We start from the raw sequence: 57,342 nt of genomic DNA on the forward strand, positions 1-57,342 counted from the left end.
CGCATCCGGCGCAGCTTCCGCAGGGAGGTCATCTCCCGCGGCTACAACGGGCTGCTGAGGGTGGGCTTCAGGGCCGGGTTCACCGACTCGGCCTGCGGTTTCAAGGCGGCCAGAGCCGAGGTGATCCGACCGATCCTGGCCAAGGTCGCCGACGACGCGTGGTTCTTCGACACCGAGATGCTGCTGATCGCCGAACACAACGGCGCCAGGGTGCGCGAGGTGGCCGTCGACTGGACCGAGGACGCCGACTCCAAGGTCCGCCTGTGGCGCACCGCCTGGGCCGACCTGCGCGGCATGGTGCGGGTGGCGCGCGCCCTGTCCTCGGGCGCGGCCACCGTCGAACTGCCCCGGCCGCCCGACCCGGCGCCCGCGCCCTCCCCACCGGCCCGGATCGCGCTGGTCCGCAGGCTGGTGTCCTTCGGGCTCGTCGGGCTGGCCTCCACCGTCGTCCACGCGTCCCTCTACCTGCTGCTGCGGACGGCCCTGCCGGTCGAGGCGGCCAACCTGCTCGCGCTGGCGGCCACCGCGGTCGTCAACACCGAGGCGCACCGGCGGTGGACCTTCAACCGGCGCGCGGGCCGGCGGGTCGTCGCCCACGCCCGCGCGGGACTGCTGTTCCTGCTGAACTACGCGGTCACCACGACCGCCATCGTCGTGACCGGGGCGGGCCCGCGCTGGGCGGAGGGCCTGGCGCTGGTGTGCGCGTCGCTGGCGATGACCGCGATCCGCTTCACACTCCTGGACCGCTGGGTCTTCCCCCGCCGCTAGCCATCGACCATGCCCGCGTCCATGCCCGCCCGCGCGACATCCGGATGCCCGAGCGGCGACGGCGGCGTCCGGATGCCCGAACGGCGGCCGCACGTCCGCTGCGGGCCCGGCCGGTGACGCCCTCCTGACGATCCTGGGCGGCGCTCTCCCAAGGAGCGCTCTCCCAAGGACGGCAGGACCCCGAAGCCGGGGCCGGGGCCGGGGCCGGACGGAAGCGGCACGGCGTCGCTCCGGCCCGCCGTCCCCGGTCGTTCAGCGTGGACGGCAGACGCGGCTCGACGAGGACCAGAGCGGACCCCGGCAGGAGAGCGCGCAGGCAGACCGGGCAGAAGGCCGCAAGCGGGCCGGAGAAGATCGAAGGCCGGCCGGACAGAAGACCCGAAGCGAGCCGGAGAAGATCGAAAGCGGGCCGGACAGAAGACCCGAAGCGAGCCGGAGAAGATCGAAAGCGGGCCGGACAGAAGACCAGTAGCGGGCCGGAGAGAGGATCGCGAGCGGGCCGGTCACGGGAGCGTCTGACGGCCCTGCGCCCGTGCCGGTGGCCGAAGGGAGGTCCGCACGATGTCCGGCCGCGGCGGGAAACGCGACAGCGGCGGTGTCCGGATGGACACCGCCGCTGGTCGGTGGAGCTAAGGAGACTCGAACTCCTGACCCCCTCCATGCCATGGAGGTGCGCTACCAACTGCGCTATAGCCCCTTGCGATGTTGGACAGTGTAGCCGAATCCGCCACCGACCACGAATCGGCGCCGTGCCAGGCTCTGTCCATGTCGATCGAAGTTTTCGAAGATCATCGCAAACTCCTGACGGGGGTGGCCTACCGGATCCTGGGCAGCGTCGCCGACGCCGAGGACGTGGTGCAGGAGGCGTGGCTGCGGTGGGCGGGGGTGGAGCACGAGACGGTCGAAGACGCCAGGGCCTACCTGATCCGCGTCACCTCGCGCCTGGCCGTCGACCGGCTCAGGTGGGCGCGGTCCCGGCGCGAGTCCTACGTGGGGCCGTGGCTGCCCGAACCGATCGGCACCACGTCGGACGCGGCCGAACGCGCCGAGCTCGCCGACACGGTGGAGCTGGCCCTGTTGGTGGTGCTGGAGACGTTGTCGCCGCTCGAACGGGCGGTGTTCGTGTTGCGGGAGGCGTTCGACCTGCCGTTCCCCGAGATCGCCGAGGTGATCGGCCGGAGCGAGGCGGCCACCAGGCAACTGGCCAAGCGGGCCCGGGACCACGTGCACGACAGGAGTCGCAGGTTCGACGCCGACCGGGGGCGGCGGCGGGACATCACCGCGCGGTTCCTCGAGGCGGCGGCCGGCGGCGACCTCGACGGGCTGATCGCGCTGCTGGCGCAGGAGGTGACGCTGGTCGGCGACGGCGGCGGCAAGGCTCGCGCGCCGCTGAGGGTGCTGGTCGGCCAGGACAAGGTGGCCCGCTTCCTCGCCTCGGTCGGCAGGCCTGGCGAGATGGACAAGTTCATGGCGTCGGTCGGCGCGCAACCGGAGGCTGAGCTCGCGATGGCGGTGACCGAACTGAACGGGGCGCCCGCAGCGGTGTTGAGCGCGGCGGGCCGCGTGGTCACGGTGGTGTCGCTGGCGATCTCGGACGGGAAGATCGACACGATCTACCTCATCGCGAACCCCGACAAGCTGGGCCACCTCCGCCCCGCCTGACCGGAGCCCGGGTCCCGGGCGGTGGTCGCTGCCTGCGACACCGCGGACGGGCGGCGATCTCCAGCCGTCAAGCAGGAGTGTCGGCCCGTCGTACATGCAGGTGGCCGTCCCTCGGGAAAGGCGGCCGAGCCGGAAGGACCTGGTGAAACTGGTATCTCGCCTTCTCCGCGACCCGGCACGAGGCGAGATTGTCCACCTGGTGGAGCAGGTCGAGACGTTCCAGACCTTCGACCGCGAAGACGTCGAAGGCCCACGTGGTGAGCGCTTCGAGAGCGCGGGGGGCCACGCCCAGGCCACGGGCATGCGCTGCCGTCCAGTAGCCGACCTCCGCGGATTCCTTACCGGGACCGGACCGCTTCATGACCACGTTGCCGACCAACCGCATTCCGTCGGTGCCAGGATGATCGTCATGCACGGCGAAACTCAGCCGTTCTCCGGTCTCCCAGCCACGTCTCTGGAGCTCCAGCCACTCCACCGCATCCTTGACGCTCTCGACCGGGAGCCTCGTCCAACGACGCAGCGTGGGATCGCGATAGGCCTTGATCAGCGGTTCGACGTCGCCATCATTCCAGGGGCGCAGGATGAGCGCGGAGGCGGACGGCGTCGCGTCCGCCCACAAGGTGACATTCATCAAGGCCCTCCCTGAAAGATTCAACTGATCATCTCTCATCCGCGACCCCGCGACCGCGCCCCCGCGTGAAAGCACCACCTCGACGAGAGGGGCCGATCTCCGTGACCCGCTCCAGGTCGTACGGCCAGTCAGAGCTCCCCACGCCCGCGGGGTGAGGAGCTGGTTCTCGGCCTGCTCGGTGACGCTGCGGTCGATTTCCGCGTCTTATGTGGCGACGCCAGGCAGCCGTGCGCTCTCGGTATGCGTGATGGCCGAGGCCGCGGCCGAGGCGAGGATCGCTCTGAGGTGCAGGGGTGGGGCAGGCGGCGGACTGGCGGCCACCGAGGGGGCGGTTCAGGCGGTACGGCGGGGCCGGTGGACGGGGATGCCCGCGGCCCGCACCAGCGCGGGCACGTCGGCTCCGCAGCGCCGCAGGAGGGCGGCGGTGCCGTCGGCGCCGTCGGCCAGCAGCCCCCACAGCAGCCGCTCGCCCGTCACCGGACCGGGCTTCCACATCGCCACCTCGATGACCTTCCGCGCGTGCGGCTCGAGCGCCAGCATGCCGAGCGGGCCCGACAGCGTGACGCGCAGCGGGTTGACGCGGGAGCGGCCGAGCCGCCAGCGGGCGGGGTCGTCGGCGCCGTGGCGGGTGCGCCGCCGTACCTCGTCGACGTCGATGCCGATGGCGGCGAGCAGTTCGCGGGTGCGGCCGGTGTCGAGGTGCGGGCGCAGCGCCTCGGCGGCGGGCAGGTGGGGCAGCGGGTGCTCCTCGGCCAGGCCGAGGAGCATCAGGTCGGGGGCGAGGGCGGTACGGCCCGCGTCCATGGACAGGATCCCGGCGCGCATCACGGCACGGCGGGCCGGTTCGGTGAATCTCTCGAACATCGAGAACACGGCTACCTCCCGATCCTGCGGGCGTGCTTGCGGTGCGCGGACTGCCGCCTGACGCCCAGCGCGTCGGCGATCTGCTCCCACGACCAGCCCTGTGCCCGCGCGTTGGTGACGTGGACGGCCTCCAGCTCCTCCAGCAAGCCGCGCAGGGCCGCCACCGCGGCGAGCCCCACGCCGGGGTCCCTGTCGGCGGCCGCCTCGGCGAGCTCGATGACGTTCATGAGTGTCAGCATGTGCTGACAAGCACCCGCTTGTCAACCCAAGCTGACAGAGCGGCCTCGTGTCAGACGAGAGCGCCGTCGCGGGCGACGACCCGGCCCGCCTTCAGCACCAGCGACCTGGCGGGCCGGACGCAGACCGCCTCGGCGGCGTTGCGGGCCTCGATCACGACCAGGTCGGCCACGTCGCCCACGCCGAGGCCGTAGCCGTCCAGCCCGGTGACGCGCGCACCGCCGTAGGTGGCCGCGTCGAGGGCCAGCTCGACGTCCTCGTCGAGCGGACCGGTCTGCTGGGCCTGCAGCAGCGCACGGTCGAGCATGCACCCGGTGCCGAACGGGCTCCACAGGTCGCGCACGCCGTCGTTGCCCAGGGTCATCGGCACGCCCGCCGCCGCCAGCTCCTTCAGCGGCATCGCCCGGCCCGGCGGGGCGATGGAGGCGATGGCGACGCCCGCCTCGGCCAGCCCGTCGAGCAGTTCGGCCCGTACGGCGGGCGAAGCGTCGGAGAGCGCGAACCCGTGACTGACGGTGACCTTGCCGCGCAGGCCGAGGACCTTCGCGCGCTCGATGATGAGGCGGTACTGCCATTCGCCGAGCGAGCCGCGGTCGTGCAGATGGATGTCGACGCCGACGCCGTGCTTGTCGGCCAGGCCGAACACGATGTCGAAGTGCTTGACCGCGTCGCTGTCGAGACCGGCAGGGTCGAGGCCGCCGATGAGGTCGACGCCCTGCTCGAGCGCCTGCTCCAGCAGGCGGTCGGTGCCCGGCGCGATGAGCAGGCCGGCCTGCGGGAAGGCGACGAGCTGGGCGGTGATGCGGCCCTCGTGGCGCGCGAGCGCCTCGCGGACGGCGTGGACGGCGTCCAGGCCCATGAGGGTGTCGACGTCCACGTGCGTGCGGACGTGGGTGGTGCCCAGCGTGATCATGTTGGCCAGGAGGGCGGAGATGTAGTCGGCGCTGGGGATGCCGAGTTCGGGGCGGCGCTCCTGGCCGCCGCGGATCTTGCCCATGAGGCCGGGCGCGGAGTTGTGGGGCGTCCACGGGCCGCCCCACAGCGTCTTGTCGATGTGGGCGTGGCCGTCGATGAGGCCGGGGATGACCAGCTTGCCGCCGAGGTCCTCGACGGCGGCCGCGCCGCCCTGGAGCCCGGACCCGATCTCGGCGATGCGGCCGTCCCTGATCACCAGGTCGGCGGGGCCCGCGCCCCAGAGGTTGGCGTTGCGCAGCAGCAGCTCGGTCGTCATGGGAGTTAATGGTATACCGCTATGCCCCGCACAGGACGCGGGCAGCGGCCTCGGACCTCAGCCCGCGGGCGCGACCCTCGTGCGCATCGTGAGCGCGCTGCCGTCCGGCGACAGCGTGAGCGCCACGCTCACCGCGCCCAGCAGCGAGGTGCGCTTCACGTGCGTGCCGCCGCACGGGATGGAGACCTCCCCCTCGGGCAGCGCGCAGTGCCAGGTACGGCGGGCGGTGAGCCCCTGGTCCGGCACGTCGATCCAGACCGGCGCGTCGGCGCCGATCCACTCCTTGAGCGTGTCGTCGGCCCGCCGGGCGACCTCGTCGAGGTCGAGCCCCTCGGCGGAGAAGCCCTTCTTGCGCAGCGACTTGCCCAGCCGGTACTCGTCCACGCTGCCGTTGGGGATGATCCGCGACGAGGTGATCGCGCTCTGGTCGAAGTCGGGGTGGCCGAGGGCGTCGAGCCTGGCCTCCTTGCGCCAGTGGCCCGCCAGCGCGGCGTTGAGGGCCAGCGCGGCCAGGTGGCAGCCGGTGTGCCCGGCCGACAGCGCCCGGCGGTGGGCGGCGTCGACCTCGAGGTGGACCTCGGTCCCGACCTCGATCGGCGCCTCGGTGACGTGGACGACGAGCCACTGCCAGCCGTCGGTGCCCCGCCGTACGGGGATGTCCTCGCCGAGGAAGACCTCGCCCTCGGCCGACACCGCGCCGGTCACGCAGTCGACGACGGGCAGCCCGCCGATCGTGCCGCGATCGGCGGGCTGGTCCGGCCAGGTGTGGTCGAGCGGGTGGAAGGGAGTGGAAGCGGTGACGAGGCCGTGCCGTACCCCCGCCGGCACGGACCCCACGATCTCGGAACGGCCGCTGACCTGGCCTTGCGGGAAAGTGACAACAGTGGATCTCACACCGCTATCGTCTCAGCCTTCTCCTTCTCGGCCGGCACGGGGCGGCGGGTGCCCTCGTCCTCGAGGAAGCGGTTGCCCCCGGCGTACCAGCCGGTGAGAAGCTGGACGCCGACGACGGCGAGCATCATCAGGTACGGCACCTGCCACCCGCCGGTCACCTCGTACAGCACGCCGACCAGGAGCGGGCCCGCCCCGGCGATGAGGTAGCCGACGCTCTGCCCGAAGGCAGACAGCGCGGCGGTGGCCTCGGCGGTGCGGGTGCGCAGCGCGAGCATGGTCAGCGCCAGCGGGAACGAGCCCATCCCGATGCCCACGAACAGCACCCACACCCACGCGGTCGACGACGGGGCGAACCACAGGCCGAGGAAGCCGACCACGTAGAAGCCCACGAGCCCCGCCACGACCGGCCGCTGGTCGCGGAAGCGGGTGGCCAGCGACGGCAGCACCAGGGAGACGGGAATGCTCAGCGCGGTGAAGACGCCGAGGATCATCCCGGCCTGGCCGGTGGTGTAGCCGCTGTCGGTGAGGATCTTGGCCAGCCAGCCGAACATGATGTAGGCGATCATCGACTGGGTGCCGAAGTAGACGGCCACCGCCCACGCCAGCTTGCTGCGCACCAGACGACCGCGGCTCGCCTGCGACCTGGTGGTGTCCCGCTCCGGCTCACTGCGCAACAGCGCAAGCCACGGAATGGCGGCGACGACCGCCAGTGCCGCCCACACGCCGAGCGCGACGTGCCAGTTGCCGTCGGCGGCACGCTCGATCGGGACGGTGGCGGAGGCGGCGAGCATGGTGCCCACCGCCAGGGCGGTGGTGTAGACGGTGGTCATGGCCCCCGCGCGGGCGGGGAAGTGGCGCTTGATCAGGGTGGGGATGAGCACGTTGCCGATCGCGCCGCCGGACAGCGCGACCGCGCTGCTCAGCAGGAAGACCGGGGCCGAGTCGACCGACGCCCTGACCACCAGCCCGACGCCGAGCGTGACCAGCGCCAGCAGGAGCAGGCGGTGCTCGCCGATCCTGCGGGCGAGGGACGGCGTGATCGCGCCGACCGTGGCGAAGGCGAGCACGGGCAGGGTGGTGAGGAGTCCCGTTCCGACGCTCGACATGCCGAGGCCTGCGGCCAGCCGGTCGAGCAGGGGGCCGACGCTGGTGACGGCGGTGCGCAGGTTCAGCGCCGCGAGGACGATTCCCAGTACGAGCAGCCAGGCCAACGAGCCGGTTCTGCCGCCTCTGGACTCTTGGGTGAGCACGCTCATGCTGGACCGATTCCTCCAGTCGTTGAATCATGGGATGACTTGATGAGTCACCAGCCTAACAGGACTGAAACAAACGTTTATTCCTGACCCATGAGACGGCGCGGCACGGCGGAGGCCGCGCGCGCACGAAAAAGCCCCCATCCCGGAGGGCGGGATGGGGGCGGGGGATGCGCTTCTCGCCAGGTCACGTACCGGCGGGCTCACGCGGCGACGTCCCGGGGGCCCTTGTGCGACGACGCCCCACGCGCCCGCGTGGTCACGCGACCCCGTACGACAAGCGACTAGAGGATCGGGCCGGGAGCCGGCGGCGGCTCCTCGCCGGGACGGCGACCGGCGGGCGGGACCGGTCCAGGGCCGGGCGGGGGCAGCTGGGGCTCACGGGGGTAGTCGTCACCGCCGACGACGTTCGGCGGTGACGGCTCGCCGTAGCCCGTGCCCGCGCTGGAGCCGCGCTGATGCCTGCCCGGCACGTCACCGCGCCACGCGCCGGTCTCGCCGCCGCGCGACTCGATGAAGTCCTTGAACCGCTCGAGGTCGCCGCGCACGCGGGCGCGCACGATCTGCAGCCAGTCGCCGACGGTCTCGACGAAGCCCTCGGGGTCGTACTCCATCTGGAGCGTGACCCTGGTGGTCGTGTCGTCGAGCCGGTGGAAGGTCACCACACCGGCCTGGTGCGGCTTGTCGACCGAGCGCCATGCGATCCGCTCGTCCGGGTGCTGTTCGGTGATCTCGGCGTCGAACTCCCTGGTGACCCCGGCGATGTCGACCAGCCAGTGCGTACGCGTGTCGGTCACCTGTTTGACCGACTCCACGCCCTCCATGAATTCGGGGAAGCTCTCGAACTGCGTCCACTGGTTGTAGGCGACGGAGACCGGAACCTTGACGTCAACTGAATGTTCGATGGTGCTCATGGCATCCCGAACTGCCCAGAAGGGCGGCCGGCTAACGCCTGCGCAGCAACCAGTAGAGGCCGACGAGCGGCAGCACGAGCGGAATGAACAGGTAGCCCCTGCCGTAGGCGGACCAGACCGTGTCGTGCGGGAAGGCCGACGGCGCCAGCAGGCTGGCCGTCCCGATGACCAGGACGCCCGCCAGCTCGATGCCGAGCGCCCACAGGGCCAGGCGGCGCGCGCCGCGGGCGAGGGCGACGGTCAGCAGGACGTAGACGGCGGCGGCGAAGGCCGACAGCGAGTACGCCAGGGGCGCCTCGCCGAACTTGGTCAGGATCTGCACGGCCGCCCGCGACCCGGCGGCCAGCGCGAACAGTCCGTAGAGGGCCAGCAGCGCCCGCCCCGGGCCGGTGCCGATGCCGGTGGGCCCGCTCACGCGCCGCCCCGCCCCGCCGTGCCCGCCCGGCGGCCCCGGCGGGAGCGCGGTCCGCTCGCCGTCATGCCACGCCCTGCCAGATCTGCAGCAGCCGTCCGGTCATCACCGCGATCGCGAACCCGGTGACGACCAGGATCGCCGACCCCCACCTGCTCCGCTCGGCCAACGCCAGGAACACGCCCGCGGGCGGGATGAGCACGGTGCCGGCCAGGTAGCCGAACAGCGTGGCCTTGTCCTGCGGGCCCTGCCCGGCGGCGACGCCGGCGATCGCCACGCCCGCCTGGGCCAGCACGGCCACTTCCAGGACGGCGAAACCGATCAGCAGGACCATGCCCATCGCGCGGTTGCGGATCGCGACGATGAGGCTCGTCAGGGCCAGCAGCAGGGAGCCGACGATGACGCAGGTCGCCAGGGTGGTGTTCATCGCGGGACAGGCTACCGCGCGCCCCTGCCGGTCTCGATACCGTCCGGCACCCGGCGCACGCGTGCGCGGAGTGCCGGCCGCGACGCCCGCCGCCCGAGCCGGTCAGCGCTGCGCGGGCTGGTGTCCTTCCTGCCGATCGTCGCGGCGGAGGCGTCGGGCGGCACCAAGGGCGCGCTCGCGCTCATGCACCTGGCCGTGGCCGCCGTCCTCATCCCCGGGCTGCGGAGCGCGGGGGTCGCGAGGGCCGCCGGGCGATCCCCTGAGCGCGGCGCCTACGATTGATGGAGTGGAACGAATCCTGGTCAGCGCCTGCCTGATGGGCCGCCGTGTGCGCTACGACGGAGGCGCCAAGACCAGCACCGACGCCCTGCTCGCCGAGTGGCGCGAGCAGGGCAGGCTGGTGCCCTTCTGCCCCGAGGTCGAGGGCGGGCTGCCGACGCCCCGGCCGGCCGCCGAGATCGAGGGCGGCGCGGGGGGCGCGGCCGTGCTGGCGGGCGCCGCCCGCGTGCTCGACACCGAGGGCAGCGACGTCACCGGCGCCTTCCTGGCCGGCGCCCAGGGCGCTCTCGCAGCCGCGAGCTCCTTCGGCATCAAGATGGCCGTCCTGAAGGAGGGCAGCCCGTCCTGCGGCGCGCTGACCATCTACGACGGCACCTTCCGCGGCCGCAGGACCCCTGGCCAGGGGGTCACCGCCAGCCTGCTGGAGCTGCACGGCATCAAGGTGTTCACCGAGGACCACATCGCCGAGGCGGGCGACTACCTGCGCGCCCTCGAGGCGTAGAGGGATCCCGCCAGACCCAGCACGAGCAGGGTGGCGATGATCCGGTGGTACCAGTCGTTGAGCGGCGTCGACTGGCCCGCGCCGAGGGTGCGGGCCACGACGCCGAGCAGGACGCCGCCCAGCGCGACGGCGTGGCCGAGCCGCAGGCCCGTCCAGGCCCATGGACTGGCCGCGAGCGCGCCGTACGCGCCGGTGACCAGCGCGGTGCCGCAGAGGGCCTCGACGATGACGGCGGGCACGATGACCGGCTCGGCGACCGGGCCGATGGCCACGCCGGCGTGCAGCAGCGCGCCGAGGTAGAAGCTGAGGGCGTAGCCGGCGGCGAGCGCGCCGAGGATCTTCCTGAGGCTGTTCACGCTTCCACGCTCGCAAGCACGGCCGCCGCCGCAATCCGCCCGCCGTGGGCATCGCCGCTACGCCCGCGGGCGTACCAGCACTCCCAGGCGCCGGTGCGGTCCGGCGCCGACCCCACCCTTCCCTTCTCCGCGCGGGCTTGACCCTGACACCGTGTCAGCCCATAGGTCCTGGCACCATGAAGCCGATGAAACACATCAGCCCCGGCGAGGCGGGGTTCGCACCGAACCTGGAGGAGCGGCTCGCGGCCAGGTTCGGCGAGTTGCACGGGCTCGTGGTGCTCAAGGACGGCGCGCTGCTGTTCGAGCGGTACGGCGCGGGCGAGGACCACTCGTGGAACGTCTCCCTCGGCGTGGTGACCTTCGGCCCCGACACGCTGCACGACATCAGATCGGTCACCAAGAGCGTCGTCGGCCTCCTGTACGGCATCGCGCTGGCCGACGGCCTGGTGCCCGATCCTGAGCAGCCGCTGCTCGCGCACTTCCCCGAGTACTCCGACCTGGCCGCCGACCCGCGAAGGGCGGCGCTGAAGGTCGAGCACGCGCTGACCATGACGCTGGGCCTGGAATGGCGGGAGGACCTGCCGTACACGACGCCGGAGAACAGCGAGATCGCGATGGAGCTCGCGCCCGACCGGCACCGCTTCGTCCTGGAGCGGCCGATCGTCGAGGAGCCGGGACGGCGCTGGCACTACTGCGGCGGCGCGTCGGCGCTCCTGGCCCGGCTCATCGTCAAGGGCTCCGGCCTGCCGCTGCCCGAGTTCGCGCGCAGGCGGCTGTTCGAGCCGCTCGGCATCGGCGCGTTCGAGTGGCTGGCGGGCGACGACGGGGTGCACTCGGCCGCCTCGGGCCTGCGGCTGGCGCCACGCGACCTGGCGCGGATCGGTCAGGCCGTGCTGGACGACGGCGCGGGCGTCGTGCCCGCCTCGTGGCTCGGCAGGGCGCTGCGCCCGAAGGTGGAGGTCGACGAGGGCACCGCCTACGGCTACCAGTGGTGGCTGGGCACGGGCAGCCCGCCGTTCGTGGCGGGCAACGGCAACGGCGGCCAGCGCCTGGTCGTCCACCGCGATCTCGGCCTGGTCGTGGTCACCACCGCGGGCGGTTACGACTCTCCCGAGGTGTGGGAGACGACCCAGGCCGTCCTGGACGGGCTGCTGGCGGCGCGCGTCACGAGTTGACCCCGCTTCACCAGGGCGTCCGGTGTCAAACCCGGACGGCGGGGAAGCTCCATGGCATGTTCATCGATCGGGCGGACGCTGGGCGGCGGCTCGCCGCCCAGCTGCGGCATCTGGCGAAGGAGGATCCCGTCGTCCTGGGGCTGCCGCGCGGCGGGGTGGCCGTCGCCTTCGAGATCGCCAGGGCGCTCGACGCGCCGCTGGACGTGGCGCTGGTGCGCAAGCTGGGTGTGCCGGGCCGGCCGGAACTGGGGTTCGGCGCCCTCGGCGAGGACGGCGTGCGCGTCGAGAACGAGTCGCTGATGCGGGCGGCGGGCGTGACGCCCGAGGACGCCGCGCGGGTGGCCGAGCGGGAGCGCGCCGTCATCGAGCAGCGGGCCGAGCGGCTGCGGGCGGGACGGGCGAGGGTCCCGCTGGCCGGCCGTACCGTCATCGTCGTCGACGACGGCATCGCGACGGGTGCGACGGCGCGGGCGGCGTGCGCGGTGGCCAGGGCGCACAGGGCGGCGAAGGTGGTCGTGGCCGTGCCGGTGCGGGCGCCCGGCACGGTGCTGCCCGAGGCCGACGAGGTGGTGTGCCTGAGCGAGCCGCAGGGGCTGCGGGCGATCTCGCAGTGGTACGAGAACTTCGACCAGGTCAGCGAGGACGAGGTGATCGAGCTGCTCGACCGGGCGTCCTCGGGCGTGCCGCACGAGACGCTGTCGGACGCCGACGTCTTCGTGGGCGAGGTCGAGCTGACCGTGCCGCAGGGGGCGGGCGGGATCGTGGTGTTCGCGCACGGCAGCGGCAGCGGCCGGCACAGCCCCCGCAACCAGCAGGTCGCCGCCACGCTCAACCACGCGCGGCTGGGCACCCTGCTGTTCGACCTGACCCGCCAGGACGAGGACGTCTTCGACATCCCGCTGCTGGCCGAGCGGCTGCTCAGGGCCACGGCCTGGGTGCGCCGGCGGATGCCCGCGGCGCGGATCGGCTTCTTCGGCGCCAGCACGGGCGCGGCGGCGGCGCTGTGGGCGGCCGCCGAGCTGCGCGACGAGATCGCCGCCGTCGTCTCCCGCGGCGGCCGCCCCGACCTGGCGGGCGCCCGGCTGCGCGAGGTGACCGCGCCGACGCTGCTCGTCGTGGGCGAGCGTGACCACACGGTGCTGTCGCTGAACCGCGCGGCGCAGCAGCAGCTCCACTGCCCCAACAAGCTGGAGATCGTGCCCGGCGCGACGCACCTGTTCGAGGAGCCGGGAACGCTCCAGGTGGTGGCCGAGCTGGCGAGCGCGTGGTTCGCGCGGCATCTCAACCGTTGAGCACCTCGGCAGGATGATCCAAACCTTTTGCCGATTTCCCGAGTCAAACAGTGACACCGGACATGGGGGCCCGGCGACACATCGCTACGGGGAAGGAAATCGGCACATGCCTGTCGACCTCACCAACGCACGACCTCTGGCCTGGGATTCGGCCACGCTCGACGCGGACACCAAGGAGATGCTCGACAATCTCCAGCCGAACATCCTGCGCGCTCATGTTCGCGAGCACCTTTCTCTCCTTTTCATCAGATTCAACGACATTTCAGATGGCAAGCGCTTTTTGCGGACAATTGCCACCAGACATCTCAAGTCCGCCCGCAAGCACCTTGAAGAGGTGCGGGCCTTCGGCAAGGACGGGCGGCCCGGCACGCCGTACGTCGGGATCGGCATCAGCAAGGCCGGCTACCGCGACCTCGGCCACAGCGTCGAGGACCTGCGCAGGTTCGGCGACCGCGCCTTCCGCGACGGCATGAAGCGCAGGATCACCGAGGTCAACGACCCTGCCGTGACCGAGTGGGAGGCGGCCTACCAGCGCGAGATCCACATCGTCGTGCTCATCGGCGACGCCCGGCCCGAGCCCGTCGCCAAGGTCAGGAAGGAGATCCTCGGCCAGCTGCCCGGCACCGCCCGGGTGCTCGGCGAGGAGACCGGCGCCGGCATGCGCAACCCGGCGGGCGACGGCATCGAGCACTTCGGCTACGTCGACGGCCGCAGCCAGCCGCTGTTCGTCGCCGACGAGGTCGCCAAGGAGCCGCGCAAGCACTGGAACCCGGCCTTCCCGCTGGGCAACGTGCTGGTCGCCGACCCGTTCGCGCCCGACGCGAACCGGCACTTCGGCAGCTACTTCGTCTTCCGCAAGCTGGAGCAGGACGTCAGGGCCTTCAAGGAGATCGAGCGGGACCTGGCCGACGCCCTCGGCCTGACCGGCGCCGACCGCGACCGGGCCGGCGCGATGCTGGTCGGCCGCTTCAAGGACGGCACCCCGATCACGGAGAAGGCCAGAGCGGGCGGCGGCCCGGTCGGCAACGACTTCACCTTCGACGCCGACACCGGCGACAAGTGCCCGTTCAGCGGCCACATCCGCAAGACCAACCCCCGGTTCGACAGCATCAGGAACGTGCTGATGGCCCGGCGCGGCCAGACCTACGGCGAGCGCGCCGACCGGCCGTGGGACGACGCCCCGCCGGAGACCAGGCCGAGCGGCGGCGTGGGGCTGCTGTTCATGGCGTTCAACTCGAGCCTGGAGAACCAGTTCGAGTTCACCCAGCGCGACTGGGCCGACAACGCCGACTTCCTCAACCCGGGCACCGGGCACGACCCGGTGATCGGGCAGGGCGTCCGCGACATCAAGGTCGCCTTCCCCAAGGTCTGGGGCAGGCCGGAGCAGTCGGCGCCGCAGGCACAGGTCGCTCAGACGGTCACGATGCGGGGCGGGGAGTACTTCTTCATGCCCTCCCTGGCCTACCTGCGCGCCCTCTGACCCTCCCGGGCCCGGGGTACGGCCGGCCGTACCCCGGGCTATCCCCCGCCCGTCCGTCCCCAGGGTCGTCCCTCGCCCGTCCGTCCCCAGGGTCGTCCCTCGCCCGTCCGTCCCCCGGTTCGTCCCCCGCCCGGTCGTCCCCGGGTCGTCCCTCGCCCGGCCGCCCCGGGCGGTACGGGATCCACGGCCTGCGGAGGCCTGTGCGGATCAGGCCTGATGCCGTAGCATCCACGGCTTATGAGCATCGGCAACGCCTTCATGGGGCTCCTGTTCATCATCCCGTCGCTGATCCTCTCCGTCGTCGGCATCGTGCTGACCGCCCGCGCCAGGGGCGAGCACGGCAGGGCGGCCACGTTCGGCCTGACCGGCTGCGTCTTGCTGCTGCTGGGCGCCATCCTGCAAGGGGTATGGCAGGTCCTGCTCCCCGCAGTCGTCGAGTCGGCCGGCTACGAGATGTTCGCGCTGGTGAACGCCGTGGCCGGGTTCGTGTTCATGTTGGTCGGCGTGATCGGCACCGGTCTGCTGATCGCCGGCGTGGTCGCCCGCCGCACCCCGCCGCCGCGCGAGCCGTACCAGCAGCAGGCGCCGGGCTGGCAGCAGCCGCCTCCGCCCGGTCAGTGGCCCACCCGATAGTCCCCGCCCCCGCATGGCCGGGTCGCCGTGCCCGCCCTCCGCTCCTGTCACCAGAATTCGTGGCATGCGAGCAATGCCGGATCGGTATCGCGATGTGGGACCGCTGGCTATATTCAGCGGGAGAGATCGTCGAGGTTCGCGGGGGGATGCATGACGTCAGAGGGCGATCCCGACCACACGGTCCGCATCCGGCGTCCGCAGCCGGGCCAGCCGAGCCAGCCGCTGCCGGTCCAGCCTCCGGCGAGACCGCCCGCCCCACCACCCACAGGACCACACGCCGGGCCACCCACGGGACCGCACGCCGGCCCGCATCCCGGGCCCTATGCCGGGCCCTATGCCGGGCCGCCGTCCACCGGCCCTCATGTCGGCCCGCCCACGGGGCCGCACGCCGGGCCTCATACCGGGCCTCATGCCGGGCCCCATGCCGGGCCCTATGCCGGGCCGCCGTCCACCGGGCCTCATCCCGGGCCGCCCGCGGGGCCGCGTCCGGGCTCGCCTGCCGGGCCGCCGGGGCAGTCGGCCTTCGAGGGGCCGGGGACGGTCCGCCTGCCGTACACGCCGGACGAGCTCCCGCCGGTGGTCTACGGCCCGCCGCCGAAACCGCGCCGGCACCTGGTGGTGATCGGGGTGATCCTGTTCCTGCTCCTCGTGGGCGCTTTGGTGTTCGGGGCGCTCCGGCTGACCGCGGCGGCCGCCGACACCGGCCGCCCGCACGGCACCGCCCAGGGCCTGGCCGGTCCCCGGTAGGAACGCGCTGGAGGATCCTCCAAAACCGCCACGGTTCACGGGCCCGAGTTTCGTGAGCGGGGGACGCGCGCGGGAGACACGCGGTTGATGTACTGGCCGCATCCCCCCGACCTCCGGAGCGCCACATGACACACCCGGTGGACCAACGCTTACCCCTCCCCCAGACCGCCGCCCTCGGCCTGCAGCACGTGCTCGCGATGTACGCGGGAGCGGTCGCGGTGCCCCTCATCGTCGGCGGCGCGATGAAGCTCCCGCCCGCGGACCTCGCCTACCTCATCAACGCCGACCTGCTCGTCTCCGGCATCGCCACGCTGATCCAGTGCGTGGGTGTGTGGCGCTTCGGTGTCCGCCTGCCGATCATGCAGGGCTGCACCTTCGCCGCCGTCACGCCCATGGTGCTCATCGGCACGACCGGCGGCGGGCTGCCCGCGATCTACGGAGCGGTGATCGTCTCAGGACTGCTGGTGGTGGCGATCGCGCCGTTCTTCAGCAGGCTGCTGCGCTTCTTCCCGCCGCTGGTGACCGGCACGGTCATCACGATCATCGGGATCTCGCTGCTGCCGGTGGCCGCCACGTGGGCGGCGGGAGGCGCGGGCGCTCCGACGTACGGCGAGCCGCGCAACATCGCGCTCGCCGCGGGCGTCCTGGCGCTCGTCATCGCCCTCCACCGGTTCGCCCCGCCCGCGCTGGCGCGCATCGCGGTGCTGCTGGGGATCGTGATCGGCACGCTGGCCGCCATCCCGTTCGGGTTCACCGACTTCTCCCATGTCGGGCAGGCCGGCCTGCTCGGCGTCAGCACGCCGTTCCACTTCGGGATGCCCACCTTCGAGGCGGCCGCCATCGTCTCGATGACCATCGTGATGCTGGTGTCGATGACGGAGACGACGGGCGACTTCATCGCGGTGGCCGAGATCACCGAGTCGGAGCTGCGGCCGGGGCGGCTGGCCGACGGCCTGCGCGCCGACGGCCTGTCGACGGCGCTCGGCGGCGTCTTCAACACCTTCCCCTACACCGCCTTCGCGCAGAACGTCGGCCTGGTCGGCCTGACGGGCGTCCGGAGCCGCTGGGTGGTCGCGGCGGCCGGCGGCATCCTGGTGCTGCTCGGGTTGTTCCCGATGCTCGGCGCCATCGTGGCCGCGGTGCCGTCCGCGGTGCTCGGCGGGGCGGGGCTGGCGATGTTCGGCACGGTCGCCGCCACGGGCATCCGCACGCTGTCGAGGGTGAGCTTCGCCGGCAACTCCAACCTGCTCGTCGTGGCGGTGTCGATCGGCATCGCGCTGGTGCCGCTGGGCGCCGAGGGGATCTACGACAGGTTCCCCCACTGGTTCCAGATCATCATGCACAGCGGCATCAGCGCCGGTTGTGTCGCGGTCATCCTGCTCAACCTGCTCTTCAACCACACCGGCAGGAAGGTGGCCCCTCAGAGCTGACGCAGCGTGCGCGCCAGGCCGTCGGGTGAGTCGCTGCGCGCCACCACCGCGCCGAGCACCTCGCGCAGCGTCGCCACCTCGGCCTCGCCCAGCTCGGCGGCCATCCGCCGCTCGAAGTTCACGTGGAAGTCGTGCGCGGTCGCCATCAGCGCGCGGGCGGCGCCGGTGAGGTGCAGCATCTTCACCCGCCCGTCGGCGGGGTCGGCGACCCGTTCGACGTATCCGGCGGCCACCATCTCCTCGACCGTCTTGGCGGCGCCCTGCGGGGTGATCTGCAGCTTGGCGGCGAGCCCGCTGGTCGTGGTGGGCTCCACCGCCAGCACCTTGAACGCGTAGCCGAACGTGGGCCGCAGGTCGGTGAACCCGTGTTCGGCCAGGTGCTCGTGGAGCTCGGCGACGAACTGGTTGAAGGCGAGCCCGAGCAGCACACCGAAATCCATTGACAACCCCTCCTCGGATATACAACCATGGTTGAACACCTTGGTTGTAGATCTGCGGAAAGGATACCACCCATGCCTATCGTGAGCGGAGCGGACGCTCCCGTTTACACCATCGGCACCACCCGCTTCACCGGCCTGGCGGCGCCGAGCCGGGGCGCGTCGGAGACCTGCGTCTGGCGCACCACGGTCGCGCCGGGCTCCGAACCGAACGAGCACTCCTTCGACCGCGAGGAAGTCCTGGTCGTCATCGCGGGCAGCGGCGTGGCGCGCCTCGACGGGACCGAGCACACCATCACCTCGGGCGACGCGATCGTGGTGCCGGCGGGCGTCCGGTTCGGCCTGGGCAACCCGCACGCCGAGCCGATGGAGCTGATCGTCGCACTGCCCGTCGGCGCCCTGGCCACGCTGGCCGACGGCACCACTCTCGTCCCGCCGGCGGCGGTGTGATGACCGTCGTCCGCGGCGCCGACGCGCCCACCTTCGCCGTCCCCCACGTCACCGCCACCGGCCTGGCGGCGCCCAGCAGGGGCGCGCGAGAGACCTGCGCCTGGCGCTTCACGATCGCCTCGGGCGCACCCGACGACAACGTCCACATGGTCGACAGGGAGGAGATCTTCGTCGTGCTGTCCGGCGGCGTGCGCGCGACCGTGGCGGATGAGGCGCATGCGCTCACCGCCGGCGATGCGCTGATCGTGCCGCCGCACACGCCGTTCGCCCTGGGCAACCCGTACGGCGAGCCCGCCGAACTCGTCGCGGTGCTGCCCGTCGGCGGCCGGGCCATCATGCCGGGAATGGAGCCTTTCATCCCACCATGGGCGCAGTGAATAGCCCCTGACTCTCGGAAACCGAGCCCGTACGGTTCGGCGTCGAGAACGGACGAGCCATGACCGGAACTCACCCCGGGGCCACAAAACGGCCTCCGACATCGGCGAACACGCCGCCACACCGCCGCCCCGGCCGGTCGCGAATACAGCGCGACATGGAGGGATGACCATCCGTAGGTAAAGTTTTTACCTCACCCAGTCAGAGGAAACTTTCTTAACTTCTGACAAGATCATCGTTCTGGTAACGAAACGTGTCATATACCCCGAACCCTCCCGCACGGTGCAAATGTGTGCCCCGGAAAAACAGGCACTCTTGCTGGGGGAGATCCCTTGGTGATCGAACGAGTTCACGAGGCATTCGCCGCGCAGGTGCGACGCACTCCTGAGCGCACCGCGGTGGTGGCGGGCACCACCCGCCTCACCTATGCCGAACTGGACGAACGGGCCGAACTGGTCGCCGCCGAACTGCGCCGACGGGGAACGGGGCGCGGAGATTCGGTGGGCGTGTGCCTCGACAGGGACGAAGGACTGCTCGCCGCCGTCCTCGGGGTGTGGAAGGCGGGGGCGATCTATGTCCCGCTCGACCCCGCCTACCCCGCCGACCGGCTGGAGTTCATCGCCGCCGACGCAGAGATGGCACAGCTGATCACCTCGACACCCGTCGCCCGCAGGCAGGAGGCGGTGCTGCGCTCGTCGGGCGCCGCCCCGCTCCTGCTCGACACACTCACCGCCGTCGAGGGCGCGGCCGTCGAGGGCACGACCGGTGAGGGCGCGGCCTTACCCGGCCCGGCGGAGACCGGCGACGGCTCGGACGTCGCCTACGTGATCTACACCTCGGGCTCGACCGGCCGGCCCAAGGGCGTGGTCATCGAGCACCGCAACGCGATGGCCCTGCTCACGTGGGAGACCGGCGTCTACGCCGACGAACTCCACGGCATGCTCTTCGCCACCTCCGTCTGCTTCGACCCGAGCATCACCCAGATGTTCATGCCGCTCATCGCCGGCGGCACGGTGATCGTCGCCGACACCGTGCTGTCGCTGCCGTCGCTGCCGGCCCGTGACGAGGTGCGCGCCCTGTACGGCGCGCCGTCCGCCCTCACCGCCCTGCTCAACGAGCCGCTCCCGCCGAACGTCCGCACGGTCATCGCCGGTGGCGAGGCGCTCACCAGGGCGCTGGTCGACCGCTTCTACGCCAACCCCGGCGTGCGCCGCGTCGTCAACGTGTACGGCCCGACGGAGTGCACCGTCACCTGCACCTCGGCCGAGATCACCCGCGACGACACGGCCGAGCCGACCATCGGCGGCCCCTACGCGGGCTCGATCCTGTCGGTCCGCGACGAGCGGGGCGAGCCGCTGGGCGACGGCGAACCCGGCGAGCTGTGGGTGGCCGGGCCGCTGGTCGGGCGGGGATACCTGAACCGCCCCGACCTGACCGCCGAACGCTTCGTCGTGGACGCCGAGGGCGTGCGCCACTACCGGACCGGCGACCTCGTCCGGCGCGAGCCCGGTCGAAGCAGCCAGGCCGGGCAGGACGGGCAGGGCGCGCGCTACGTGTACCTGGGACGCAACGACGACCAGGTGAAGGTGGCCGGCTTCAGGATCGAGCTCGGCGAGGTACAGGCGGCGCTGGTCCGCCACCCCTCGGTCAACCACGCGGCCGTCCTCACCCAGACCGACCGCAACGACGTCCGCCGCCTGATCGCCTACGTCGAGCCGGCGCCCGGCGCGGCACCAGGATCTCTCACCGAGGTCGAGCTCCGGCAGTGGCTGCGCGACCGCCTGCCCGACTACATGGTGCCCACCCGCATCACGGTCATGGACCGTCTCCCCCTCGGCCCCACCGGCAAGATCGACAGGGCCGCGCTCCCGGCCGCCGACCTCACCGCCGCCCGCGGCGAGCACACCGCCCCCTCCACCGACACCGAGCGGCGCCTGGCCGACATCATCGGCACGGTCCTCGGCGTCGAGCGGGTGGGCGTCCACGACCACTTCACCGACCTGGGCGGCCACTCCCTCGCCGCCGCCCGCGTCTGCGCGATGATCGAGCGCGACCTCGGCGCCCGCGTGGTCCTGACCGCCTTCCTCGGCCGTCCCACGATCGCCGAGCTGGCCCCGCTCGTCGAGGTGGCCGAGCGGTCGACCGGCGCGGCCGCCCTGGTGCGCCACCACGGCGCGACCCGCTACCCGCTGACCGCCGCCCAGCACGGCATGTGGCTCCTGCGCGAGGTGAGCCACACCCGCAACGCCACCACGCTCGCCTTCCGGCTGCGCCTGGCCGGGCTCACCGACGCCGCGCCCGTGAGGGCGGCCCTCGACGGGCTGGTGCGTGACCACGAGGTCCTGCGCAGCGTGATCGTCATGGGTGAGGACGGCGAGCCGGTCGCCGAGGTCCGCCCGCCGGCTCCCGTCCCGTTCGAGGAGGACGGCGAGCCCGACATCACCCACGGCTTCGACCTGTCGGCCGAGGTCCCGCTGCTGCGCGCCTGGCTGCAGTGGCAGGACGACTCCACGGCCGAGCTCGTCGTCGTCACCGACCACATCGCCTACGACGGCTGGTCGAACGCCACGCTCCTGGCCGCCCTCACCGGCGCGGCCGGGCAGCCGCCCGTCCAGGTGGGTGACGTGGCCCTCATGGAGAAGGAGGTCGACCTCGAGCCGCTGCGCGCGTTCTGGGCCGAGGAGCTGGCGGGGGCGGCGCCGCCGTACGAGCTGGCCGGGCGCGCCGGCGGCGGGCCGAGCAAGTTCCGCGGCACGCGGCTGACCCGTCCCGTCCCCGCGCGGACCGTGGCGGCCGTGCACGACCTGGCCGCCGCGACGGGCACCACGCCGTTCGCGGTGTACTTCACCGCGCTCGGCCTGCTCGTCGCCGCCCAGACCGACCGGCCCGACGTGCTGCTCGGCGCGGCCGTCGCCGACCGCGCCCATCCCGACCTGGAGTCGCTGGTCGGCCCTCTGGTGGACGTGCTGCCCGTGCGCGTCAGGCTCGACCCCGACCTCCCCGTACGGCAGGCCGTCGCGCGCACCGCCGCCGCGACCGCCCGCTCGCTGGACCACCTGGGCCTGTCCCCGCAGGAGCGCCTGGCCGTCTCCGGCATCGAGCGCCCGCGCGGCTCCCTGCTCACCCCTGTCGTCCTGTCGCTCCAGCCGCCGAACGTGCCGGTCACCGCCACCGGCGGCGGCCTGACCGTCGAGCTGCTCGGCGAGCTGAGCGGCGGCGGCGCGCAGGCGCCGCTCACCGTGTTCGTCAACACCACGGTGGACGGCGTGGAGGTGCAGCTCGAGTACGACCTCGACCTGGTCGGGCGGGCGGCGGCCGAGGCGTTCGCCGACCGGCTGATGCGGCTGCTCGACACCCTCCTGGACGGCCCCGACCTGCCGCTGTCGGCTTTCGAGCTGGTCACCGCCGAGGAGCGGGAGCTGCTGAGGCAGTGGGGCACGGGGGCGCCGCTGCCCGAGGACGTGCCGCCGACGGTGGCGCATGCCGTCCTCGAGCAGGCCGCCCGGCAGCCCCACGCCGCCGCCGTGGTGGACGACGAGGGGACGCTCACCTACAGCGAGTTGGCCGCGCTGTCCGGCCGGATCGCCGGCGCGCTGGGCGCCGAGGCCGCGGGCGCCACCGTGGGCGTGTGCCTGCCGCGCGACCGCTTCCTGCCCGCCGCGCTGCTCGGCGTGGCCCGCGCGGGCGCCGCCTACGTGCCCGTCGAGCCCGACCAGCCCGCCGAGCGGCTGCGCTACCAGCTGGACGACGCGGGTGTCACGACGATCGTGTCGGCGGGCGAGGCGCTGGCCGTGGCCCGCGAGGTGGCGGGTGAGGCGCGCGTGCTCGACCTGGCCGGCCTTGCCGAGGACGCCGGCCACGCGGGCCTGCCGGGCCCCGACGACCTGGCCTACGTCCTCTACACCTCGGGCTCGACCGGCCGGCCCAAGGGCGTGGAGGTCACGCACGCGAACCTGGCCGCGTTCGTCGCGGCCATGCGGGTCACCCCCGGCGTCCGGCCGGACGACGTCATGCTCGGCCTGACACCGTTCTCCTTCGACGTCTTCGGCTTCGACCTGTGGGCCGGGCTGGCCTGCGGCCTGCGGATCGAGCTGCTCGGCAGGGACGACGCCGTCGACGGCCACGCGATCGCCCGCAGGATCGACGAGTCGGGGGTCACGCTGTTCACCGCGACGCCGACCACGCTGCGCATGCTGGTGGCCGCGGGCTGGAAGGGCGGGCCGCGCGTCCGCGCGATCAGCATCGGCGAGGTGCTCGACCCGGTGCTCGCCGGCGACCTGCTGGCCAGGGTCGGCGAGATGTGGAACTCCTACGGCCCCACCGAGACCACGATCTACTCCACGATGACACTGCTGACCGCGCCGGTCGGCGACAGCGTGTCCATCGGCGGCCCGCTGCCCGGCGAGGACGTCCAGGTCCTCGACCAGGCCGGCCGCCTGGTGCCGCCGGGCATGCAGGGCGAGCTGTGGATCGGCGGCGCCGGCGTGGCGCGCGGCTACCGCGGCCTGCGCTCCCCCGCCTTCACCGGCGGCCGCTACCGCACCGGCGACCTGGTGCGCTGGCGGCCGGACGGCACGCTCGACTTCCTCGGCCGCCGCGACCAGCAGGTGAAGGTCCGCGGTCACCGCATCGAGCTGGGCGAGATCGAGACGGCGCTGCGCGAGCTCGTGCCCGACGCGGCCGTGACGGTCCACGACGACCGGCTCGTCGGCTACCTCGTCGACGGCGGCGACATACCCACCGACGCCGAGCTGCGGGAGTCGTTGCGGGCGCGCCTGCCGGACTACATGGTGCCCCGCCAGTGGATCCGCGTGGCGGCCCTGCCCACCACCTCCTCCGGCAAGCTCGACCGGGCGGCGCTGCCCAAACCCGATCACGACGCCGGAAGGGAGTACGTCGCGCCGGCCTCGCAGGCGGAGCTCCTGGTCGCCGACGTCTGGCAGGCGGTGCTGAACCTCGGCGCCGTCAGCGCCGACGACGACTTCTTCGCCCTCGGCGGTCACTCGGTGGCCGCGACGCTGGTCACCGGCAGGCTCATGGAGGCTCTCGCGCTCCAGGTGCCCGTCCGGCTGCTGTTCGAGCACCCGACGCTGGCCGGCTTCGCCGCCGCCGTGGAGGAGTTGCTCATCGCGGACATGGAGGCGGGACAGTGACCGAGCTCCAGGACCGCCTCGCGGAGCGCCTGGCCGCCGCCCGCCGTACGGTGGCGCGGGCCGAGCCGGGGATCCCCGCCAGGACCGGCGAGGGGCCCGCCCCGCTGTCGCCCGCCCAGGCGCGGCTGTGGTTCCTGTCGCAGTTGGACGAGCGGGCCGCCTACAACGTGCCCACCGCGGTACGGCTGCGCGGCCCGCTCGACACGAGCGCCCTGCTCGACGCGGTCAGGGACCTGGTGGAACGGCACGAGGTGCTGCGCACCCTGGTCGGCAAGGACGGCACCACGGTCGTCCCCGCCGACCGGGTGCCCATCGGGTTCGCCGGCGAGCACGCCGACCTCGAGACGGCATTGGAGACGGCATTGGAGACGGAGGCCTACCGGCCCTTCCGGCTCGAATCCGAACCACCGACCAGGGCCACGCTGTTCGCCGGCGGCGAGGACGAGCACGTGCTGCTGCTGACCGTCCACCACGTCGCCTTCGACGCCTGGTCGCGCGACCTGGCGATCAGCGAGCTGGCCGCCCTCTACACCGCGCGGCTCGGCCTGGCCGAGCCGCCCGAGCCGCCGCGGGTCAGGTACGCCGACTACGCTGAGTGGCTGGCCGGACGGCCGGAGCCGGACGCGACCTGGTGGGTGGAGCGCCTGGCGGGTCTCGAACCGGTGCTCGACCTGCCCACCGACCGGCCGCGTCCGTCGGTGGCCGACTGGTCGGCGGGCGAGATCCCGTTGCGCGTCGACGCGGCGGTGATCAGGCGGGTGGCCGCCGAGACCGGATGCACGCCGTTCATGGTGCTGCTGGCGGTCTGGCAGGAGCTGCTCGGCCGCGTCTCGGCCACCGACGACGTGCCCGTCGGCGTGCTGGAGGCGGGCCGGCTGCACCCCGACACCGAGCGGATGCTGGGCTGCTTCGTCAACACGCTGGTCATGCGCGTCGACAGGTCCGGCGGCCCGACGGGACGGGAGTTGCTGGCCCGTACCCGCGACGTGGCGCTCGAGGCGTTCGCGCACCGGGAGACGCCGTTCGAGCGGGTGGTCGAGCAGGTCAACCCCGACCGCAACCTGGCCACCACGCCGATCTTCCAGGCGGTGCTCAACGTGGTGGACTCCCCCGCCACCCCGCCGCGCTTCCCCGGCCTGGAAGCGGAGGTGTTCGAGCCGCCGCTGCGCACCGCCAAGTACGACCTCAACCTGGCGCTGAACAACGCGGGCGACTCCTACGTCGGATCGCTGACCTTCCGCCGCGACCTGTTCGACGAGGACACCGCCCGCAGGATGGCGGGATGGTACGTCACGCTCCTGGACGGCATGCTCGCCGACCTCGACGCGCCGGCGGGCGCCGTACCGCTCGAACCGGTCACCGGGCCGCTGGCCGCCGGGCCGAAGCGCGACTACGACCTGTCACGGCCGCTCCACCGGCTGTTCGAGGAACACGTGGCCCGCACCCCCGACGCCGTCGCGGTGGGCGGGCTGACCTACGCCGAGGTGGACCGGCAGGCCAACAGGATCGCCCACCGGCTGATCGCCGAGGGCGTCGGCCGCGACGACGTGGTCGGGCTGCTCCTCGACCGGCGCGCCCCCCTCATCCCCGCCATCCTCGGCGTGCTGAAGGCGGGAGCGGCCTACCTGCCGCTCGAACCCGCCTCTCCCGACGAACGGCTGGCCTACATGGTCTCCAGCGGCGAGACCCGCCTGGTGCTCGCCGACCGGGACCTGGCCCCCAGGATCGCGGGCGCGCTGGTGCTGGAGGACGTCCTGGCGCAGGACCTGCCGGACACCCCGCCCGAGGTGACCGTCTCGCCCGAGGACCTCGCCTACGTGCTGTTCACCTCGGGCTCCACCGGACGTCCCAAGGGCACGGCCGTCGAGCACCGGGCCATCGTCCACTTCCTGCTCGCGGTGGCCGAGCGCCTGACCGGCGAGTACCGCTCCTACGGCGTCGTCTCGACCTTCGCCGCCGACCTGGTCCTGACCTGCCTGCTCGGCGGGATCGTCGCAGGGGCCACCGTCCACCTGGTCGACCAGGACACCGCCACCGACCCCGAGGCCTACAGCGCCTACCTGGCGGCGCATCCCATCGACGTCATCAAGATGGTGCCGAGCCATCTGGAGCTCCTGGCGGCGCACGGCGACCTGGCCGCGATGCTTCCGGAGAAGGTGCTGATCCTCGCCGGCGAGGCGACCTCCTGGGAGCTGGCCGAGCGCATCAGGGCCGCCAAGCCGGGCCTGGAACTGCAGATCCACTGCGGCCCCACCGAGACGACGGTGTCCGTGCTGGCCTGCGTGGCACCGGACACGCCGACGGGCTCGGCCGTCGTCCCCCTGGGCACACCCCTGGCCGACGTCACCTGCTACGTGGTCGACCCCGCGGGACGGCCGCTGCCCCGTGGCGTGCCCGGTGAGCTCTGGATCGGCGGGCCCAGCCTGGCGCGCGGCTACCTGGGCCGTCCCGAGCTGACGGCCGACAGGTTCGTCCAGCACGCGGGCGAGCGCGTCTACCGCACCGGCGACCGGGTCAGGCTCGACGCCGGCGGCATGATGGAGTTCCTCGGCCGCGTCGACGACCAGGTCAAGATCCGCGGCTTCCGGGTCGAGCTGGGCGAGGTCAAGGCCGCGCTCCAGGACCAGCCGGGGGTGGCGGAGGCGGTCGTGCTGCCGATCGGCGAGGCCCACAACCGGCGGCTGGCCGCCTGGGTGGCGCCCGCCACCGCCGACCCGGCCGCGATCAGGGCGGGCCTGCGCGAGCGGCTGCCGGAGTACATGGTGCCGCCCGCCATCGTGGTCCTCGACAGCCTCCCGCTCACGCCGATCGGCAAGGTCAACAGGGCCGCGCTGCCGATGCCGGAGGTGGCCGCGGCGGGCGAGCGGATCCCGCCGAGCACGCCGGCCGAGCTGAGAGTGGCCGCCGCGTGGGCGCAGGTCCTCGGCACCGACGACTTCGGCGTCGACGACGACTTCTTCGCCCTCGGCGGCGACTCCTTCAAGGCGGTCCGCGCCGTCAGGGACATCGACCCCTCGCTGCGCGTCATCGACCTGTTCACCAGGCCCACGATCAGGGAGCTGGCCGCCTACCTGTCCGCCGACGCGGGTGAGGCGGGGATCCTGCACCGGCTCGCCGGGCCCGCCACGGCCCGCCGTACCGTGCTCTGCATCCCCTACGGCGGCGGCTCGGCCGCCGCCTACGGGCCCCTGGCGACCGCGCTGGCCGAACGGGACGCCGGCACCGCCGTCCTGGCGGTCGAGCTGCCGGGACACGACCCCGCCCGGCCAGACGAGCCCATGCTGCCGCTGCCCGAGCTGGTCGACGCCATCCTGGCGGAGCTGCCGCGCAGCGAGCAGGTCGTCGTGTACGGCCACTGCGTCGGCTCGGCCCCCGCCACGGAGGTCGCGTTACGGCTGGAGGAGGCGGGCGTGCCCGTCGCCGGGCTGTTCCTCGGCGGCAGCTTCCCCGACGCCCGGCTTCCCGGCAGGCTGTCGGCGTGGTGGAACCGCCGCTTCCCCTCCTCGCGGTGGAGCTCCGACCGCTCGCAGCGCGACTTCCTGCGTACGCTCGGGCTGGAGGAGGACGCGGCCGACGTCGACCTCATGATCCGCGCCCTGCGGCACGACGTGGAGGAGGCCACCGCCTGGTTCACCGGGGAACTGGCCGCGCCACGCAGGCTGCAGGCGCCCGTGCTGTGCCTGATCGGCGAGCGCGACCGGGCCACCGAGCTCTACCAGGAGCGCTACCGGGAGTGGGGCGCCTTCGCCGACCGGGTCGCGCTGGCGGTCATCCCCAAGGCGGGCCACTACTTCCTCAAGCACCAGGCCGACCAGGTCGCCGCCCACATCGACCGCCACCTGTCGGCCTGGTCGTCCGGCGACCTGCCCGCGCCCGCCGGCGACACCGGGGTCACCGGTGCCGACGCGCGCAGGGACCTGCGCCGCTTCTACACCGTCGCCGCCGGGCAGACGGCCTCGCTGCTGGGCAGCGCGCTCACCTCGTTCGCGCTGGGCGTGTGGGCCTACCAGAGCAGCGGGCGCGTCGCCGACTACGCGCTGGTGACGATGCTGGCCGTACTGCCCGCCCTGCTGGCCGCCCCGCTGGGCGGCGCGGTCGCCGACCGGATCGACCGCAGGCTGGTCATGCTGGCGTGCGACGCGGTCTCGGCCGTGGCGACCACCGCGCTGGTGCTGCTGCTGTGGCTCGGCGACCTGCGGATCTGGCAGGTCGGCGTCATATCGGGGACGCTGTCCCTGGTCACCGCCTTCCACCGGCCCGCCTACCTGGCGGCGGTCGCCCAGCTGGTGCCCAAGCCGTACCTGATGCAGGCCAACGCCCTCGCCAACCTCGGCACCGGGCTCGGCATGCTGCTGGCGCCCATGGCGGGCGCGGCGCTGGTCACGCTGTTCGGCCTGCACGGCGTGGTGGCGATCGACATCGTCACGTTCCTGATCGGCCTGGCGACGCTGCTGGCCGTCCGCTTCCCCGACCGGCTCTTCCGCCGGCTCGAGGAGAGCTTCGCCCAGTCGATCGTGGGCGGCTGGCGCTTCCTCGTACGGCGCCGCCCGCTCATGATCATGATCGCGTTCTTCACCGTCGAGAACTACCTCGGCATGCTGGCGCTGGCGGTCACCGTCCCCACGTTGCTGTCGTTCGGCGACGTGACCGCGGTCGGCACCGTCACCGCCGCCCAGGGCCTCGGCGCCGTGCTCGGCGGCGTGGTGATGGTGTTCTGGGGCGGCACCTCCCGCAGGGCGATCGGCATGGTCGGCTTCGTCAGCGGCTTCGGCCTCGGCGTGCTGCTGATCGGGCTGCGGCCCTCCGTCGTGCTGGCGGCGATCGGTGGCCTGGTGTCGTGGGTGTGCCTCAGCATCCTGAACACCCACTGGATGGCGCTCATCCAGATGAAGGTGGGCCTGGAGCTCCAGGGACGCGTGCTGGCCACCAACCAGATGCTGGCCGTGTCGATGACGCCGCTGGCCTTCCTGACGGCGCCGCCGCTGACCGCGTTCTTCGCCCCGCTGCTGGAGCCGGGTGGAGCGCTCGCCGACACCGTCGTCGGCACGATCGCCGGCGTGGGACCCGGCCGTGGCATCGGGCTCCTGCTGGCGGCCACCGGCGCGCTGCTGGTGCTGTGGGGGGCGCTCGGGCTCTGGTACCGCCCGCTGCGCCGGATGGAGGACGATCTGCCCGACGCGGTGGCCGGTGCCGAGATCGCCGACTCGCTCGACGCCGTCCAGGCCGAGGCCGACCGCTCCCTGCGCGCGGCCTGACCGAACCGCCCGGACTCCAACCGCCGGACTTCAACCCCTCCCGGACCCGATCCTCGGCCCTCAACCCCCTCCCGGACCCCACCCCTCGGCCTCAACCCCCTCTCGGACCCCGGCTCGCCGTCACCGGCGACCGGGGTCCTCTGTCAACCCGCCCTCCTCGCGTCAGCATCGTCGGCATCGTCGGCCTCGATCGCCAGGGAAGAGCGCGGAGCGCGGAACCTGGGCGCCCGCGCCGCCGCGAGGCAGCCGAGGGCGATGATGCTCAGCGCCGCCCTGACGACGTGCCAGGTGTTCCATCTGTCGCGGACCTGGGCCCAGTCCGCCGGGATGCGGCCCGGCCATTCATGGATCATCCGTCCGTTGATGGGCACGTTGACCACGAGCGTCGTGGCGATCGCCCCGAGCAGGCACAGCAGCGCCACGGCGGTCGCCGCGACCCGGCGAGGGCGGCGCCTCCACAGCATCGTCAGCAGCGTCGCGGTCGCGGCGATGGCCACCAGCGCGACGGCCGTCATCGGCAGCGCGAAGGTCTGGTGCGTCGGCCGGGCGACCGCGGAGTACACCGCGGCTGGTTGGCCGAGCATGGCCCGAGCCGTGAGCACACCCCCGGCCATGATGCCTGCCATCAGCCCGGTCGCCGTCAGCGCGGCGAACCACACGACGCGCGTCATCGCGCCTCCCAGCCGGACAAGGACGGCCCGGCGGCCCGCCGGTCGGCGCGATGGTCGGCGCGATGGTCGGCACGGTGGTCGGCCCGGTGGTCGCGGTCCGCGCGCCCCCGTTGTCTCCGGGCGGCCACGCGGCGTCCCCAGCGGGTCCTCCCCCACGGCTTGTAGATCGACAGGACGGTCGCCGCGGCCAGCAGGGCGAAGGCGGTGAGATTTCCTGCGATCAGCAGGCCCCTGGCGACATCGGGGCCGTTGCCGCCGGAAGCCGCGGCCGGTCCCGCCGCGGCGGCCAGGGCCTGGCCGGTCCAGCCGTGCAGGAAGAAGAAGCCGTTGGCCATCGTCAGCACGACCAGGGCCAGCTTGGCGACCACCCAGTGGTACCTGACGACGCCCCACGTGCTGAGCAGCCCGCCGGCGATGCCGGTGACGAGGCTGAGCAGCCCCGCCGGAATGACGATCACGTCGTCGATGACCGTCATCATCAGGTAGCCGCCCCGGGTGACGGCCGGGTCCTGGGTGTACCGGAGCGTGATCCCCAGGACGATCATGACGACGGCGACGCCCAGCCAGCCGACCGAGGCGCCGACGTGGACGACGAGCACCGCCTTGCGCAGCCGGGGCCTGCGCGCCGGCCACCCGGTCGGGCCGCGGCTCGTCGGATGTGCGCGGGAACCATGGGCAACACGTTCATCGGACATGGACGCCAGCGTTCCCCCGCCCGGCCGCCGCTGTCGTCGGCCTGCCGGCGCATCGTGGGTCCGCACCCACGTGGGAAGGGCCATGGTCAAGCTCGACGCCCGCGACCGCGCGCGACTCGTGGTGATCGCCTACCAGTCGGGTCTCGTCCGCTGACCGGCCCACACGCCCGAGGGCAGGAATCGTCATCGCTGAACTCCGTTCAGGCCCCTCACGGCGCACGGCCTGATCCACGGATCGGATCCCGGCCCACCCTCTCCGGCGGGCCGGAACACCACCTCGCCTAACCGCGCGACGAGCTCTCCAGAGCCTCTCGGAGCCTTGTCGCCGCCTTCTCGGCGGCGGGTCTGGTGAGATCGGGATCGAACCGGCCGTAGAAGCCGCTGTGTTCCAGCGCGATCATGGCGTCGCCGACCTTGATGATCACGATGTCCACGGCCATCACCGGGCCCTGGTCCGTGGCCGGGTTCTCCGCCCAATACCTGATCCCGTACGCGCTGTCGCCGAGCCTGCCGACCGGCAGCTTGGTGATCTTTTTCTTCATGTTCTCGGTGCCGGCTCTGACCTGGCCGCAGTCACGGACCATGACCTTGGCCGCCCGCTCCAGTGTGGAGAGCTGCGCGCGAGTCCCGCTCACGATGAACTCCCTGACCCCCTCGGGGACGCCGTCCCGCATCAGCCAGGTCGCGGCCTTGCTCCGCGAGAACGGAGCCAACCCCTTGATCGCCTTGGCGCACGCCTTCGTATGGGCGGTCTCGGCGTCCAGGAACTCCCTGTTCCGGATCTTGTTGTGGACGAATTCGGCGCCGAGATCCTCCGGCAGGAGCAGAGCGGTCTTGAGCTCAGCCGGAGACACGGGCCCGGCGGGGCCTTCGGCCAGCGCGGGCGGGGACATGAGAAGCAGGCCGCCTAACAGGCCGGCGGCCGCCGTCGAACGCTTGATGATCACCTGGCGCACTCTAGGCGATCGCCGCGAACGAGCACCACGAAAAACGAAACCGCCCCTTACCTGTCGCGTCAGGCAAGGGGCGGTTCTTGGCTGTGGAGCTAAGGAGACTCGAACTCCTGACCCCCTCCATGCCATGGAGGTGCGCTACCAACTGCGCTATAGCCCCTGGTCACCGCTCCGAGTTCTCTCGTTGCGGCGCTCGGAGAGCATATAACCTTCTCTCCCGTTTCGCATAATCGAACGTTCGGGCCGAGTTCACCCGCCGTCAGGGGACGCCCGCGCGCCCCCTGACGGTCACGACGCCGCTTCGGGGATGTCGTCGCTGTTGATCGGCTCGGGCAGGGTGCCCGCGTTGTGCTCGAGCAGGCGCCATCCCTTGCGCCCCTCCTCCAGCACCGACCACGAGCAGTTGCCGAGCCCGCCGAGCGCCGACCACAGCTCCTGGGGCAGCCCCAGCAGGTGGGCGATGCCGAGCCGCAGCGCCGCGCCGTGGGAGGCGACGACCAGCAGCCCGCCGTCGCCGAGCCTGCCCGTCCACCTGCGCAGCGCGGCCCCGACCCGATCGGCCACCTCGGACACGGGCTCGCCGTCAGGCGCTTCCCACGAGGCGTACTCGACCGGCCATCCGGCGGCGATCTCGTCGCGGGTCAGGCCCTCCCACGCGCCGCCGCCGCGCTCGCGGAAGTCCTTGTCGACCGAGACGTCCAGACCGACCAGCCGGCCCAGGGCGAGCGCTGTGTCGTTGGCGCGCCGCAGGTCGGAAGAGACGATCATGGTGGGTCGCAGCGACGCCAGCAGCGAGGCCGCCCTCGCCGCCTGGGCGAGGCCCGTCTCGTCGAGCGGGATGTCGGTGTGCCCCTGGAAGCGGTGCTCCACGTTCCACAGGGTCTGGCCGTGACGCAGGCAGACGATCCGCTTGCTCACGTACGGGCCCTCTGGGCGGCGGTGTTGGTGACGCTCTCCGGCAGCGCGATGGAGGGGCAGTCCTTCCAGAGGCGCTCGAGCGCGTAGAAGGTGCGGTCCTCTTCATGCTGCACGTGGACGACGATGTCGACGAAGTCGAGGAGCACCCAGCGCCCCTCCCGCTCGCCCTCGCGGCGGACCGGCTTGGCATCGCATTCGATGCGGAGTCTGTCCTCGATCTCGTCGACGATGGCGCGCACCTGGCGGTCGTTGGTGGCGGAGCAGAGCACGAAGGCGTCGGTGATGACGAGTTGCTCGCTCACGTCATAGGCGAGGATGTCATCGGCCAGCTTGTCGGCGGCGGCCTCGGCCGCGACCCTGACCAGCTGAACGGATCTTTCGGATGCTGTCACGATGCGGGTCTGTCCTCCTGTGTGACTACGTGTATAGACCACGCTTACCCTGATAGTATCCCCGGCTTTTGCCGGACATAGCTTCTCGCCCGCAGGCCGTACATGTCGGCTCATGTCCCACCGATGCCCGAGCGAGCGGCACACGCCTCCGCTGCCCCGGCCGGGGACGCCCATGCGGGTCCGGCTCTCCTCGTGCGGCTAGGCCGTGTGGTAGAGCCCGCGCTTGCCGATGTACTGCACGATCCCGTCGGGCACGAGGTACCAGATCGGCTCGCCCTTCGAGACCCGGTACCTGCACTCGGAGGAGGAGATCGCCAGCGCGGGGATCTCGACCAGGCTTACCTTCCCCTCCGGCAGCCCCGGGTCGCGCAGCGTGTGGCCCGGCCGGGTGCAGCCGACGAAGTGCGCCAGCTCGAACAGCTCGGAGGCGTCCTGCCAGTCGAGGATCGCGGCCAGCGCGTCGGCGCCGGTGATGAAGAACAGCTCGGAATCGGGGCCGTAGATCCGCTTGATGTCGCGCAGGGTGTCGATGGTGAACGTCGGTCCCGGCCGGTCCACGTCCACCCTGCTGACCGAGAAACGCGGGTTCGACGCCGTCGCGATGACCGTCATCAGGTACCGGTCCTCGGCCGCCGACACCTCCCTCTCCGCCTTCTGGTACGGCCGGCCGGTCGGCACGAAGACGACCTCGTCGAGCTCGAAGTGGTGGGCGACCTCGCTCGCGGCGACCAGGTGACCGTGGTGGATCGGGTCAAAGGTTCCACCCATCACCCCCACGCGTCGCTTTCCCTGGACACTGGGCGCGTTCATCATGGAACGGACCTTACGCGGATGCCATATCCCGCCATTCAGCACCCCCCTTTCCGAGAAACGCGCATCACACCCGCCGCCGACGTAGCATGCCGGACATGACGACCACCCCGGATCGCAACCGCGTGCAACTGCCCGGCATCTCGTCCCGTGCCTACGAACACCCCGCAGACAGGTCCGCTCTGGTCGCTCTGCGCAAGCTCAGTGGGTTCGACACGGTTCTCAAGCAGATGTCCGGGCTGATCAGCGAGCGCCGGCTGCGCCTGATGTACCTCGCCTCCGCCGTACGGGTGAGCGAGACCCAGTTCCGCTCCCTGTACGACATGGGCCGCGACGCGGCCTACATCCTCGACCTGCACCGGGTTCCGGAGATCTACGTCCAGCAGGACCCGCAGGTCCAGGCCAAGGCGATCGGCTTCGACGACCCGTTCATCGTGGTGACGACGGGTCTGCTGAACCTCATGAACGAGGAGGAGCAGCGCTTCGTCATCGGCCACGAGACCGCCCACATCCTGTCGGGCCACGCCGTCTACCGGACGATGCTCGACATCCTCACCCGCCTGGCCACCCGCGTGGCCTGGATCCCGCTCGGCTACATCGGCCTGCGCGCGATCGTGGCGGGCCTCGAGGAGTGGTACCGCAAGTCGGAGCTGTCAGCCGACCGCGGCGGCCTGCTCAGCGGGCAGGACCCCGAGGCGGCCAAGCGGGCGCTGATGAAGCTCGCGGGCGGCGCCTACACCCACGAGATGAACATCGAGGCCTTCCTGGCCCAGTACCAGGAGTACGACACCGCGGGTGACCTGCGCGACGGCTTCCTCAAGGTGCTCAACCTGCTCGGCACCACGCACCCGTTCGCGGTGGTCCGCGTCGCCGAGCTCGACAAGTGGCAGCGCAGCGGCGAGTACGAGCGCATCGTCGGCGGCACCTACCCGCGCCGCGAGGACGACGCCGGCGCCCGTGTCACCGACGAGGTCAAGGCGGCCGCCGAGTCCTACCGCCGCTCCTGGTCGGAGTCCCAGGACCCGTTCATCGGCGTCCTGCGCGACGTCGCCGAGGGCGCGGTCAACGCGGGCGAGCGCATCTTCAACCGCTTCTCCCGCCGCGACAACTGACCCGGCCCACCGGCAAGGTCTGGAAGTGCCGCCTTCCAGACCTTTGTCATGTGCCCGTCAGAGCAGTCATTTCCCGGTCAGAGCGGTCACGTGCCCGTCAGAGCGGTCATGTACCGGTCAGAGCGATCATGTGCCCGTCAGAGCAGGAGGGCGATCGCGCGGACGGCGGCGGCGCACACCGCGACGAAGCCGCCCAGCACCGCCAGCGCGCGCAGGCCCTCCTTGCGCAGCTCGGGCAGGCCGGCGCCGGCCCGCTCGACCTCCCTGCCGGTGATCGCCCCGCACAGCACGCCGAACACCACGCCCGCCGCCGTCACCGGCGCCGGCTGCTGCCACCAGTCGGGCCCCAGCTCGCCGCCCGCCACCATCCACAGCACCCCGCCGGCGGCCGCCGCGACGGGCAGCCCCGGCCAGCCCGCCGAGGTGACCAGCGAGAAGACGAGCGCGAACGGGAACAGCAGCACCCGCAGCGACACCCGCACCCGTTTCGAGGTGCGGTTCCTGACCAGCCAGTGGCTGGTCCACACCGTGCGCACCAGCACGACGAACGCCCCGGTGATCGCCACACCGGCGATCGGCCAGATCACGGTCGTCACCACGCAGGGCACCGCCAGCACCGCCAGCAGCAGCAGTGCCGCGTTCCCCGCGGGCAGCGTGGTGGGGGCCGGCTCCGCCTGCGCCGCCGCGGCCCGCCGGACCCGCGCCGCCCTGGCCTGCGCGCGGGCCGCCGCCTTGCCGTCGTCGCGCGCCCGGCCCCGTGCCAGGCCCGGCATCCGGCTGCGGACGAGCTTCGGCTCCTCCGCCGCCCGCCCGCGCCCCGCCTTGGGCTCGTCGGCGGCGGCCCTCCCGCGGGCGGCCTTGGCGTCGTCGGTCACGCGCGCCCTGCCCGCCTTGCCCTCCTCGGCGAACCGGGACCGGACGGCCTTGCCGTCCTCGCCGGCCCTCGTCCTGGCCGCCTTGGCCTCGTCCTGGGCCCGTGGCCTGGCCGCCTTGGCGTCGTCCTGGACTCGCGCCCGGACCGGCTTGCCGTCCTCCTGGGCCCGTGACCTGGCCGGCTTGCCGTCCTCCTGAACCCGTGGCCGGACCGGCTTGCCGTCCTCCTGGGCCCGTGGCCGGACCGGCTTGGCGTCGTCCTGGGCCCGGGCCCGGACCGGCTTGCCGTCGTCGGGGGCCGGCCGCGGTCTGGCGACCTTGCCGTCCTCGCCGGTCCTGGGCCTGATCCCCTTGGCGTCATCGGCCGCCCGCGGCTTGACGACCTTGGGCTCCTCGGCCTTGCTCCGGGCGGGCTTGACCTCCTCGTCGGCGCGTGCCCGCGCCGTCCTGGCCGCGTCGGCGGCCCTGCCTCTGAGCGCTTTCACGTCCTCGTCGGCGGCGACGGTCGCCCTGGCGAGCCTGGCCAGCCGGTCGGCCAGCAGCGCGGCGGTCGGCCGCTTGCCCGGCTCCCTGTTGAGCGCCGCCCGCACCAGCGGCAGCAGCCCGGCCGGCACCCCCTTGAGGTCGGCCTGCCCGTTGAGCACGGCGTACATCTGCGCCTCGACCGTGCCTCGCCCGAACGTCGGCCGCCCCGTCGCGGCGAAGGCGACCGTCGCCGCCCACGCGTGGACGTCGGCGGGCTCGCCCACGTGCTCGTCGGCGAACAGCTCCGGAGCCGCGTAGCCCGGCGTGCCGAGGAAGGTGCCGGTCATCGTCAGCCTGGTGGCGTCGATCACCTGGGCGATGCCGAAGTCGATCAGCACCGGCCCCTCGGCGCCCATGAGGATGTTGGCGGGCTTGAGGTCGCGGTGGATGACACCCGCGGCGTGCACGATCGCCAGCGCCGCCGCCACGCCCTGCGCCACCTCCACCAGGTCGGCGCCGCGCAGCGGGCCGCTGCGCCGTACCCGGTCGAGCAGGTTGTCGCCCTCGATGTGCTCCATCACCAGGTACGGCCTGGCGCAGTCGAGATCGGCGTCGAGCACCCTGGCGACGTAGGGGCTCTCGACCCTGCGCAACGCGCGTACCTCGCGCTCCAGACGGATACGCGAGGCGGAATCCTCGATCAGGTCGTGCAGCACCTTGAGGGCGACGCGCTCTCCCTTGCGGGTGCTGGCCAGGTACACCTCGCCCATGCCGCCCCGGCCGAGCCGTTCGAGCAAGGTGTATGGCCCGACCTTGCCGAGCTTGCTCACGCTCCCTCCCCGCTCGGCGCGCCCATAAGGGACACAACCTTAGCGGTGTGACGCCTGTTTACGATCGCGGCGCGCCGGTCATCGGTGGGAAGTGTCGGACAGCATGGCGTCGAGCCCCGTCGTGGGCTCCTCGGCGAGCTTCTTACGGCCTTTCCTGCGCCAGTTGATGTGTCCGCGGCTCTCCATCCACAGCAGCAACCGGTCGGCGGCGAACAGCACCACAACCGCGAAAATGATCGCTATCACCAAAGCCATGGGGGCCAGTCAAGCCGCCATCGCCGCCGCGTGCCAACTCGGACACGCGGCTCAGCCGCAACTCGGCGGAATGACCGTACCCTTTGACGTGCGAAGATGCCCTTCGCCGGTGTAGACCCATTTGGTCGAGGTCAGCTCAGGAAGACCCATCGGTCCGCGCGCGTGCAGCTTCTGGGTGGAGATCCCGATCTCCGCGCCGAACCCGAACTCGCCCCCGTCGGTGAACCTCGTGGAGGCGTTGACCGCGACGGCGGCGGAGTCGACCAGCTGGACGAACCTGCGGGCGGCGCGCTGCGAGCGCGTGACGATCGCGTCGGTGTGGCCCGAGCCGTACTTCCTGATGTGGGCGACCGCCGCCTCCAGAGAGTCGACGACGGCGGCGGCGATGTCGAGCGACAGGTACTCGGTGAGGTAGTCGTCCTCGGTCGCCGGGACCACCTCGCCGAAGGCGGCCACGCGCGCGTCGCCGTGGACGGTGACGCCCGCCTCGGCCAGCGCCGCCAGCGCCTTGGGCAGGAACCGGTCGGCCACGTCGGTGTGGACGAGGAGGGTCTCGGCCGCGTTGCACACCGACGGACGCTGCGCCTTGGCGTTGACCAGGATCTCCACGGCCAGATCGAGGTCGGCGTCGGCGTCGACGTAGACGTGGCAGTTGCCCACGCCGGTCTCGATCACCGGAACCGTCGACTCCTCGACCACGGAGTTGATCAGCGAGGCGCCGCCCCGCGGGATCAGCACGTCGACCAGGCCACGGGCCCTCATCAGTTCCTTGACCGAGTCGCGGGTCAGCCCGGGCACGAGCTGGACGGCTCCGGCGGGCACCTCGGTCGCCTCCAGCGCCGCCTGCATGACCTTCACCAGCGCGGTGTTGGAGGAGTAGGCGCTGGACGAGCCGCGCAGCAGGACCGCGTTGCCGCTCTTGAGGCACAGCGCCGCGCCGTCGACGGTGACGTTGGGACGGCCCTCGTAGATGATGCCGATCACGCCCAGCGGCACCCTGAGCTGGCGCAGCTCCAGGCCGTTGGGCAGGGTGCCGCCCCGCACGACCTCACCCACCGGGTCGGGCAGCTCGGCGATGTCGCGGACGGCCTGCGCGATGGCCTCGACCCTGGCCTCGTCGAGCCGGAGCCGGTCGATCATCGCCTCGGAGGTGCCGGCCTCCCTGGCCTTGGCCACGTCGGCGGCGTTGGCCTCGATGATCTCCGCATGGTGCTCGACCAGGGCGTCGGCGATGGCGCGCAGGGCCCTGTCCTTGGCCGCCCGCGGCAGCGGGGCCAGCTCGGCGGCGGCCTCTCGCGCCGCGTGGGCAACCTTCAGGAACTCCTCGGACATCGCGCCCTACCTCTCGAGCTAGCTGTGAGCTTCCAGTATGACGATGTCGTCTCGGTGGATGAGCTCGCGTTCATATTCCGGACCGAGCCGGCTGGCCAGCTCCTTCGTCGAGCGCCCGAGCAGCCCGGGGATCTCCCCGGCGTCGAAGTTGACCAGCCCGCGCGCCACCACCCGGCCGCGCGGACCGCACAGGTCGACGGGGTCGCCCGCGGCGAAGTCGCCCTCCACCGACACGACGCCCGCGGGCAGCAGCGACTTGCGCCGGGTGACGACCGCCTCGACCGCGCCTTCGTCGAGCGTCAGCCGCCCGCGTCCGGTGGTCGCGTGGGCCAGCCACAGCAGCCGGGTGCCGGGGTGGCGCCCGCCGGGGTGGAAGAAGGTGCCGACATCGGCTCCGGCCAGCGCCTGCGCGGCGTGCGCGGCGGCGGTGAGCACCACGGGCACGCCCGCGCCGGTCGCGATGCGCGCGGCCTGCACCTTGGTCACCATGCCGCCGGTGCCGACGGCCGCGCCGTTCTTGCCCAGTTCGACGCCGACCAGGTCCTCAGGGCCGCGCACCTCGGCCAGCCGGGTGGAACCGGGCCGCGAGGGCGGCCCGTCGTAGAGCGCGTCGACGTCCGACAGCAGCACCAGCGCGTCGGCGCGGATGAGGTGCGCCACCAGCGCCGCCAGCCGGTCGTTGTCGCCGAAGCGGATCTCGTCGGTGGCCACCGTGTCGTTCTCGTTGACGACCGGCATGATGCCGAGCTCCAGCAGCCGATTGAGCGTGCGCTGGGCGTTGGCGTGGTGCGAGCGGCGCATCATGTCGTCGGCCGTCAGCAGCACCTGGCCGACGCGCAGGCCGTACCGGGCGAAGGAGGAGGTGTAGCGGGCGACCAGCACACCCTGGCCGACGGAGGCGGCGGCCTGCTGGGTGGCCAGGTCGCGCGGTCGCGCGGACAGCCCCAGCGGGCCGAGGCCCGCCGCGATCGCGCCGGAGGAGACCAGCACGATCTGCGTGCCGGCACGGCGGCGCGCCGACAGCACGTCGACCAGCGCGTCGACCCGGTCGACGTCGATCACGCCCTGAGGGGTGGTGAGCGAGGAGGATCCGACCTTGACGACGACCCTCGACGCTGAGCTGATCTGTTCCCGCACGTCCCGCACCCTATCCGAGGCCCGCTGCCGCGCCCGGGACTCCCCCGGGCCGTGCGGACACCTTACCGATCTACGCGATCATCTCGTCAGCCGAGCCTGTTGTCGGTGCCCCGGGGCCCCACGTGGACGGACTCGGCGTTGAGCGTCGGCTGCCAGTCGAAGATGTAGCCGTCCTCCATGGACCCGATGACGACCTCGGCGCCCGCGACCGCCCCGGCCTTGACCAGCTGCTCCTCGACGCCCAGCCGTTCCAGGCGGTCGGCCAGGTAGCCCACGGCCTCGTCGTTGGTGAAGTCGGTCTGCCGGATCCACCGCTCCGGCTTCTCGCCGGTGACCTGGAAGAGGTTGTCGTTGACCTTGCGGACGGCGAAGCCCGCCACGCCGAGCTGCCTGGGCCGCAGCACCAGCCGCGTCGGCTCCTCGACCGGCTTGTTGGCGCGGGCCGCGGCCACCCACTCGCCCATCGCGAAGGTGAACTCGCGCAGCCCCTCGTGCGTGGCCGCCGAGACCGTGAACACCTTCAGGCCGCGCGCCTCCAGGTCGGCGCGCACGATGTCGGCCAGCTCACGGGCGTCGGGCACGTCCGCCTTGTTCAGCACGACCATCCTGGGCCGGTCCTCGAGCTGGCCGTAGGCGTGCAGCTCGGCCTCGATCACCTCGTAGTCGGTGATCGGGTCGCGACCCGGCTCCATGGTGGCGCAGTCGATCACGTGCACGAGCATGTCGCACCGCTCGACGTGGCGCAGGAACTCGTGGCCGAGCCCCTTGCCCTGCGAAGCGCCGGGGATGAGCCCCGGCACGTCGGCCACCGTGAACACGGTGTCCCCCGCCGTGACCACGCCGAGGTTGGGGATCAGGGTCGTGAACGGGTAGTCGGCGATCTTCGGCCGGGCCGCGCTCAGCGCCGCGATCAGCGACGACTTGCCGGCGCTGGGAAAGCCCACCAGCGCCACGTCGGCGACGCTCTTGAGCTCCAGCACCACGTCGAGCGCGTCACCCGGCTCGCCGAGCAGCGCGAACCCCGGCGCCTTGCGCCTGGCCGTCGCCAGGGCGGCGTTGCCGAGGCCGCCGTGCCCGCCCTGGGCGATCACGTAGCGGGTGCCGGCGCCCACCAGGTCCACCAGCACCTCGCCGGTCCTGGCGTCCTTGACCACGGTCCCGTTGGGCACCGGCAGGACGACGTCGCCGCCGTTGGCGCCCTCCCTGTTGCTGCCCTGCCCCTGCTTGCCGTTGTCGGCCTTGCGGTGCGGGCGGCGGTGGTAGTCGAGCAGCGTGGCGGTGTTGGGGTCGACCTCGAGAACGACGTCGCCGCCCCGCCCGCCGTTGCCGCCGTCGGGCCCGCCGAGCGGCTTGAACTTCTCCCGGTGGATGGAGGCGCAGCCGTTCCCGCCGTCGCCGGCCTTGATGTGCAGGACCACCTGGTCCACGAAGTCCGCCACTACCCGTCTCTCCATCCTCTACGTTTCATCTGGTACGGCAAGCCGGCGCAAGCCCACCCTCGGCGCGGGGCCGGCGTCCCTCCAGGGAGACGCTCCTCCAGCGCGCGGGGCCGGCCGTCGCGACGCGGCCCGCCCGGCCCGGCCCGCTCGCCTGCCGTACCGGAGACCCTCAGGGCTCCGAGAACGCGAACAAGGGGTGGACCATGACGATCCACCCCTTGCTACAACGTTCGTCGGCGGCGGATTACTCCGCGACCGGGACGATGCTCACGGCGCGACGGCCGCGCTTGACGCCGAACTGCACGTGGCCGGCGGCCAGCGCGAACAGCGTGTCGTCGCCACCACGGCCGACGTTGTCGCCGGGGTGGAAGTGGGTGCCGCGCTGGCGGACGATGATCTCGCCCGCGTTGACCAGCTGGCCACCGAAGCGCTTGACGCCCAGGCGCTGGGCGTTGGAGTCACGGCCGTTCCGGGTGGACGACGCGCCCTTCTTGTGTGCCATCTCTCAAACTCCCGATCAGGCCTGGTTGATACCGGTGATCTTCACCTGGGTGTACCGCTGGCGGTGACCCTGGCGCTTCTTGTAACCGGTCTTGTTCTTGTACTTGAGGATGCGGATCTTGGGGCCCTTGGTCTCGCCGAGGATCTCGGCGCTGACCGTGAACTTGCCCGCCTCCGTGGTCACGTCGCCATCGTTGACGACGAGCACCGTCGGCAGCGAAACCGAAGAACCGACCTCGCCGGCGACCTTGTCCACCTCGAGGACGTCACCGACGGAGACCTTCTGCTGCCTGCCGCCGCAACGAACGATCGCGTACACCGCGGAACCCTTCTGCTGACTCTCTGAATGCTGCGCCCGGCATTCGATCACTGTCTGGAACCGACGAACCGAGTGGGCGCGCGAACAGGGCGCGTCACTGGACGCACCGATTGACTAGGTTACCGGATTACCGGCCCCCGGTCGAACCGGCTGGGTCGTCGGACAAACCGGCCATGCCCGCTGGCGTTCCGCCCGCCGAATGGGACGCTCACGCCGTGGTGGGAGGCCGGCTCGGTTGGCGCCCCGCCGAAGCGGGGCGCCGCCGTAGCCGGCGCTACTCGGCCGACTTGGCTCGGCGGGAGCGTCGCCGCCCCCTGCCGGAAGTCTGGTTCGCCTGGTCGTCCTCCGTGGCGGGGACGTCATCAAGCGCACCGGTCACGGTATCACGGTTGGCGGAGTCATTGGCCGCCGAGACCTTCTCCGCCACCGCCTTTTCGATGGCCATCTTGCCCTGGGTGCCCCGCGGCTCCGGCTTGCCCTCGACCGGCTCGGTCGAGACGATCAGGCCACGCCCGTTGCAGCAGTCGCACGGCGTCGAGAAGGCCTCCAGCAGGCCCTGACCGACCCGCTTACGGGTCATCTGGACCAGACCGAGGGAGGTGACCTCGGCGACCTGGTGCTTGGTCCTGTCGCGGGCCAGGCACTCCAGCAGCCGCCGCAGCACCAGGTCGCGGTTGGACTCCAGGACCATGTCGATGAAGTCGATGACGATGATGCCGCCGATGTCACGCAGCCTGAGCTGGCGGACGATCTCCTCGGCCGCCTCCAGGTTGTTGCGGGTGACGGTCTCCTCGAGATTGCCGCCCTGCCCGGTGAACTTGCCGGTGTTGACGTCGACGACGGTCATCGCCTCGGTGCGGTCGATCACCAGCGAGCCGCCCGACGGCAGCCACACCTTGCGCTCCAGCGCCTTGGCCAGCTGCTCGTCGATCCGGTAGGACTCGAAGACGTCGCCTTCCTCGTCCCAGCGCGTGAGCCGGTCGGCCAGGTGCGGCGCGACGTACTTCACGTACTCGTCGACGGTCTCCCACGCCTCCTCGCCCTGCACGACCAGCGAGGAGAAGTCCTCGTTGAAGACGTCGCGGACCACGCGGATGGTCAGGTCGGGCTCGGACGACAACAGCTCCGGCGGGCTGGCGGACTTGGCCTTCTTCTGGATGGCCTCCCACTGCGCCGACAGCCTGGCCACGTCGCGCCCGAGCTCCTCCTCGGAGGCGCCCTCGGCGGCCGTGCGCACGATGACGCCGGCGTTCTCGGGCATGACCTTCTTCAGGATGCTCTTCAGCCGCGTGCGCTCCTTGTCGGGCAGCTTGCGGCTGATGCCGGTCATCGACCCGTCGGGCACGTAGACGAGGTAGCGGCCGGGCAGCGAGATCTGGCTGGTGAGCCGGGCGCCCTTGTGGCCGAGCGGGTCCTTGGTGACCTGCACCAGCACCGACTGGCCCGACTTGAGGGCGGCCTCGATGCGCTTGGGCTGGCCCTCCAGGCCGGCGGTGTCGAAGTTGACCTCACCGGCGTACAGGACGGCGTTGCGGCCCTTGCCGATGTCGACGAACGCCGCCTCCATCGACGGCAGCACGTTCTGCACCTTGCCGAGGTAGACGTTGCCCACGTAGGACTGGCTGGCCTCGCGGTTGACGTAGTGCTCGACGAGGATGCCGTCCTCGAGCACCGCGATCTGGGTGCGGTCGCCCTGCCGGCGCACCACCATCATCCTGTCGACGGACTCGCGCCGCGCCAGGAACTCCGACTCGGTGATGATCGGCGGCCTGCGGCGGCCCAGCTCGCGCCCCTCACGGCGGCGCTGCTTCTTGGCCTCCAGCCGGGTGGAGCCGCGCACGCTCTGCACGCCGTCGGCGGAGGTGTCGAGCGAGCTCGACCGGCCGGTGCGCGGGGCGCGGATGCGCACCACGGTGTTGGGCGGGTCGTCGCTGGCGGGCTCGGCGACCTCGTCGCCGCCCCTGCGCCGCCTGCGCCTGCGGCGGCGCGACGTCGACTGCTCCTCCTCGTCGGCCGACGACTCCTCCGCCTCCTCGCCGCCGTCGGCGGCCTCCTCGTCCTCGTCGGACTCGTCGGCGTCAGCACTGTCCTCGTCACGCTCGCGCGACTTGCCGCGGCCCCTGCCGCCCCTGCGCCGGCGCCTGCGCCTGCCGCCGGCGTCCTCCTGATCGTCGCCGTCGGTCTCGTCCTCGACCTCGTCGAGCTCCTCGGCCTGCTCCTCGCCGAACAGCTCCTCGGCCTCGTCGGCCGCCGGCTTCACCGGCTGCGGCGGCTCGACCCTGGCGGGCTGGGCCTGGCTCGGGTCGGGCGCCTGGAAGAGCGGCGTGAAGATCGCGGCCGGACGCTGGAAGGTCGTGTCGGGCTCCTGGACCGCCCTGGCCGACAGGCCGAACGGGTCGGCGAACAGCGCGGGCCTGGCGGCCGGTTCCTCGTCGAGGTCCTCGCCCGCGGGCTCGTCGTCGAGCGGCTCGCTCTCCGGCAGCGTCTCGATCAGCTCGGCGGCCACCGCGGCCTCGACGGGCGAGGCCGTCTCGACGGACGGCTCAACCTCGGCGGTCGGCTCGGGCTCCGGCTCGGCCTTCTTGCGGGTGCGGCGCCGCTTCGGGGCCTCTTCCGCCACCTGCTCGGCGGCGGTGTCGGCGCCGTCGGGCCCCGCGGCGGCGGCCTGCTCGGCCGCCGGCGCCTCCTCGGCTGCCTTCCTCGTCGTACGGCGGCGCGTGGTCGTGGCGGTCGACCGGGACCGGGTGGCCCGCTTCGGCGCGGGCGCCTCCTCCGCGCCGGCCTGCTCCGCCACGGCCTGCTCGGCGGCCTGCCCCACGGCGGCCCGCGCGGCCTGAACCGCGCCCTCGAGCACGCCGGCCGGCCCCTCGGCACCGGCGACCTCGGAGGAAGCCGGGCCCTCGAGAGCCTCGTCAGCGGCGGCCGTGCCGTTGGCCTGCGCCGCGCTCGCCGGCGCGGAGGCCGGAAAACCGGTTGACGCCGCCCCCGACGGACCGGAAGCCTGCGTGGTGACGACTACCGTCGGAACGTCGTCGATCTCCGGCGGCGGCCCCGCGGGCCTGCTCGCCGAGCGCCGGCGCTTCGGCGCGGCAGTCTGTTCTGTTGTTTCCCCGTCAGGGCCATGGGCCCCGGTGCCGGGCTCGTTGTCGAGCATGCGGGCGCTCTCCCGTCAGCCCCCGGGCGCGTCGCCGCGCCGCGCAGGAGCCCTCGTGTCTCGTTGTCCGTCCGCGCCTGCGACAGGCGCGGACGCCAAGTCCTGTCAGCGGTCGAGCCCTCCGGGCCCCGCCACCGTGCGGGGCTCGCAAAGCTCTCCCTTGCGGTGTGAGACGCGCAGCCGCCATGTCACGTTCGTGCCAGTGCGGCAGCTCACATCTCTCACCAGCCGTCGACGTGCGTGCCTGCCGGTCCCGCTGCGCCGCCGCGCGTCATGTCGCGGTCAAGGTCGAACGGGTCGGCGGGCTCACCGGTTACGGCGTCGAGCGGCCCCTGCGCCAGCCTGGTCACCTCGGGGGGGACCGGCGGCGCGAAGTCGGCCACCAGGCGCAGGCCCGTGAGCACGTCGTCGGGTCGAACGGCAGGAGTCACGTGCCGAACAACCATGCGCAGTATGACACACGACTGTCCTGGCACCTGAGCTGCAGTTCTTTCTGAAGCCAGTGTCAGCACCGCCTCGCGGGCGTCGAAGCGCCGCATCCCCTTCTTGGTGAGGCGTTCGACCTCGACGGTGCCCGCCGCGAGGAACTTCTCCACCGCCGCGCGCGCCAGCTCACTGTCGGCGCCCGGCAGCCGCAGCTCCCACGTCGAACCCTCCAGGCGGTCGGCGAGCGCTCCAGTGCGCGCCTCGACGACGTCGATCACGTCGAGACCTGGAGGCAGCGAGGCGTCGAGATCCGCGCGGATCCTGCCGGGATCGCACGGCTCGGTCAGGCCGAGCTCGAGGTATTCGGCCTCGCTGGCGACGCCCGTCGGCGCCGCACCCGCGTAGGAGATCTTCGGATGGGGAGAGAATCCCGCGCTGAAGGCCACCGGAATGCCGGCACGGCGGACCGCCCTCTCGACGGCCCGCGAGATGTCGCGGTGACTGGTGAAGCGCAGGCGTCCGCGCTTGGCGTAGCGCACGCGTAGGCGCTGCACCGTGGGCGCGGGCGCGGGCCCCTCGGGAACAGGCTTCAGAACGTCGTCTTCCTTCCCGTGTCAGAGTTTCTTCGTTTCAGGATAAGGCCGTCTCTATACCACAGTGAGCGGCAGCAGCTTGCGGCCCGTCGGGCCGATCTGGATCTCGGTGCCCATGGTCGGGCAGACACCGCAGTCGTAGCACGGCGTCCACCGGCAGTCCTCGACCTCCGCCTCGTTGACGGCGTCCTGCCAGTCCTGCCAGAGCCACTCCCGGTCGAGGCCGGCGTCGAGGTGGTCCCAAGGCAGGACCTCGTTCTCCTCGCGCTCGCGCGTGGTGTACCAGTCGACGTCGACGCCCGCCTTCTCCGCGGCGGTCATCCAGCGGTCGTAGGAGAAGTGCTCGCTCCAGCCGTCGAAGCGGCCGCCGTCCTCCCAGACGGCCCTGATGACCGCGCCGACCCTGCGGTCGCCGCGCGAGAGCAGCCCCTCCACGATCGAGGGCTTGCCGTCGTGGTAACGGTAGCCGATCGCCCTGCCGTACTCCCTGTCGCCACGCAGCGCCTCGCGCAGGGCCTTGAGCCGCCGGTCGACGGTCTCATGGTCGGCCTGCCCGGCCCACTGGAACGGGGTGTGCGGCTTGGGCACGAACCCGCCGATGGAGACCGTGCAGCGGATGTCGCGCGAGCCGGTGGCCTCGCGGCCCGCCTTGATGACCTTCTTGGCCAGGTCGGCGATGCCGAGCACGTCCTCGTCCTGCTCGGTGGGCAGGCCGCACATGAAGTAGAGCTTCACCTGCCGCCAGCCCTGGCTGTAGGCCGTGCTGACGGTGCGGATCAGGTCTTCCTCGGTGACCATCTTGTTGATCACCTTGCGCATGCGCTCGGAACCGCCTTCGGGCGCGAAGGTCAGGCCCGAGCGGCGGCCGTTGCGCGAGAACTCGTTGGCCAGGTCGATGTTGAAGGCGTCGACCCTGGTCGAGGGCAGCGACAGCGAGGTGTTGGTGCCCTCGTAACGGTCGGCCAGCCCCTTGGCGATGTCGGCGATCTCGGAGTGGTCGGCCGACGACAGCGACAGCAGGCCCACCTCGTTGAAGCCGGACTCGTTGATGCCGTTCTCGACCATGGCGCCGACCGTGGTGATCGACCGCTCGCGGACCGGGCGCGTGATCATGCCGGCCTGGCAGAACCTGCAGCCCCTGGTGCAGCCGCGGAAGATCTCCACGCTGAACCGCTCGTGCACCGTCTCGGCCAGCGGGACGAGCGGCTTCTTCGGATACGGCCACTCGTCGAGGTCCATGACGGTGTGCTTGTGCACCCGCCACGGCACGCTGCTCCGGTTGGGAGCCACGCGCTTGATGCGGCCGTCGGGGTGGTACTCGACGTCGTAGAACTTCGGAACGTAGACACCGCCCGACTCGGCGAGCCGCATGAGCAGCTCGTCACGGCCGCCGGGCCGCCCCTCCGCCTTCCACTCGCGCACGACCTCGCTGACGGCGATGGCGATCTGCTCGCCGTCGCCCAGCACGGCCGCGTCGAGGAAGTCGGCGATCGGCTCGGGGTTGAAGGCGGCGTGACCGCCCGCCAGCACGATCGGGTCGTCGTCGCCGCGGTCGACCGACAGCAGCGGGATGCCGGCCAGGTCGAGCGCGGTCAGCATGTTGGTGTAGCCCAACTCCGTGGCGAAGGACACGCCCAGCACGTCGAAGGCGCGCACGGGGCGGTGACCGTCCACGGTGAACTGCGGGACGCCCTGCGCGCGCATGAGCGCCTCGAGGTCCGGCCACACCGAGTAGGTGCGCTCGGCCAGCGTGTCGGGCAGCTCGTTGAGGATCTCGTAGAGGATGGCCACGCCCTGGTTGGGCAGGCCCACCTCGTAGGCGTCGGGATACATCAGGGCCCAGCGCACCGAGGCCTCGTCCCAGTCCTTCACCGTCGAGTTGAGCTCACCCCCGACGTACTGGATCGGCTTCTGCACCTTGGGCAGCAGCGCTTCCAGGCGTGGGAACAATGACTCGACAGACATAGCACCAAGGGTAATGGAGCGACAACACCACTGGGTCGGCCGCCGTCAGTACGCTCTCTCCCTGATCCTGATCGCCTGCAGCATCCCCACCGCGATCAGGTTGGCGAAGGTCGCGGTGCCACCGTAGGAGACGAACGGCAGCGGCAGCCCGGTGATCGGCATGATGCCGATGGTCATCCCGATGTTGACGAACGTCTGGAACCCGATCCAGCACACGATCGTGCCCGCCACCAGCGTGCCGAAGCGGTCGTCGCACTGCTTGGCGATGTGCAGGCCGCGCAGCAGCACCACCCCGAGCAGCGCGACGACCGTGACCGAGCCGAGGAAGCCGAACTCCTCGCCGGCGACCGTGAAGATGAAGTCGGTGTGCTGTTCGGGCACGAACCTGCCGTTCGTCTGCCCGCCCATGAACAGGCCCTTGCCGAAGAACTCGCCGGAGCCGATCGCGATCATCGACTGGGTGCTGTTGTAGCCGACGCCCCGGGGATCCACGCTCGGGTCGAGGAAGGCGGTGAAACGCGCCACCTGGTACGGCTCCAGCAGTTCGAAGAGCCACACGCACGCCGCGCCGGCCACGCCGCACAATGTCAGCAGAACCAGCCACCGCTTCCTGATGCCCGCGATGACCAGCACCGACGCGGTGATGACGGCCAGCACGAGCGTCGTGCCGAGGTCGGGCTGCAGCATCACCAGGCCCATCGTGCCCACCGCCAGCGCCAGCGAGAACGCCACGTCGAGCCCGCGCGGCCGATCGGTGCCCTCCGCTGGCTGGGCCAGCAGCATGGCCAGCATCAGCAGCAGCCCGACCTTGGCGAACTCCGAGGGCTGGATCGCGAACCCGCCGCCGAGCATGATCCACGAGTGGGAGCCGTTGACCGTCGTGCCCACGGGGGTGGCCACCAGCACCAGCCCGATCACCGTCACCAGGTAGGCCATCGGCGCGTAGGCCCGCAGCAGCCGGTGGTCGACCATCGACACGACCCCGCACATCACCGCCCCGAGCAGCAGGTTGAGCACGTGTTTCTTGACCAGCCCCGTCGCGCCCGGCGCCCACGTGCGGGTCGACGACCAGACCAGCAGGGTGCCGATCACGCCCAGCGCGGCCACCGCGACGAGCATGACCCAGTCGAGTCGCCACAGCGCCGACTGCGCGCCCACGGCGGCCAGCGCGAAGTGCCGGCGCGGCCTCAGCTGCGTGCGGGCCGTCATCGCGCCACCGTGCCGTCACTCTTGATCTTCGGCAGCACCCCGGTCGGCAGCTCGGGCCGCCCTCCCTTGGACCGGTCCTTGTCCTTCGCCGCTTCCTTCGCCGGGTCCGTCACCGCGTCCGTCACCGTGTCCTTCTTCTCGCCGTCCGCCGCCGACGGGAATCCGTAGATCCCCTCGTAGATCTCCCGTACGGCGGGCGCCGCGGTCGAGCCGCCCATGCCGCCCTGCGACACCATGACCACGACCACGAACCGGGGATTGGCGGTCGGCGCGAAGGAGGCGAACCACGAGGTGTCGGCCTTGCCCCAGACCTCGGCCGTACCGGTCTTGCCGCCGACCCGCACCTTGTCCATCGGGAACCCGGTGAAGGCGCCCGCCGCGGTGCCGTCGGAGGCGACCTGGCTGAGCGCGTTCTTGATGTAGGCGCGCTCCTTGGGGCTCAACGGCAGCTCGCCCCTGACCGGCACCTCGATCTTCTTCACCAGCGTGCCGTCGGGCCGTACCAGCGCCCAGCCGATCCTCGGGCTGCGCAGCTTGCCGTCGCTGACCAGCGCCGCGTAGGCGGTGGCCAGCTGCAGCGGCGTGACGAGCACGTCGCCCTGCCCGATGGAGAAGTTGGCGGCGTCACCGGGCCTCAACAGGTAGCCCTCCAGGCAGTTCTCGTAGGCCAGGCGCTTGAGGAAGGCGGCCCTGGCCCTGTCGGCCACCTCGGGGTAGCCGGTGCGGGCGCGGCGGCAGTTGACGGCGCTGGTGGCCGCCCACATCTCCTTCTTCCAGGTCCGGTCGGGAATGCGGCCTGACGACTCGCCCGGCAGGTCGACACCCGTGGGCCGGCCGAACCCGAACGATCGGGCCATCGCCGCGAACCGCTCCTTCGGCGGCTTCTTGGGCCGCAGCCCGCCGTCCTTGAGCCACTGCTCGTAGGCGGACTTGTAGAAGATCGTGTCGCACGAGCGCACCAGCGCGGTGTGCAGGGTCAGCGTGCCGAGCCCGATCCCGCGGAAGTTGTTGAACGCCCTGCTGCCGACCATGTACGAGCCTGGGCAGGAGTACTGGCCGTGCAACGGGTAGCCGGCGCGCAGCATCGCCGACACCGACGACACCTTGAACGTCGAGCCAGGCGCGAACTGGCCGTTGATCGCCCGCGACACCAGCGGCTTGCCCTCCTTGTCCGACAGCAACCGCTGGTACTCCTTCTCGGAGATCCCGCCAGTCCAGATGGCGGGGTCGTATCCAGGCGCGCTGGCCAGCGCGACCACCCTGCCGGAGCGCGCGTCGAGCACCACCCCCGCCGCCCCGTCGGCCTGGGGCGCCTTCTTCATCGCCCCGTCGATGGCCTTCTCCACGATGCCCTGGATCCGCGCGTCGATGCTGGTGATGAGGGTGTCGCCGGGAACGGGCGCCACCCGCTGCCGCACCCCGAGCGACTTGCCCATCCTGTCGACCTGGACCTTGCGCAGCCCGCTCTTGCCGCGCAGCGCCTCGTCGTAGACGTACTCCAGGCCGTCGCGGCCGACCACGTCGACGCCCGAGAACTCCGCCTTCAGCCCCTCGCGCTTCTCCAGCTCGTCCTCGGTGGCCGGCTGCAGGTAGCCGAGCATCTGCGCGCCCGCCTTCCCGCCCGGGTACTCCCTGACGGCCTGCACCTCCGCCGTCACACCGGGGAACTCCTCCTGCCGCTCCAGGATCTGCAGTGCCTCGCGGGTGGTGGCCTTCTGGTCGATCGGGATCGGACTGTACGGCGAGCCGGTCCAGCAAGGCCTGGTCACCTTGGGCCCGCACGGCTGGATGCGCTTCTCCAGCAGCCTGGCCGGCGTGCCGAGCACCTCCGACAGCCGTTGGAGCACCTTCGCACCGCCGTCCTTCATCCTGGTCAGCGCCGTCCTGTCCACCGAGATGACCAGCGCCGTCCGGTTGCGGACCAGCGGGTGGCCCCATGCGTCGAGGATCTGCCCGCGGACGGCGGGCACCACGACGTTCCTGTTCCTGGTCTCGTCGGCCGCGCTGACGAACTCCGCGCCGCGCATCATCTGGACCTGCCACAGCCGTACGGACAGCACCGCCAGCAGCGTGACGACGAGCACGTGGAGCACGAACAGCCTGGTGCGCATCCTGGTCATGACGCGTACCTCTCCGACCGGCCGGCGATGATCAGCCGGATGACCAGGGGCGCGAGGAGCAGCGAATACAGCACGGTGACCGGCACCACCGAGGTGACCGAGGCGGCCGTGACCCGCGGGTCGCCGATCAGCCAGCCCACGGCGGCCGCCAGCAGCGGCGCCGCCAGCACGCACAGCATGACGGTCACCAGCGTGCCACCCGGCCGGCGGCCCGCCACGTAGCCGACCAGCGCGTAGACGAAGGCGTACTGGCCGAGCACGTGGGCGGTCGGCGGCATCACGTCGATGAGGATCCCCGCGCAGAAACCGATGACCGCGCCCGTCACCGGCCCTCTGGCCAGCGCCAGCCCGATCACGACGAGCAGCACCAGATCAGGCCCGCCACCGGGCGGCAGCGGGAACCTGTTGACGACCGTGACCTGCACCAGCAGCGCCACGACGACCACCAGGATCGCGATCACCGCTCGCCCGCCAGCCTGGGCAGGACCACATCGCGCGGGTCACGCCGGGGCGCGGCCACCACCACCCCCACCGCGTCGAGCCCGCTGAGGTTGGCGAAGGGCCGCGCGTAGGCGATGCGGGTCAGCTCGCCGGGCGTCGCCTCCACCCGCTCGATCACCCCGATCGGCACCCCCGGCACGTACGGCACGCCGCGCTGCGAGCCGAAGCTGACGATCCTGGTGCCCGGCGTGAGGCGGGCGGTCGAGTCGAGCAGCCGGAACTGCACCAGCCTGCCGTACTCGCCGACGCCGTGAATGACGCCGATCTCGTTGTCGCCCTCCAGCCTGGCGCCCACCGACGAGGCGGGATCGCTCAGCAGCATGACGGTCGCGTTGTCCGCCGTGGCCCGCACCACCCGGCCCACCAGGCCGTCCCCGTTGATCACGGTCATCTCGGGCCGCACCCCGTCGCTGGTGCCGGCGTCGATCTCGACGGCGTCCTCGAAACCCGGGTGCCCCCTGCGGGCGACCACGGTGGCGGGGACGACCGTGTAGCCGCCCCGCTGCGCGGTGCCGAGCAGCCTGCGCAGCTCCGCCGAACGGGCCTTGTCGAGAGCGGCCGCCACCAGGCCGGCGCGAAGCTCGGCGTTCTGCGCCTCCAGCTCCTTGATCCGCCGACGGGCTCCCGGAGCGCCGGCCAGCGCGCCCACGAACTCACTGACCGGTGTCACGACCCCGGCCACGAGCCGCTCCGCCCCGCCGAACAGCGACGAGCCGACTCCACGCAGCAGGGCGAACGGCGAGCTGCCGCCCGCGCGGTGGTCGACGGTCAGCACGACCAGCGCCACGGTCAGCAGCAGCCCGAGGATGAGCCGGGCACGGCGCGTGTCCCTCATCTCAGTGACGTGGTTCCGGGACCAGCACCGAGTGAAGCGCCTCGAACTCCTCCACGCACTTGCCCGAACCGAGCGCGACGGAGTCGAGGGGGTTCTCCACCATGTGGACGGGCATGCCGGTCTCGTCCCTCAGCCGCTCGTCCAGGCCCTTGAGCAGGGCGCCGCCGCCGGTGAGCGCGATGCCGCGGTCCATCAGGTCGCCCGACAGCTCGGGCGGGCACTTGTCGAGCGTGGTCTTGACCGCGTCGATGATGGTGTTGACCTGCTCCCTGATCGCCCTCCTGATCTCCTCGGCCGAGACCACGATCGTCTTGGGCAGCCCGCTCACCAGGTCGCGGCCCCTGATCTCGGCGTTGAACTCGTCGTCGGAGGCGCAGGCCGAGCCGATGGCCATCTTGATCTCCTCGGCGGTGCGCTCGCCGAGCATCAGGGAGTATTCCTTCTTCGCGAAGGTGATCACCGCCTGGTCGAGCTCGTCGCCGCCGACCCTGATCGACTGGCTGGTCACCACGCCGCCCATCGAGATGATGGCCACCTCGGTGGTGCCGCCGCCGATGTCGACGACCATGTTGCCGGTCGGCTCGTGGACGGGCAGCCCGGCGCCGATCGCGGCGGCCATGGGCTCCTCGACGATGTAGACCTTGCGCGCGCCCGCCTGGTAGCCGGCCTCCTTGACCGCCCGCTGCTCCACCCCGGTGATGCCGCTGGGCACCGCGATGATGATGCGCGGCTTGGCGAAGTGGCGGCGCTTGTGGACGCGCTGGATGAAGTAGCGCAGCATCCGCTCCGTCACGTCGAAGTCGGCGATCACACCGTCCTTGAGGGGGCGCACGGCCACGATGTTGCCGGGGGTGCGGCCGATCATGCGCTTGGCCTCGATGCCCACGGCGACGATCTTGCCGGTCGTGGTATTGATGGCGACGACGGACGGCTCGTTGAGCACGATGCCGCGGCCACGCACGTAGACCAACGTGTTGGCGGTACCGAGATCGACCGCCATGTCACGGCCGAGAAAGGCGAGCCTGCTGCTCATGGGGAGCCCCGTAACGTCGTCGCGAATAATTACGGATCGCATTTGAATCGTAACGTGACGTACCCGCATGTGAGCGCAATGAGCCCGGGTGGCCCTCAAAAATCTTCTCGCCTCCCCCTCACCACCCGTTTGCCCGCAAACCTGCACCACGTCAGACCCGGTGTTCACGGATCCTCGGGGCAGGCGCGTCGAGATCATCGAGTGCGGCACCCGACGTGCGGATTGACCTGATTTGTCAGGGTTTCCCGGTGGGGTGATTTGCCCCCTTTCGTCACAGACTGGAGGGCAAAGGAAAGGCAAAGCCGGTAGCCACGGAGATCGTCTCGGGGGTCCGTGACGGCGGCCCGCCGGCGGCTCCCGAGAAGCGTCCCCTGGACGGGCGCCGGCCGGTGAACACGGAGGCGCTTGGGGCGGCTTGCCGTACGGGATGGGACCCGATGAAGCCGCCCCTCACCCCACGGAACGGCGCCTCCATGCAGGACCGGCGCGAGACGCCCCGCCCGGCCCACCCACGGACAGCGCCTCCGCGCACGACCGGCGCGAGACGCCGCCCGAGACGATCGGCGACCGGCAGAGCGGACGGGAAACGGCACCGCCGCCCCGTAAAGGAGGCGACGTTCTTCAAGAGACCGTCAACACCTTCAAGGAGCCGTCAAACCCGCAGGCCATCGGACGTTCAGCAGCCGTCGATGACCGCTCGAGGCTCATGGAGCGTCGAACACCCAACGGGGCGTCAAACGCCGGACGCCGGCCCCGCGGTGGTGCGTGGGCCGGCGTCCGGGACGGAACCTCAGAAGCGGTCCGGGAAGAAGATCTTGATCTCGCGCGCGGCCGACTCGGGCGAGTCGGAGCCGTGGACGACGTTCTCGCCGATCTCCAGCGCGTGGTCGCCACGGATGGTGCCGGGGGCCGACTTGACCGGGTCGGTCAGACCGGCCAGCGAGCGGAAGGCCTCGATCGCGCGGGGGCCCTCGACCACCAGCGCGACCAGCGGCGCGGAGGTGATGAACTCCACCAGCTCGCCGAAGAACGGCCGCTCGGCGTGCTCGGCGTAGTGGGCCTTGGCGGTCTCGGCGTCGAGCTGGCGCAGCTCCATGGCCACGATCTTGAGGCCCTTGCGCTCGATGCGAGCGATCACGTCACCGATGAGGCCGCGCTTCACCCCGTCGGGCTTGATCAGGACAAGAGTGCGCTCGGACACTGGTGGTTCTCCTTTGAACTGGATGTCTTGGTCGCGAAATGCGGCGAACGCGCGAAGCTTACCGCCCTCTCACGAATTCCCCGTGCTCGACGACACTCACCTAGTCGTCGGCGGCGTCTTCCGGGGACTGCGCGGGCGGCGGGACGACCGGCATCGGCCCCGTCCCCTCGCCCGGCCCTTCCGCTGAAGCACCCCTGCCGGCGGGAACCTCGCCCGACGGCCGCCGGTCGCGCGCGCCACCCGCGGACAGCCCGTCGGTCACCCCGCTCCCGGGCGCGCCGCCATCGCCCATCACCCGGCCACGCGCACCACCGTCGCCGACCGCTCGACCACCAGCCCCGCCGTCGCCGGCCGCTCGGCCACCAGCCCCGCCGTCGCCGGCCGCTCGGCCTGCAGGGCCGCCCTCGCCGGTTGTCCGGCCTGCAGCCTCGCCCTCGGCGGTCGATCGGCCAGCCGCACCGCCGGCGCCGGGCGATCTACCTGCAGCGCCGCCGTCGCCGGTCGACGGGGTGGGAGCGCCACCTGGCGTGCCGGGCGTGGACTGCCCCGGCGACGCCGACGATCCAGGCGAGCCGTCCGCGCGCCGGCCCGCGGTGCTCTCATCGGAGACGGCCCCGGCCCGTGAAGCCATCCTCCGGTCCTGCGCGGCGGTCACCCTGGGAACCTCACCTGTCGGCGTGTCCTCGTCCGGCACCCTCTCGCCACGCTCCGCCGCCAGCCACGCCCTGCCGCCGGGTTCGGCGGGCGCCTCTCGCACCGCCTCCAAGCCGGCCGGCGCCTCTCGCGTCGTCTCGAAGCCGTCCGACGTGTCCCGGCCCGGCCGGGACCCGCCCGACGCCTCCCAGCCTGTTTCGCGCTCGATCGGCGTCTGCCGGCTCGCCCATGTGGCCGACGTCCCGGCGGGTTCCTCCGGCGCGATGCCGTCGCCCGCCACCGGGAACTCCGCGGCCCGCTCCCGTGCCGTCCTCGCCCCCCGCAGGTCCGGCGAGGACCCCGAGAGGCCGTCGGCGGCGGCAGCCGTACCCACGAGGTCTCCAGGAGCCCCGCAGGGGGTCTCCTCGTCATCTCCGGCGGCAGCGGCGGCACGGGCGGCCGAGCGCCGCCCGAGCAGCGCCGCGAGCACGATGACCGCGACCACCAGGAACCCGCCGATCAACGCCCACAGGTGCAGCGCCTCCACGAACCTGTCCACCAGCTGCTGCGCCGACTGCGGCCTGCCGAGCAGCACCATCTGCACGCCGGTGCCGAGCAGGTATCCGGCCAGCACCCCGGGGAAGCACAGCGACAGCCCGTAGAGCGCCGCCCCCGGCCCCGACATGCGCAGCGCCGCGGTCAGCGCCACGGCCGCGCCCAGGGCCAGCAGCGCGAACGGCACGACCAGCAGGAATCCGTCGCTGGCCGGCACCATGAGCCGCACCGCGCACAGCCCCACCACGATCGTGACCAGGCCCGCCCTCGACAGCCACGGCATCGCCGCCCTGTCGAGCACGCCGACGGCCAGCGCCGCGCCCGCGCCCAGGACCGCGCAGATGACGAAGGGCAGCCACAGGCCGCTCAGCCCGGGCCCGCCGACCCCGCCCAGCTCCATGTAGGTGACCTGGGCGGCCGTCGGCAGCACCACGACGCCCACCGCGAACATCGCGTAGGCCAGAGCGCGCCCGGCCGGACCTTCGAACGTGCCGATCGAGGCCAGCGTCAGCAACGCCGCGATCGAGAACAGCGCCGCCAGGATGACCAGCCCCGCCGGCCAGCCGAAGGTGGTGCCGACCGCCAGCACCGCCAGCCCCGCCGCCGGCACGGCCGTCAGCGTCAGCCTGCTGCGTTCGGCCGCGCGCGGCCCGGGGGTGCCCGTGGCGCCCATGACCACGCCGAGAGCGAGGTAGACGGCCGCCAGGCCGAGCGCGATGCCGGTCAGCAGCGGGTACGGCTGCAGCGTGACCCGCCAGTGGCGCGCGGCGTCGAGCGGCCAGAGCGCCAGCGCCTGGGCGGCGAGGAGGCTGACGGCGAGCATGCCCGTCCAGAGCGCCCGCAGCAGCGGCGCCCGCTCCCAGGCGGCCATCAGCAGGGCGGGGACCAGCAGGCCCGCGCCGATGCCGTGGACCACCCGCAGCAGCCCCACGAGGAGCGCCGAGCCGGCGAAACCGCCGGCCGCGTCGGCCAGGGCCAGCACCGCCAGCCCCGTGAGCAGGATCGGCGCGGCCTTCATCCGCTGCACCAGCACCGATGCCAGCGGCACGGTCAGCATCATCGCCGGCAGCGCCAGCCCGTGCGCCCTGATCAGCTCGAGCCTGTCGAACTCCGGCGGCAGCAGTGCCGCGACGAGGGAGACGGTGTTGGGGATCGCGAGGATCGCCAGGGGCAGCGCGGCGACGATCAGTAGCCCGAGTGTCACGTCGAGCAGCCAGGAGAACCTGGCGCCTGCGGCGGGTCCCTCGAGGCCGACGGCCTGGGACCGCTCGATGGGGGGATCGATGGGGGGGACGGCCATGTTGGCCGACTTTAGCGGGAAGTCACGCCCTCGACACGGCGAGCGACGAATATCGCTGTGATCCACAGTGCCGCGAAGATCGCCCCGAGGAAGAACATCATGGGCACGAGGAACCCGGTGGCGATCGCCAGCACCTGCACGAGGCTGCCGATGACGTAGCCGACAGGCCGTTTGAGCAGGCCTGCCGCCACCACGCACAGGACGGCCAGGCCGATGCCGACCGTCACCGCCACCGCCACCGGGATCTGCTGGATCTTG

Annotated in this window: 50 protein-coding genes, 2 tRNA genes and 1 pseudogene (2 of these 53 running past the window's edge); 16 read left to right on the forward strand and 37 right to left on the reverse strand. The window is 72.1% G+C overall.

The window, feature by feature from the left end; all coding sequences use genetic code 11:
* Window positions 1–768 carry the 3' portion of a glycosyltransferase gene (locus tag ACWEVS_RS30550; protein WP_452554285.1) on the forward strand. 459 nt of this gene lie to the left of the window's left edge, so the window shows 768 of its 1,227 coding nt (coding positions 460–1,227); its start codon lies beyond the left edge, outside the window; its stop codon occupies window positions 766–768.
* 624 nt (window positions 769–1,392) lie between these two features.
* Here the strand turns inward: ACWEVS_RS30550 and ACWEVS_RS30555 are convergent.
* Window positions 1,393–1,465: transfer RNA gene (locus ACWEVS_RS30555), tRNA-Ala, on the reverse strand.
* A 68-nt stretch (window positions 1,466–1,533) separates the two neighbouring features.
* Here ACWEVS_RS30555 and ACWEVS_RS30560 point away from each other — a divergent pair.
* Window positions 1,534–2,430, forward strand: a complete 897-nt coding sequence (locus tag ACWEVS_RS30560; RefSeq protein ID WP_452554286.1) for an RNA polymerase sigma-70 factor — start codon at window positions 1,534–1,536, stop codon at window positions 2,428–2,430.
* A gap of 67 nt (window positions 2,431–2,497) precedes the next feature.
* Here the strand turns inward: ACWEVS_RS30560 and ACWEVS_RS30565 are convergent, their stop codons facing one another.
* The 9 genes from ACWEVS_RS30565 to ACWEVS_RS30605 form a co-directional block, all read right to left on the reverse strand.
* Window positions 2,498–3,061, reverse strand: a complete 564-nt coding sequence (locus tag ACWEVS_RS30565; protein WP_452554287.1) for a GNAT family N-acetyltransferase — start codon at window positions 3,059–3,061, stop codon at window positions 2,498–2,500.
* 333 nt (window positions 3,062–3,394) lie between these two features.
* Window positions 3,395–3,934 (reverse strand): Clp protease N-terminal domain-containing protein, encoded by a 540-nt coding sequence (locus tag ACWEVS_RS30570; protein WP_452554288.1) that lies wholly within the window; start codon window positions 3,932–3,934, stop codon window positions 3,395–3,397.
* A 2-nt stretch (window positions 3,935–3,936) separates the two neighbouring features.
* Window positions 3,937–4,152 (reverse strand): RNA polymerase subunit sigma-70, encoded by a 216-nt coding sequence (locus tag ACWEVS_RS30575; protein WP_452418874.1) that lies wholly within the window; start codon window positions 4,150–4,152, stop codon window positions 3,937–3,939.
* A gap of 62 nt (window positions 4,153–4,214) precedes the next feature.
* Window positions 4,215–5,393: an amidohydrolase gene (locus ACWEVS_RS30580; RefSeq protein ID WP_452554289.1), complete on the reverse strand. Its 1,179-nt coding sequence runs from the start codon at window positions 5,391–5,393 to the stop codon at window positions 4,215–4,217.
* Between the two features lie 57 nt (window positions 5,394–5,450).
* Window positions 5,451–6,287 (reverse strand): metal-dependent hydrolase, encoded by an 837-nt coding sequence (locus ACWEVS_RS30585; RefSeq protein WP_452554290.1) that lies wholly within the window; start codon window positions 6,285–6,287, stop codon window positions 5,451–5,453.
* Window positions 6,284–7,543 carry a CynX/NimT family MFS transporter gene (locus tag ACWEVS_RS30590; RefSeq protein WP_452554291.1) on the reverse strand — a complete coding sequence of 420 codons (1,260 nt, stop codon included), beginning with the start codon at window positions 7,541–7,543 and terminating at the stop codon, window positions 6,284–6,286. The genes ACWEVS_RS30585 and ACWEVS_RS30590 overlap by 4 nt, the downstream gene beginning before the upstream one ends.
* 281 nt (window positions 7,544–7,824) lie before the next feature.
* Window positions 7,825–8,454 (reverse strand): SRPBCC family protein, encoded by a 630-nt coding sequence (locus ACWEVS_RS30595; RefSeq protein WP_452418869.1) that lies wholly within the window; start codon window positions 8,452–8,454, stop codon window positions 7,825–7,827.
* 31 nt (window positions 8,455–8,485) lie between these two features.
* Entirely contained in the window at window positions 8,486–8,869 is a 384-nt protein-coding gene (locus tag ACWEVS_RS30600) for a hypothetical protein (RefSeq protein WP_354916465.1), read from the reverse strand.
* Window positions 8,870–8,930: 61 nt separating this feature from the next.
* Entirely contained in the window at window positions 8,931–9,293 is a 363-nt protein-coding gene (locus tag ACWEVS_RS30605; RefSeq protein WP_452554292.1) for a hypothetical protein, read from the reverse strand.
* A 120-nt stretch (window positions 9,294–9,413) separates the two neighbouring features.
* Between ACWEVS_RS30605 and ACWEVS_RS30610 the strand changes: the two genes are divergently transcribed.
* Complete coding sequence (locus ACWEVS_RS30610) at window positions 9,414–9,575, forward strand: DUF6069 family protein (RefSeq protein WP_449931205.1); 162 nt, start codon at window positions 9,414–9,416, stop codon at window positions 9,573–9,575.
* A 4-nt stretch (window positions 9,576–9,579) separates the two neighbouring features.
* Entirely contained in the window at window positions 9,580–10,074 is a 495-nt protein-coding gene (locus ACWEVS_RS30615; RefSeq protein WP_354916452.1) for a DUF523 domain-containing protein, read from the forward strand.
* Here ACWEVS_RS30615 and ACWEVS_RS30620 read toward each other — a convergent pair.
* Window positions 10,050–10,430 (reverse strand): hypothetical protein, encoded by a 381-nt coding sequence (locus ACWEVS_RS30620; RefSeq protein WP_452554293.1) that lies wholly within the window; start codon window positions 10,428–10,430, stop codon window positions 10,050–10,052. The two genes, ACWEVS_RS30615 and ACWEVS_RS30620, sit on opposite strands and share 25 nt — an antisense overlap.
* 185 nt (window positions 10,431–10,615) lie before the next feature.
* On the opposite strand from ACWEVS_RS30620, the gene ACWEVS_RS30625 reads away from it, so the two are divergent.
* The 6 genes from ACWEVS_RS30625 to ACWEVS_RS30650 all read left to right on the forward strand — a co-directional run bounded on the left by ACWEVS_RS30625 (window position 10,616) and on the right by ACWEVS_RS30650 (window position 17,187).
* Window positions 10,616–11,605, forward strand: coding sequence for a serine hydrolase domain-containing protein (locus tag ACWEVS_RS30625; RefSeq protein WP_452554294.1), 990 nt, complete (start codon window positions 10,616–10,618; stop codon window positions 11,603–11,605).
* Window positions 11,606–11,661: 56 nt separating this feature from the next.
* Entirely contained in the window at window positions 11,662–12,897 is a 1,236-nt protein-coding gene (locus tag ACWEVS_RS30630; protein WP_354916445.1) for an alpha/beta family hydrolase, read from the forward strand.
* Between the two features lie 106 nt (window positions 12,898–13,003).
* The gene (locus ACWEVS_RS30635; protein ID WP_452554295.1) at window positions 13,004–14,377 is read left to right on the forward strand and encodes a Dyp-type peroxidase; all 1,374 of its coding nucleotides are present in this window, start codon (window positions 13,004–13,006) and stop codon (window positions 14,375–14,377) included.
* A 237-nt stretch (window positions 14,378–14,614) separates the two neighbouring features.
* A complete protein-coding gene (locus tag ACWEVS_RS30640; protein WP_452554296.1) occupies window positions 14,615–15,010 on the forward strand; it encodes a hypothetical protein in 396 nt (131 codons plus the stop codon).
* Between the two features lie 576 nt (window positions 15,011–15,586).
* On the forward strand, window positions 15,587–15,757 hold the full coding sequence (locus ACWEVS_RS30645) for a hypothetical protein (RefSeq protein WP_354916437.1): 171 nt from the start codon (window positions 15,587–15,589) through the stop codon (window positions 15,755–15,757).
* Between the two features lie 137 nt (window positions 15,758–15,894).
* The gene (locus ACWEVS_RS30650) at window positions 15,895–17,187 is read left to right on the forward strand and encodes a nucleobase:cation symporter-2 family protein (RefSeq protein ID WP_449931218.1); all 1,293 of its coding nucleotides are present in this window, start codon (window positions 15,895–15,897) and stop codon (window positions 17,185–17,187) included.
* On the opposite strand, the gene ACWEVS_RS30655 is transcribed toward ACWEVS_RS30650, so the two are convergent.
* A complete protein-coding gene (locus tag ACWEVS_RS30655) occupies window positions 17,178–17,627 on the reverse strand; it encodes a MarR family winged helix-turn-helix transcriptional regulator (RefSeq protein ID WP_452418860.1) in 450 nt (149 codons plus the stop codon). The two genes, ACWEVS_RS30650 and ACWEVS_RS30655, sit on opposite strands and share 10 nt — an antisense overlap.
* A 72-nt stretch (window positions 17,628–17,699) precedes the next feature.
* Between ACWEVS_RS30655 and ACWEVS_RS30660 the strand changes: the two genes are divergently transcribed.
* The 4 genes from ACWEVS_RS30660 (at window position 17,700) to ACWEVS_RS30675 (ending at window position 28,857) form a co-directional block, all read left to right on the forward strand.
* Window positions 17,700–18,074 carry a cupin domain-containing protein gene (locus ACWEVS_RS30660; protein WP_452554297.1) on the forward strand — a complete coding sequence of 125 codons (375 nt, stop codon included), beginning with the start codon at window positions 17,700–17,702 and terminating at the stop codon, window positions 18,072–18,074.
* Window positions 18,074–18,451, forward strand: a complete 378-nt coding sequence (locus ACWEVS_RS30665; RefSeq protein ID WP_452554298.1) for a cupin domain-containing protein — start codon at window positions 18,074–18,076, stop codon at window positions 18,449–18,451. Before ACWEVS_RS30660 ends, ACWEVS_RS30665 begins: the two co-directional genes overlap by 1 nt.
* Window positions 18,452–18,784: 333 nt before the next feature.
* The gene (locus tag ACWEVS_RS30670; RefSeq protein WP_452554299.1) at window positions 18,785–23,602 is read left to right on the forward strand and encodes an amino acid adenylation domain-containing protein; all 4,818 of its coding nucleotides are present in this window, start codon (window positions 18,785–18,787) and stop codon (window positions 23,600–23,602) included.
* A complete protein-coding gene (locus ACWEVS_RS30675; protein ID WP_452554300.1) occupies window positions 23,599–28,857 on the forward strand; it encodes a non-ribosomal peptide synthetase/MFS transporter in 5,259 nt (1,752 codons plus the stop codon). The genes ACWEVS_RS30670 and ACWEVS_RS30675 overlap by 4 nt, the downstream gene beginning before the upstream one ends.
* A 143-nt stretch (window positions 28,858–29,000) precedes the next feature.
* Here the strand turns inward: ACWEVS_RS30675 and ACWEVS_RS30680 are convergent, their stop codons facing one another.
* A complete protein-coding gene (locus tag ACWEVS_RS30680) occupies window positions 29,001–29,528 on the reverse strand; it encodes an anthrone oxygenase family protein (RefSeq protein ID WP_452554301.1) in 528 nt (175 codons plus the stop codon).
* Entirely contained in the window at window positions 29,525–30,223 is a 699-nt protein-coding gene (locus tag ACWEVS_RS30685) for a hypothetical protein (protein ID WP_452554302.1), read from the reverse strand. Before ACWEVS_RS30685 ends, ACWEVS_RS30680 begins: the two co-directional genes overlap by 4 nt.
* Before the next feature lie 61 nt (window positions 30,224–30,284).
* On the opposite strand from ACWEVS_RS30685, the pseudogene ACWEVS_RS30690 reads away from it, so the two are divergent.
* A pseudogene (locus ACWEVS_RS30690) lies at window positions 30,285–30,377 on the forward strand (DNA-binding response regulator); the annotation flags it as partial.
* Window positions 30,378–30,504: 127 nt separating this feature from the next.
* Here the strand turns inward: ACWEVS_RS30690 and ACWEVS_RS30695 are convergent.
* The 5 genes from ACWEVS_RS30695 to nadD all read right to left on the reverse strand — a co-directional run bounded on the left by ACWEVS_RS30695 (window position 30,505) and on the right by nadD (window position 33,299).
* Window positions 30,505–31,170 (reverse strand): hypothetical protein, encoded by a 666-nt coding sequence (locus ACWEVS_RS30695; protein WP_452554303.1) that lies wholly within the window; start codon window positions 31,168–31,170, stop codon window positions 30,505–30,507.
* 93 nt (window positions 31,171–31,263) lie between these two features.
* Window positions 31,264–31,336: transfer RNA gene (locus tag ACWEVS_RS30700), tRNA-Ala, on the reverse strand.
* Window positions 31,337–31,464: 128 nt separating this feature from the next.
* Entirely contained in the window at window positions 31,465–32,094 is a 630-nt protein-coding gene (locus tag ACWEVS_RS30705) for a histidine phosphatase family protein (RefSeq protein ID WP_354916405.1), read from the reverse strand.
* Complete coding sequence (gene rsfS / locus ACWEVS_RS30710; protein ID WP_449931236.1) at window positions 32,091–32,486, reverse strand: ribosome silencing factor; 396 nt, start codon at window positions 32,484–32,486, stop codon at window positions 32,091–32,093. Before rsfS ends, ACWEVS_RS30705 begins: the two co-directional genes overlap by 4 nt.
* 198 nt (window positions 32,487–32,684) lie before the next feature.
* Complete coding sequence (gene nadD, locus ACWEVS_RS30715) at window positions 32,685–33,299, reverse strand: nicotinate-nucleotide adenylyltransferase (RefSeq protein WP_449931238.1); 615 nt, start codon at window positions 33,297–33,299, stop codon at window positions 32,685–32,687.
* A gap of 86 nt (window positions 33,300–33,385) precedes the next feature.
* Here nadD and ACWEVS_RS30720 point away from each other — a divergent pair, with 86 nt between their 5' ends.
* The gene (locus tag ACWEVS_RS30720; protein WP_449931240.1) at window positions 33,386–34,408 is read left to right on the forward strand and encodes a M48 family metallopeptidase; all 1,023 of its coding nucleotides are present in this window, start codon (window positions 33,386–33,388) and stop codon (window positions 34,406–34,408) included.
* A 137-nt stretch (window positions 34,409–34,545) separates the two neighbouring features.
* On the opposite strand, the gene ACWEVS_RS30725 is transcribed toward ACWEVS_RS30720, so the two are convergent.
* The 18 genes from ACWEVS_RS30725 to ACWEVS_RS30810 all read right to left on the reverse strand — a co-directional run.
* A complete protein-coding gene (locus ACWEVS_RS30725; RefSeq protein ID WP_449931242.1) occupies window positions 34,546–36,576 on the reverse strand; it encodes a protein kinase domain-containing protein in 2,031 nt (676 codons plus the stop codon).
* A gap of 78 nt (window positions 36,577–36,654) precedes the next feature.
* Window positions 36,655–36,831, reverse strand: coding sequence for a hypothetical protein (locus tag ACWEVS_RS30730; protein ID WP_354916391.1), 177 nt, complete (start codon window positions 36,829–36,831; stop codon window positions 36,655–36,657).
* 51 nt (window positions 36,832–36,882) lie between these two features.
* Window positions 36,883–38,163 (reverse strand): glutamate-5-semialdehyde dehydrogenase, encoded by a 1,281-nt coding sequence (locus tag ACWEVS_RS30735; protein ID WP_452554304.1) that lies wholly within the window; start codon window positions 38,161–38,163, stop codon window positions 36,883–36,885.
* An 18-nt stretch (window positions 38,164–38,181) separates the two neighbouring features.
* On the reverse strand, window positions 38,182–39,300 hold the full coding sequence (proB, locus tag ACWEVS_RS30740) for a glutamate 5-kinase (protein WP_449931246.1): 1,119 nt from the start codon (window positions 39,298–39,300) through the stop codon (window positions 38,182–38,184).
* Between the two features lie 86 nt (window positions 39,301–39,386).
* Window positions 39,387–40,739, reverse strand: coding sequence for a GTPase ObgE (obgE, locus tag ACWEVS_RS30745; RefSeq protein WP_449931248.1), 1,353 nt, complete (start codon window positions 40,737–40,739; stop codon window positions 39,387–39,389).
* A gap of 244 nt (window positions 40,740–40,983) precedes the next feature.
* Window positions 40,984–41,241 carry a 50S ribosomal protein L27 gene (gene rpmA / locus ACWEVS_RS30750; protein ID WP_012893687.1) on the reverse strand — a complete coding sequence of 86 codons (258 nt, stop codon included), beginning with the start codon at window positions 41,239–41,241 and terminating at the stop codon, window positions 40,984–40,986.
* Between the two features lie 15 nt (window positions 41,242–41,256).
* Window positions 41,257–41,559, reverse strand: coding sequence for a 50S ribosomal protein L21 (rplU, locus tag ACWEVS_RS30755; protein WP_184973140.1), 303 nt, complete (start codon window positions 41,557–41,559; stop codon window positions 41,257–41,259).
* A gap of 274 nt (window positions 41,560–41,833) precedes the next feature.
* Window positions 41,834–44,713: an Rne/Rng family ribonuclease gene (locus ACWEVS_RS30760; protein WP_452554305.1), complete on the reverse strand. Its 2,880-nt coding sequence runs from the start codon at window positions 44,711–44,713 to the stop codon at window positions 41,834–41,836.
* 221 nt (window positions 44,714–44,934) lie between these two features.
* Window positions 44,935–45,678: a TIGR03936 family radical SAM-associated protein gene (locus tag ACWEVS_RS30765; RefSeq protein WP_449931252.1), complete on the reverse strand. Its 744-nt coding sequence runs from the start codon at window positions 45,676–45,678 to the stop codon at window positions 44,935–44,937.
* 108 nt (window positions 45,679–45,786) lie between these two features.
* Window positions 45,787–47,697, reverse strand: a complete 1,911-nt coding sequence (locus tag ACWEVS_RS30770; protein ID WP_452554306.1) for a TIGR03960 family B12-binding radical SAM protein — start codon at window positions 47,695–47,697, stop codon at window positions 45,787–45,789.
* A 45-nt stretch (window positions 47,698–47,742) separates the two neighbouring features.
* Window positions 47,743–48,906 carry a rod shape-determining protein RodA gene (gene rodA, locus ACWEVS_RS30775; RefSeq protein WP_452554307.1) on the reverse strand — a complete coding sequence of 388 codons (1,164 nt, stop codon included), beginning with the start codon at window positions 48,904–48,906 and terminating at the stop codon, window positions 47,743–47,745.
* Window positions 48,903–51,026: a penicillin-binding protein 2 gene (gene mrdA / locus ACWEVS_RS30780; protein WP_452554308.1), complete on the reverse strand. Its 2,124-nt coding sequence runs from the start codon at window positions 51,024–51,026 to the stop codon at window positions 48,903–48,905. Before mrdA ends, rodA begins: the two co-directional genes overlap by 4 nt.
* Window positions 51,023–51,487: a rod shape-determining protein MreD gene (gene mreD / locus ACWEVS_RS30785; RefSeq protein WP_449931260.1), complete on the reverse strand. Its 465-nt coding sequence runs from the start codon at window positions 51,485–51,487 to the stop codon at window positions 51,023–51,025. Before mreD ends, mrdA begins: the two co-directional genes overlap by 4 nt.
* The gene (gene mreC / locus ACWEVS_RS30790; protein ID WP_354916361.1) at window positions 51,484–52,362 is read right to left on the reverse strand and encodes a rod shape-determining protein MreC; all 879 of its coding nucleotides are present in this window, start codon (window positions 52,360–52,362) and stop codon (window positions 51,484–51,486) included. The genes mreD and mreC overlap by 4 nt, the downstream gene beginning before the upstream one ends.
* 1 nt (window position 52,363) lies before the next feature.
* Window positions 52,364–53,395 carry a rod shape-determining protein gene (locus tag ACWEVS_RS30795; protein WP_354916358.1) on the reverse strand — a complete coding sequence of 344 codons (1,032 nt, stop codon included), beginning with the start codon at window positions 53,393–53,395 and terminating at the stop codon, window positions 52,364–52,366.
* A 790-nt stretch (window positions 53,396–54,185) separates the two neighbouring features.
* Complete coding sequence (ndk, locus tag ACWEVS_RS30800; protein WP_354916355.1) at window positions 54,186–54,596, reverse strand: nucleoside-diphosphate kinase; 411 nt, start codon at window positions 54,594–54,596, stop codon at window positions 54,186–54,188.
* A 100-nt stretch (window positions 54,597–54,696) separates the two neighbouring features.
* Window positions 54,697–57,084, reverse strand: a complete 2,388-nt coding sequence (locus tag ACWEVS_RS30805) for a hypothetical protein (protein WP_452554309.1) — start codon at window positions 57,082–57,084, stop codon at window positions 54,697–54,699.
* An 11-nt stretch (window positions 57,085–57,095) separates the two neighbouring features.
* Window positions 57,096–57,342, reverse strand: partial view of a DUF4233 domain-containing protein gene (locus ACWEVS_RS30810; protein WP_452418836.1) — the 3' portion only. Its footprint extends 95 nt past the window's final position; the window shows 247 of its 342 coding nt (coding positions 96–342); its start codon lies beyond the right edge, outside the window; the stop codon is at window positions 57,096–57,098.

It is taken from the genome of Nonomuraea sp. NPDC003754 (genome assembly GCF_053605785.1).

What these genes read in the sequence shown, in the direction of transcription:
- ACWEVS_RS30665 (WP_452554298.1), top strand. Translation starts at nt 18,074, where the DNA reads ATGACCGTCGTCCGCGGCGCCGACGCGCCCACCTTCGCCGTCCCCCAC.
- ACWEVS_RS30735 (WP_452554304.1), bottom strand. Translation starts at nt 38,163, where the DNA reads ATGTCCGAGGAGTTCCTGAAGGTTGCCCACGCGGCGCGAGAGGCCGCC.
- nadD (WP_449931238.1), bottom strand. Translation starts at nt 33,299, where the DNA reads ATGATGAACGCGCCCAGTGTCCAGGGAAAGCGACGCGTGGGGGTGATG.
- mreC (WP_354916361.1), bottom strand. Translation starts at nt 52,362, where the DNA reads ATGAGGGACACGCGCCGTGCCCGGCTCATCCTCGGGCTGCTGCTGACC.
- ACWEVS_RS30575 (WP_452418874.1), bottom strand. Translation starts at nt 4,152, where the DNA reads ATGAACGTCATCGAGCTCGCCGAGGCGGCCGCCGACAGGGACCCCGGC.
- ACWEVS_RS30580 (WP_452554289.1), bottom strand. Translation starts at nt 5,393, where the DNA reads ATGACGACCGAGCTGCTGCTGCGCAACGCCAACCTCTGGGGCGCGGGC.
- ACWEVS_RS30565 (WP_452554287.1), bottom strand. Translation starts at nt 3,061, where the DNA reads ATGAATGTCACCTTGTGGGCGGACGCGACGCCGTCCGCCTCCGCGCTC.
- ACWEVS_RS30660 (WP_452554297.1), top strand. Translation starts at nt 17,700, where the DNA reads ATGCCTATCGTGAGCGGAGCGGACGCTCCCGTTTACACCATCGGCACC.
- rodA (WP_452554307.1), bottom strand. Translation starts at nt 48,906, where the DNA reads ATGACGGCCCGCACGCAGCTGAGGCCGCGCCGGCACTTCGCGCTGGCC.
- ACWEVS_RS30630 (WP_354916445.1), top strand. Translation starts at nt 11,662, where the DNA reads ATGTTCATCGATCGGGCGGACGCTGGGCGGCGGCTCGCCGCCCAGCTG.
- ACWEVS_RS30590 (WP_452554291.1), bottom strand. Translation starts at nt 7,543, where the DNA reads ATGAGCGTGCTCACCCAAGAGTCCAGAGGCGGCAGAACCGGCTCGTTG.
- ACWEVS_RS30795 (WP_354916358.1), bottom strand. Translation starts at nt 53,395, where the DNA reads ATGAGCAGCAGGCTCGCCTTTCTCGGCCGTGACATGGCGGTCGATCTC.
- ACWEVS_RS30805 (WP_452554309.1), bottom strand. Translation starts at nt 57,084, where the DNA reads ATGGCCGTCCCCCCCATCGATCCCCCCATCGAGCGGTCCCAGGCCGTC.
- mrdA (WP_452554308.1), bottom strand. Translation starts at nt 51,026, where the DNA reads ATGACCAGGATGCGCACCAGGCTGTTCGTGCTCCACGTGCTCGTCGTC.
- ACWEVS_RS30760 (WP_452554305.1), bottom strand. Translation starts at nt 44,713, where the DNA reads ATGCTCGACAACGAGCCCGGCACCGGGGCCCATGGCCCTGACGGGGAA.
- ACWEVS_RS30655 (WP_452418860.1), bottom strand. Translation starts at nt 17,627, where the DNA reads ATGGATTTCGGTGTGCTGCTCGGGCTCGCCTTCAACCAGTTCGTCGCC.
- ACWEVS_RS30640 (WP_452554296.1), top strand. Translation starts at nt 14,615, where the DNA reads ATGAGCATCGGCAACGCCTTCATGGGGCTCCTGTTCATCATCCCGTCG.
- ACWEVS_RS30685 (WP_452554302.1), bottom strand. Translation starts at nt 30,223, where the DNA reads ATGTCCGATGAACGTGTTGCCCATGGTTCCCGCGCACATCCGACGAGC.
- ACWEVS_RS30680 (WP_452554301.1), bottom strand. Translation starts at nt 29,528, where the DNA reads ATGACGCGCGTCGTGTGGTTCGCCGCGCTGACGGCGACCGGGCTGATG.
- ACWEVS_RS30770 (WP_452554306.1), bottom strand. Translation starts at nt 47,697, where the DNA reads ATGTCTGTCGAGTCATTGTTCCCACGCCTGGAAGCGCTGCTGCCCAAG.
- ACWEVS_RS30595 (WP_452418869.1), bottom strand. Translation starts at nt 8,454, where the DNA reads ATGAGCACCATCGAACATTCAGTTGACGTCAAGGTTCCGGTCTCCGTC.
- ACWEVS_RS30720 (WP_449931240.1), top strand. Translation starts at nt 33,386, where the DNA reads ATGCCGGACATGACGACCACCCCGGATCGCAACCGCGTGCAACTGCCC.
- ACWEVS_RS30730 (WP_354916391.1), bottom strand. Translation starts at nt 36,831, where the DNA reads ATGGCTTTGGTGATAGCGATCATTTTCGCGGTTGTGGTGCTGTTCGCC.
- ACWEVS_RS30635 (WP_452554295.1), top strand. Translation starts at nt 13,004, where the DNA reads ATGCCTGTCGACCTCACCAACGCACGACCTCTGGCCTGGGATTCGGCC.
- ACWEVS_RS30605 (WP_452554292.1), bottom strand. Translation starts at nt 9,293, where the DNA reads ATGAACACCACCCTGGCGACCTGCGTCATCGTCGGCTCCCTGCTGCTG.
- ACWEVS_RS30625 (WP_452554294.1), top strand. Translation starts at nt 10,616, where the DNA reads ATGAAACACATCAGCCCCGGCGAGGCGGGGTTCGCACCGAACCTGGAG.
- ACWEVS_RS30560 (WP_452554286.1), top strand. Translation starts at nt 1,534, where the DNA reads ATGTCGATCGAAGTTTTCGAAGATCATCGCAAACTCCTGACGGGGGTG.
- rpmA (WP_012893687.1), bottom strand. Translation starts at nt 41,241, where the DNA reads ATGGCACACAAGAAGGGCGCGTCGTCCACCCGGAACGGCCGTGACTCC.